This is a genomic window from Pseudomonas sp. NFPP04 (assembly GCF_900113815.1).
GTDB lineage: Bacteria > Pseudomonadota > Gammaproteobacteria > Pseudomonadales > Pseudomonadaceae > Aquipseudomonas > Aquipseudomonas extremorientalis.
Window position 1 is genome coordinate 450191 of the sequence record NZ_FOQS01000005.1, and the last position, 54759, is coordinate 504949.

General features: G+C 63.0%; 56 protein-coding genes and 2 pseudogenes (2 of these 58 only partly in view). 35 read left to right on the forward strand and 23 right to left on the reverse strand.

The genetic code is table 11. From position 1 onward, the window contains the following. From BM017_RS29350 to BM017_RS14295, 3 genes and pseudogenes are all read right to left on the reverse strand, one after another. Window positions 1–126, reverse strand: a pseudogene (locus tag BM017_RS29350) (GNAT family N-acetyltransferase) (its annotated part extends 21 nt beyond the left edge of the window); the annotation flags it as partial. Window positions 127–163: 37 nt separating this feature from the next. Then, a complete protein-coding gene (locus BM017_RS14290; RefSeq protein ID WP_092245325.1) occupies window positions 164–655 on the reverse strand; it encodes a GNAT family N-acetyltransferase in 492 nt (163 codons plus the stop codon). A gap of 238 nt (window positions 656–893) precedes the next feature. Then, entirely contained in the window at window positions 894–2309 is a 1416-nt protein-coding gene (locus BM017_RS14295; RefSeq protein ID WP_092245328.1) for a purine-cytosine permease family protein, read from the reverse strand. 218 nt (window positions 2310–2527) lie between these two features. Between BM017_RS14295 and BM017_RS14300 the strand changes: the two genes are divergently transcribed. Continuing rightward, window positions 2528–3439 carry a LysR family transcriptional regulator gene (locus BM017_RS14300; RefSeq protein WP_071491725.1) on the forward strand — a complete coding sequence of 304 codons (912 nt, stop codon included), beginning with the start codon at window positions 2528–2530 and terminating at the stop codon, window positions 3437–3439. 160 nt (window positions 3440–3599) lie between these two features. On the opposite strand, the gene BM017_RS14305 is transcribed toward BM017_RS14300, so the two are convergent. The 5 genes and pseudogenes from BM017_RS14305 to BM017_RS14325 form a co-directional block, all read right to left on the reverse strand. Continuing rightward, the gene (locus tag BM017_RS14305; RefSeq protein WP_102668296.1) at window positions 3600–3920 is read right to left on the reverse strand and encodes a hypothetical protein; all 321 of its coding nucleotides are present in this window, start codon (window positions 3918–3920) and stop codon (window positions 3600–3602) included. A 191-nt stretch (window positions 3921–4111) separates the two neighbouring features. Next, on the reverse strand, window positions 4112–5254 hold the full coding sequence (argE, locus tag BM017_RS14310; protein ID WP_092245334.1) for an acetylornithine deacetylase: 1143 nt from the start codon (window positions 5252–5254) through the stop codon (window positions 4112–4114). Beyond that, window positions 5251–5928, reverse strand: coding sequence for a DUF1028 domain-containing protein (locus BM017_RS14315; RefSeq protein WP_092245337.1), 678 nt, complete (start codon window positions 5926–5928; stop codon window positions 5251–5253). The genes argE and BM017_RS14315 overlap by 4 nt, the downstream gene beginning before the upstream one ends. 10 nt (window positions 5929–5938) lie before the next feature. Further along, window positions 5939–6349, reverse strand: coding sequence for a RidA family protein (locus tag BM017_RS14320; protein ID WP_016969085.1), 411 nt, complete (start codon window positions 6347–6349; stop codon window positions 5939–5941). Between the two features lie 24 nt (window positions 6350–6373). Beyond that, a pseudogene (locus BM017_RS14325) lies at window positions 6374–7706 on the reverse strand (flavin-containing monooxygenase). 169 nt (window positions 7707–7875) lie between these two features. On the opposite strand from BM017_RS14325, the gene BM017_RS14330 reads away from it, so the two are divergent. From BM017_RS14330 to BM017_RS14340, 3 genes are read left to right on the forward strand one after another with little or no spacing between them, the layout of a single operon-like run. Continuing rightward, window positions 7876–8376, forward strand: coding sequence for a hypothetical protein (locus tag BM017_RS14330; protein ID WP_092245344.1), 501 nt, complete (start codon window positions 7876–7878; stop codon window positions 8374–8376). Between the two features lie 6 nt (window positions 8377–8382). Further along, on the forward strand, window positions 8383–8934 hold the full coding sequence (locus BM017_RS14335; RefSeq protein WP_092245346.1) for a hypothetical protein: 552 nt from the start codon (window positions 8383–8385) through the stop codon (window positions 8932–8934). 5 nt (window positions 8935–8939) lie between these two features. After that, window positions 8940–9374 carry a GNAT family N-acetyltransferase gene (locus tag BM017_RS14340; RefSeq protein ID WP_092245349.1) on the forward strand — a complete coding sequence of 145 codons (435 nt, stop codon included), beginning with the start codon at window positions 8940–8942 and terminating at the stop codon, window positions 9372–9374. Here the strand turns inward: BM017_RS14340 and BM017_RS14345 are convergent. Then, window positions 9371–9973: a LuxR C-terminal-related transcriptional regulator gene (locus BM017_RS14345; protein ID WP_092245353.1), complete on the reverse strand. Its 603-nt coding sequence runs from the start codon at window positions 9971–9973 to the stop codon at window positions 9371–9373. The genes BM017_RS14340 and BM017_RS14345 overlap by 4 nt on opposite strands. Before the next feature lie 116 nt (window positions 9974–10089). Here BM017_RS14345 and BM017_RS14350 point away from each other — a divergent pair, with 116 nt between their 5' ends. Then, the gene (locus BM017_RS14350; RefSeq protein WP_071491719.1) at window positions 10090–11703 is read left to right on the forward strand and encodes an ATP-binding response regulator; all 1614 of its coding nucleotides are present in this window, start codon (window positions 10090–10092) and stop codon (window positions 11701–11703) included. Here the strand turns inward: BM017_RS14350 and BM017_RS14355 are convergent. Further along, window positions 11693–12028, reverse strand: coding sequence for a hypothetical protein (locus BM017_RS14355; protein ID WP_033896666.1), 336 nt, complete (start codon window positions 12026–12028; stop codon window positions 11693–11695). The genes BM017_RS14350 and BM017_RS14355 overlap by 11 nt on opposite strands. A gap of 175 nt (window positions 12029–12203) precedes the next feature. On the opposite strand from BM017_RS14355, the gene BM017_RS14360 reads away from it, so the two are divergent. Then, window positions 12204–12674, forward strand: coding sequence for a GNAT family N-acetyltransferase (locus BM017_RS14360; RefSeq protein WP_071491718.1), 471 nt, complete (start codon window positions 12204–12206; stop codon window positions 12672–12674). 9 nt (window positions 12675–12683) lie between these two features. Here BM017_RS14360 and BM017_RS14365 read toward each other — a convergent pair whose 3' ends face one another. Beyond that, the gene (locus BM017_RS14365) at window positions 12684–13172 is read right to left on the reverse strand and encodes an HIT family protein (RefSeq protein ID WP_092245356.1); all 489 of its coding nucleotides are present in this window, start codon (window positions 13170–13172) and stop codon (window positions 12684–12686) included. 125 nt (window positions 13173–13297) lie between these two features. On the opposite strand from BM017_RS14365, the gene BM017_RS14370 reads away from it, so the two are divergent. Further along, window positions 13298–13627 (forward strand): DHCW motif cupin fold protein, encoded by a 330-nt coding sequence (locus tag BM017_RS14370; protein WP_092245360.1) that lies wholly within the window; start codon window positions 13298–13300, stop codon window positions 13625–13627. 16 nt (window positions 13628–13643) lie between these two features. Here the strand turns inward: BM017_RS14370 and BM017_RS14375 are convergent, their stop codons facing one another. Both BM017_RS14375 and BM017_RS14380 read right to left on the reverse strand, forming a co-directional pair. Next, window positions 13644–14126, reverse strand: a complete 483-nt coding sequence (locus tag BM017_RS14375) for a copper chaperone PCu(A)C (protein ID WP_071491715.1) — start codon at window positions 14124–14126, stop codon at window positions 13644–13646. Beyond that, window positions 14126–14734 (reverse strand): SCO family protein, encoded by a 609-nt coding sequence (locus BM017_RS14380; protein WP_025857499.1) that lies wholly within the window; start codon window positions 14732–14734, stop codon window positions 14126–14128. The genes BM017_RS14375 and BM017_RS14380 overlap by 1 nt, the downstream gene beginning before the upstream one ends. Window positions 14735–14898: 164 nt before the next feature. On the opposite strand from BM017_RS14380, the gene BM017_RS14385 reads away from it, so the two are divergent. Beyond that, window positions 14899–15282, forward strand: coding sequence for a DUF2946 domain-containing protein (locus BM017_RS14385; RefSeq protein WP_092245363.1), 384 nt, complete (start codon window positions 14899–14901; stop codon window positions 15280–15282). Between the two features lie 62 nt (window positions 15283–15344). Further along, window positions 15345–15890, forward strand: a complete 546-nt coding sequence (locus BM017_RS14390) for a putative natural product biosynthesis protein (protein ID WP_092245366.1) — start codon at window positions 15345–15347, stop codon at window positions 15888–15890. Between the two features lie 67 nt (window positions 15891–15957). Here BM017_RS14390 and BM017_RS14395 read toward each other — a convergent pair whose 3' ends face one another. Beyond that, a complete protein-coding gene (locus tag BM017_RS14395; RefSeq protein ID WP_092245369.1) occupies window positions 15958–16839 on the reverse strand; it encodes a LysR substrate-binding domain-containing protein in 882 nt (293 codons plus the stop codon). 155 nt (window positions 16840–16994) lie between these two features. On the opposite strand from BM017_RS14395, the gene BM017_RS14400 reads away from it, so the two are divergent. Then, window positions 16995–18017, forward strand: a complete 1023-nt coding sequence (locus BM017_RS14400) for a zinc-dependent alcohol dehydrogenase family protein (RefSeq protein ID WP_092245373.1) — start codon at window positions 16995–16997, stop codon at window positions 18015–18017. Continuing rightward, window positions 18014–19168 carry an MFS transporter gene (locus tag BM017_RS14405; protein ID WP_092245376.1) on the forward strand — a complete coding sequence of 385 codons (1155 nt, stop codon included), beginning with the start codon at window positions 18014–18016 and terminating at the stop codon, window positions 19166–19168. Before BM017_RS14400 ends, BM017_RS14405 begins: the two co-directional genes overlap by 4 nt. Here the strand turns inward: BM017_RS14405 and BM017_RS14410 are convergent, their stop codons facing one another. Both BM017_RS14410 and BM017_RS14415 read right to left on the reverse strand, forming a co-directional pair. Further along, the gene (locus tag BM017_RS14410; protein ID WP_092245379.1) at window positions 19169–19912 is read right to left on the reverse strand and encodes an SDR family NAD(P)-dependent oxidoreductase; all 744 of its coding nucleotides are present in this window, start codon (window positions 19910–19912) and stop codon (window positions 19169–19171) included. Between the two features lie 151 nt (window positions 19913–20063). Continuing rightward, window positions 20064–21017, reverse strand: coding sequence for a LysR family transcriptional regulator (locus BM017_RS14415; RefSeq protein ID WP_092245383.1), 954 nt, complete (start codon window positions 21015–21017; stop codon window positions 20064–20066). 184 nt (window positions 21018–21201) lie between these two features. Between BM017_RS14415 and BM017_RS14420 the strand changes: the two genes are divergently transcribed. The 11 genes from BM017_RS14420 (at window position 21202) to BM017_RS14470 (ending at window position 32212) form a co-directional block, all read left to right on the forward strand. Then, window positions 21202–23376, forward strand: a complete 2175-nt coding sequence (locus BM017_RS14420) for an FUSC family protein (protein ID WP_092245386.1) — start codon at window positions 21202–21204, stop codon at window positions 23374–23376. Window positions 23377–23505: 129 nt separating this feature from the next. Next, complete coding sequence (locus BM017_RS14425; protein WP_092245389.1) at window positions 23506–24822, forward strand: OprD family outer membrane porin; 1317 nt, start codon at window positions 23506–23508, stop codon at window positions 24820–24822. Between the two features lie 76 nt (window positions 24823–24898). Continuing rightward, window positions 24899–25342, forward strand: a complete 444-nt coding sequence (locus BM017_RS14430) for a CopD family copper resistance protein (protein ID WP_092245392.1) — start codon at window positions 24899–24901, stop codon at window positions 25340–25342. A 292-nt stretch (window positions 25343–25634) separates the two neighbouring features. After that, a complete protein-coding gene (locus BM017_RS14435) occupies window positions 25635–26810 on the forward strand; it encodes an NnrS family protein (RefSeq protein ID WP_092245395.1) in 1176 nt (391 codons plus the stop codon). Between the two features lie 9 nt (window positions 26811–26819). Beyond that, entirely contained in the window at window positions 26820–27236 is a 417-nt protein-coding gene (locus BM017_RS14440; protein WP_092245398.1) for a hypothetical protein, read from the forward strand. A gap of 100 nt (window positions 27237–27336) precedes the next feature. Next, a complete protein-coding gene (gene pdxH / locus BM017_RS14445) occupies window positions 27337–27984 on the forward strand; it encodes a pyridoxamine 5'-phosphate oxidase (RefSeq protein WP_092245401.1) in 648 nt (215 codons plus the stop codon). An 83-nt stretch (window positions 27985–28067) separates the two neighbouring features. Next, window positions 28068–28622 carry a molybdenum cofactor biosynthesis protein B gene (gene moaB, locus BM017_RS14450; protein WP_092245404.1) on the forward strand — a complete coding sequence of 185 codons (555 nt, stop codon included), beginning with the start codon at window positions 28068–28070 and terminating at the stop codon, window positions 28620–28622. Further along, complete coding sequence (glp, locus tag BM017_RS14455; protein ID WP_092245407.1) at window positions 28619–29845, forward strand: molybdopterin molybdotransferase MoeA; 1227 nt, start codon at window positions 28619–28621, stop codon at window positions 29843–29845. The genes moaB and glp overlap by 4 nt, the downstream gene beginning before the upstream one ends. Window positions 29846–29854: 9 nt before the next feature. Then, window positions 29855–30850, forward strand: coding sequence for a ubiquinone anaerobic biosynthesis protein UbiU (locus tag BM017_RS14460; RefSeq protein WP_092245410.1), 996 nt, complete (start codon window positions 29855–29857; stop codon window positions 30848–30850). A gap of 10 nt (window positions 30851–30860) precedes the next feature. Further along, window positions 30861–31751 (forward strand): U32 family peptidase, encoded by an 891-nt coding sequence (locus tag BM017_RS14465; protein ID WP_092245413.1) that lies wholly within the window; start codon window positions 30861–30863, stop codon window positions 31749–31751. After that, window positions 31745–32212, forward strand: coding sequence for a ubiquinone anaerobic biosynthesis accessory factor UbiT (locus BM017_RS14470; protein WP_092245416.1), 468 nt, complete (start codon window positions 31745–31747; stop codon window positions 32210–32212). The genes BM017_RS14465 and BM017_RS14470 overlap by 7 nt, the downstream gene beginning before the upstream one ends. A gap of 425 nt (window positions 32213–32637) precedes the next feature. Here BM017_RS14470 and narL read toward each other — a convergent pair whose 3' ends face one another. Both narL and BM017_RS14480 read right to left on the reverse strand, forming a co-directional pair. Continuing rightward, complete coding sequence (narL, locus tag BM017_RS14475; protein ID WP_092245419.1) at window positions 32638–33285, reverse strand: two-component system response regulator NarL; 648 nt, start codon at window positions 33283–33285, stop codon at window positions 32638–32640. Beyond that, a complete protein-coding gene (locus BM017_RS14480; protein ID WP_092245422.1) occupies window positions 33282–35084 on the reverse strand; it encodes a HAMP domain-containing protein in 1803 nt (600 codons plus the stop codon). The genes narL and BM017_RS14480 overlap by 4 nt, the downstream gene beginning before the upstream one ends. Window positions 35085–35394: 310 nt before the next feature. Between BM017_RS14480 and BM017_RS14485 the strand changes: the two genes are divergently transcribed. From BM017_RS14485 to BM017_RS14540, 11 genes are all read left to right on the forward strand, one after another. Further along, the gene (locus tag BM017_RS14485) at window positions 35395–36645 is read left to right on the forward strand and encodes an MFS transporter (RefSeq protein WP_092245424.1); all 1251 of its coding nucleotides are present in this window, start codon (window positions 35395–35397) and stop codon (window positions 36643–36645) included. 2 nt (window positions 36646–36647) lie between these two features. After that, on the forward strand, window positions 36648–38045 hold the full coding sequence (locus BM017_RS14490) for a NarK family nitrate/nitrite MFS transporter (RefSeq protein WP_092245427.1): 1398 nt from the start codon (window positions 36648–36650) through the stop codon (window positions 38043–38045). A gap of 57 nt (window positions 38046–38102) precedes the next feature. Continuing rightward, window positions 38103–41876, forward strand: a complete 3774-nt coding sequence (locus BM017_RS14495) for a nitrate reductase subunit alpha (RefSeq protein WP_092245430.1) — start codon at window positions 38103–38105, stop codon at window positions 41874–41876. A 1-nt stretch (window position 41877) separates the two neighbouring features. Next, complete coding sequence (gene narH / locus BM017_RS14500) at window positions 41878–43416, forward strand: nitrate reductase subunit beta (RefSeq protein WP_092245433.1); 1539 nt, start codon at window positions 41878–41880, stop codon at window positions 43414–43416. A gap of 3 nt (window positions 43417–43419) precedes the next feature. Next, complete coding sequence (narJ, locus tag BM017_RS14505) at window positions 43420–44175, forward strand: nitrate reductase molybdenum cofactor assembly chaperone (RefSeq protein WP_092245436.1); 756 nt, start codon at window positions 43420–43422, stop codon at window positions 44173–44175. Beyond that, a complete protein-coding gene (gene narI, locus BM017_RS14510) occupies window positions 44168–44848 on the forward strand; it encodes a respiratory nitrate reductase subunit gamma (protein WP_092245439.1) in 681 nt (226 codons plus the stop codon). Before narJ ends, narI begins: the two co-directional genes overlap by 8 nt. A 10-nt stretch (window positions 44849–44858) precedes the next feature. Beyond that, window positions 44859–45674 carry a peptidylprolyl isomerase gene (locus BM017_RS14515; protein WP_092245442.1) on the forward strand — a complete coding sequence of 272 codons (816 nt, stop codon included), beginning with the start codon at window positions 44859–44861 and terminating at the stop codon, window positions 45672–45674. 1 nt (window position 45675) lies between these two features. After that, window positions 45676–46662: a GTP 3',8-cyclase MoaA gene (gene moaA, locus BM017_RS14520; RefSeq protein WP_092245445.1), complete on the forward strand. Its 987-nt coding sequence runs from the start codon at window positions 45676–45678 to the stop codon at window positions 46660–46662. A gap of 640 nt (window positions 46663–47302) precedes the next feature. Next, window positions 47303–49297, forward strand: coding sequence for a ribonucleoside triphosphate reductase (locus BM017_RS14530; RefSeq protein WP_092245451.1), 1995 nt, complete (start codon window positions 47303–47305; stop codon window positions 49295–49297). Between the two features lie 31 nt (window positions 49298–49328). Continuing rightward, window positions 49329–49484 carry an anaerobic ribonucleoside-triphosphate reductase gene (nrdD, locus tag BM017_RS14535; protein ID WP_058427276.1) on the forward strand — a complete coding sequence of 52 codons (156 nt, stop codon included), beginning with the start codon at window positions 49329–49331 and terminating at the stop codon, window positions 49482–49484. Beyond that, window positions 49481–50176, forward strand: a complete 696-nt coding sequence (locus BM017_RS14540) for an anaerobic ribonucleoside-triphosphate reductase activating protein (RefSeq protein WP_092245454.1) — start codon at window positions 49481–49483, stop codon at window positions 50174–50176. The genes nrdD and BM017_RS14540 overlap by 4 nt, the downstream gene beginning before the upstream one ends. A 195-nt stretch (window positions 50177–50371) precedes the next feature. Here the strand turns inward: BM017_RS14540 and BM017_RS14545 are convergent, their stop codons facing one another. The 4 genes from BM017_RS14545 to BM017_RS14560 are packed head-to-tail and all read right to left on the reverse strand — an operon-like array spanning window position 50372 to window position 53417. After that, window positions 50372–51718 (reverse strand): 4Fe-4S binding protein, encoded by a 1347-nt coding sequence (locus BM017_RS14545; protein ID WP_092245456.1) that lies wholly within the window; start codon window positions 51716–51718, stop codon window positions 50372–50374. Beyond that, the gene (locus BM017_RS14550; RefSeq protein WP_092245459.1) at window positions 51715–52554 is read right to left on the reverse strand and encodes an FTR1 family iron permease; all 840 of its coding nucleotides are present in this window, start codon (window positions 52552–52554) and stop codon (window positions 51715–51717) included. The genes BM017_RS14545 and BM017_RS14550 overlap by 4 nt, the downstream gene beginning before the upstream one ends. Window positions 52555–52563: 9 nt before the next feature. Then, window positions 52564–52887: a cupredoxin domain-containing protein gene (locus BM017_RS14555; protein ID WP_092245463.1), complete on the reverse strand. Its 324-nt coding sequence runs from the start codon at window positions 52885–52887 to the stop codon at window positions 52564–52566. Further along, entirely contained in the window at window positions 52887–53417 is a 531-nt protein-coding gene (locus BM017_RS14560) for an iron transporter (protein WP_092245465.1), read from the reverse strand. The genes BM017_RS14555 and BM017_RS14560 overlap by 1 nt, the downstream gene beginning before the upstream one ends. Before the next feature lie 179 nt (window positions 53418–53596). Between BM017_RS14560 and BM017_RS14565 the strand changes: the two genes are divergently transcribed. After that, window positions 53597–53827, forward strand: coding sequence for a DUF3079 domain-containing protein (locus BM017_RS14565; protein WP_092245468.1), 231 nt, complete (start codon window positions 53597–53599; stop codon window positions 53825–53827). An 8-nt stretch (window positions 53828–53835) separates the two neighbouring features. Here BM017_RS14565 and BM017_RS14570 read toward each other — a convergent pair whose 3' ends face one another. Beyond that, window positions 53836–54312: a hemerythrin domain-containing protein gene (locus BM017_RS14570; RefSeq protein ID WP_092245471.1), complete on the reverse strand. Its 477-nt coding sequence runs from the start codon at window positions 54310–54312 to the stop codon at window positions 53836–53838. Window positions 54313–54578: 266 nt separating this feature from the next. Here BM017_RS14570 and BM017_RS14575 point away from each other — a divergent pair, with 266 nt between their 5' ends. After that, window positions 54579–54759, forward strand: partial view of a PLDc N-terminal domain-containing protein gene (locus BM017_RS14575; protein WP_071491707.1) — the 5' portion only. 26 nt of this gene lie beyond the right edge of the window; the window shows 181 of its 207 coding nt (coding positions 1–181); its start codon is at window positions 54579–54581; its stop codon lies beyond the right edge, outside the window.

A 54759-nucleotide genomic window follows, 5' to 3' on the forward strand; every position in this document is an offset into this window, starting at 1 on the left:
CACCCGGCTGCTGCCGTCCGGTTCGCATGGAATCTCACCAAAGCGCACCCAGCCATGCTTCTCGTAAAACCCTGGTGCTTGAAAGCTCAGGGTGTACAGCACAGCATTGCGACGCGCTCGGCGTCGGGTTGGTCGCTGATTTCAATGTGCGGTGCGTTCATCTCTAGAGCGCCATGACCATTTCATGCCACGCCATGCCACCGTGATCCGATGGCGACGGCTGCACATACTGGTAGCCCATGCGCTCATACAGCGGCACGTGTTGCTCCTTGCACATCAGGTGAATTGTCTGCTTGCCCATGCCGCGCATGCGCTGCACAAATTCGGTCATCAGTATTTTCGAATAGCCCTTGCCCTGGTGCGCCGGGTCGACCACCACCGACATGATCACCACATTCGGTGCGTCGGCCGAATGGCCTACCAACTCCTTGAACGCGTCGTCCGACATCACCACGTGGTGGGCGCAGCCGCAGTTGATGAAACCCACCACTTCGCCAGCCGCTTCCAGGATCAGAAAGCCTTGCGGGTATTGCGCAATACGCGTGCCGATCTTTTCCAGGGTGGCGGCTTCGTCGCCTTCGTAGGCGCCGATCTCGATTTCAAAGCAGCGGGCGGCGTCGGCGGGGAGGGCGTTGCGCAAGGTGAGGGCGGGCATGGGCGTTTCCTGAGGCGTTGAGCGAGAGGCCACATGATAGACAAACATCGACCCGAGCGACACAGATCCCCTGTGGCGAGCGGGCTTGCCCCGCGTTGGGCTGCGAAGCAGCCCCAAATTCAGCACAGGAGACCTGCCTGGCACACCGCATTCAACCTTACTGGGGCCGCTGCGCAGCCCAACGCGGGGCAAGCCCGCTCGCCACAATGACTTCATCACTCAGCTCACAGGGAGTGCATCAAACCCCACCCACCAACTTCCCTCCGTCCATCCGGCGCTTATACGCACTGTCCCGACTCGCCAACCAGAAGTACAACGGCGACGTCACCACCAACCCCACCACCCAGGACAGGTCCGCCCCGTTGATGTGTGCCGAAATCGGCCCCACATACAGCGGCGTGTTCATGAACGGAATCTGCACCACGATCCCCACTGCGTAGGCCAGCAGTGCCTGTGGGTTGTATCGCCCATAGATCCCGCCATCCACGCGGAAGATCGAGGCAATGTCGTACTGGCCTTTGTGGATCGCGTAGAAGTCGATCAGGTTGATCGCTGTCCACGGCACCAACACCACCAGCAGCACCAGCACCATGTCGACGAAGTGGCCGATGAAGTCCTTGGAGGCAAACACCGCCGCAATCGCACAGGCCCCCAGCACCAGGATCGAGATCACCGCGCGGCTTTTGGCGGTGGGAATCCAGCGGTACGCAAAGGTCTGCACCAGGGTGATGATCGACAGCACCGCACCATACAAGTTGAGCGCGTTGTGGCTGATCACGCTGAGCAGAAACAGCACCAGCATCAACGGGCCGATGGCACCGGTGGCGAGTTTGACGGCGTCCATGGTGTCCATGCCGACCGGGGTGGCGAGTACGGCGACGGCGCCGAAGATGAACGACAGGCTGGAGCCCAGGGCCGAGCCGAGGTAGGTGGTCCAGAACGTCGACGCTACGGGCACGTCGGCCGGCAGGTAGCGCGAGTAGTCGGAGACGTAGGGCGCAAATGCGATTTGCCACAGCGCCGCCAGGGACACCGTTGCCAGCCAACCGGAGATGTTGAACTCACCGCGGGTCAGGAAGTCGGTGGTCTGTACATGGGTGAAGATGTAGCCGAACCCCAGCACGATCCCGGCGCCCAGCACCCAGGTGCCGATGCGGTTGAGCACGTGGATGAAGCGGTAGCCGATGATGCCGATGATGCCGGAGCCGATGGCGCCGATCACGATGCCCACCGGCACGGGCACGGCGTCGACCACGCCGTGCAGGGACTTGCCCGCCAGTACGATATTGGAGGCGAAAAAGCCGATGTACATGACGCCGGCAATCACCACCACCAGCAGGGCACCGAGTGAGCCGAACTGGGCACGGCTCTGGATCATTTGCGGGATGCCCATCTGCGGGCCCTGGGCCGAGTGCAACGCCATCAACACGCCGCCGACCAGGTGGCCGACGAGGATCGCGACGATGCCCCAGAGCAGGTTGAGGTGGAACAGTTGCACTCCCAGCGCCCCCGTGACGATCGGCAACGGTGCGATGTTGCCGCCGAACCACAGGGTGAACAGGTCTCTGACCTTTCCATGGCGGTCTTCCGGGGGCACGTATCCAATCGTGTGTTTTTCGATAAGCGGGGCGGAGGATGTTGCAGTGGTAACCATGACGAGCTCCAAGGCAAGGTGAGTACGTTGACGTACTTCGCTGTGCGCCACCTGCGCGGCGCTTTGTTGTTGGTGTGATCATCTGCAATGGGCGCGGGGAGGTAAATTAGTAAGTTTGTTGCTATAGACCTTAAAAAATATAGCTCGCGTCTTGTCGCGCTCCGGTATGTTGCCTACACCTGATTGACGGGCGAAGCCCCACGTTTCTGGAGGTCCCGATGGCTGCCTATAACCTGCGCCAGCTCAGATATTTCGTCACCACGGCCGAGTGCGGCAGCGTCGCCGAGGCGTCGCGCAAGCTGTATATCGCGCAGCCGTCGGTGTCCACGGCGATCAAGCAGCTGGAAGACAGCTTTGGCGTGCAATTGTTTATCCGTCATCACGCCCAGGGCGTGTCGCTGACGCCCAGCGGCGCACGCTTCTATCGCAAGGCGCTGGAGCTGTTGCGGGTGGCCCACGAGTTCGAGCAGAACGCCCTGGCGGACAATGACGTGGTGGCCGGGCAGATCGATATCGGCTGCTTTGAAACCGTGGCGCCGCTGTACCTGCCGCGTCTGATAGCCGGTTTCAAGGCGCGCTGGCCGGGGGTGGAAATCCGTATCCGCGATGGCGAACAACAGGAGCTGGTGCAGGCGCTGACGGCGGGCAGTATCGACGTGGCCATGCTGTTCGAGCACGACCTGGGCGCGACTATCGAAACCACCCCGTTGATGCCGCCGCAGCAGCCCTATGCGCTGTTGCCAGCCGATCATCGCTTTGCGCAACAGGCCAGGGTGTCGCTGGCAGACCTGGTGCTGGAGCCGATGATCCTGCTGGACGTGCTGCCCAGCCGCACCTACTTCGTGAGCATTTTCGAAGAGCGCGGGCTGACGCCGAATATCGTGTTCAGCTCGCCGTCGATCGAGATGGTGAGGGGCATGGTGGGGCGGGGGTTCGGGTTTTCGATTCTGGTGACCAAGCCGTTCACCGAGTACACCTACGATGGGCAGAAGGTGGTGTGTGTGCCGTTGGCCGAGACCGTCACCGGTTCCGGCCTGTCGGCAGTCTGGCTGCGCCGCGCACCGCTGACCAAGCCGGTGCAGCTATTTGTCGACTACTGCCGCGAAGAACTTGCCCGCTTGCTCGGCTGACATGATCGTTCTCACGCAGAACGTGGGAAAGAGGGTTGAATGTTTTACATCGTGAATGCTTGCAGGGTACTGGGTGTCTCCTGACCGGACTGCTACTCACAGATGTATCAAATTCGTCCTGAGGATGCGTTTCTTTGCGGCACCAGGGAACAATCAATCTTTATTCTGATGGGGCGTAATTCCTGATGCCGGCCTCATCAAGCTTTTGTTGGAACTCTCGATGGAAATCACTGATTCTCATCTGTAAGGCAAGGCTGAAGCTACCGTCACGTGAGTCAGGTTTGAAACTGAAATGAAGTGTGTTGTACATACCAAACCCGCCACCAAAATCATTGAGATCATAGATGTCAGATTGTTGTTTGACACCGATGTCTTTTGACCTGGCGAGTTCATCGAAGATCTTTTTCGCGCTTTGGTAGTCATGCAGTTGTAGCGTGAAGCGCATCCCGGTTTCGTGCAGCATGTTGTAAGGAGTGCGCACGTGCGACGCCTGATGTGCTCCTTGAAGTGACGAAGGAGTGGAAGATGAATGGATACTTGGCATAATCGGACCTATGAGCTGATGGCGACAATAGGTGGCGACTCAACAGGCTTGGTTCCTGATCATTGGATAAAGCCCCGTTTCAAGTGTTTCATCCTTATTCAGAGGCGGGATACTTCAGCTCGGACGTGCTACAGCAATGTTGCCAGCATCCGCTGCAACATCCGATCACAGCCGTCGAGCTGTTCCACACCCACGAACTCATCCGGCTTATGCCCCTGGTCCATGCTGCCCGGCCCGCACACCACCGTGGGAATGCCCACCGCATCAAACAAACCACCCTCGGTGCCAAACGCCACTGTGCCGAATTCCCGTGAACCGGAAAACGCGGCAATCAATTGCGCCGCCTGGCTGCGCTCATCGGTCGCCAACCCGGGGTAGGCCGACAACTCGGTAAACCGGATTACACTCTGCGCGCTCACCGCCTGCATACGCGGCAGCACCTGCTGCTCGGCGTAAGCCTTCAATTCGTCAGCCACCTCAGCCGGGTCCTGCGACGGCAACGCGCGCACCTCAAAATCAAACCGACAATCCGCCGGTACGATGTTCAGTGCTTTGCCGCCACTGATCACCCCGGTCTGCACCGTGCTGAACGGCGGGTCAAACCGCGCGTCCTGGGTATCGCGCAGGCGCTGGCCAATTCGCCCCAGCTCACCGATCAACTCGGCGGCATGTTCAATCGCATTCACCCCATACGGCGCATAGGCGGAGTGACACGCCTCGCCATGCACATCGCAACGCATCGCCAACTTGCCCTTGTGCCCGAGCACCGGCTTGAGTTCGGTGGGTTCGCCGATGATGCACAGCATGGGTTTGACCGGGCGTTGCTCCAGCACCGCGAGCAATGAACGCACGCCCAGGCAACCGACTTCTTCGTCATAGGACAGGGCGATCTGCACCGGCATCCGCAGCGGCGCTGCAACCAGTGCCGGCACCAGCGCCAGTACGCAGGCGATATAGCCCTTCATGTCGGCGGTGCCACGGCCAAACAGCTTGCCATCGCGTTCGGTCAGCTCGAACGGCGGCACCGTCCAGGGCTGGCCGTCCACCGGCACTACATCGGTATGCCCCGACAGCACAATGCCGGGCAACTCCACCGGGCCAACGCTGGCAAACAGGTTGGCCTTGCTGCGTTCCGGGTTGTAGACCAACTCGCAGGCCACTCCGAAACCCGCCAGGTAGTCGCGCACGAATTCGATCAGTTGCAGGTTGGATTCACGGCTGGTGGTGTCGAATGCAACCAGCGTCTGCAGCAGTTCGCGGCTGGTATTCATCGGTCATCTCCGGCCACGCCGTAACCGGGGGAGCGGTCCGGGGCGAGGGCGCGGTCGATGTAGTCCTGCACCTGCGGACGGTAGGCGTCCCAGAGTGTTTGCAGTGCAACGATCGGCTGTTCATCGACCCAATCCACCCGCAGGTTGATGATCGGCCAGGTCAATTCGCCCACCACCACCAGCGCGGCCGAATGCACCGGGCCGGCTTCGCCACCGGCGGCAAGCGCGGCGTGCATGGCCGCCAGCAGTCGGTCGGCCAATTGGCCTTCGCCCTGCTCGAAAGCGCTGACCATTGCCTCGATCACCGCACGGTCGGCCAGCATGTTGCCCGCCGCCACGCACTGCTCGCCCGATACCGCGTTGTGCGTGCCGAGGGTTTCACTGCCGCTGAAATGCACGCTGCGTCCCAGGTGATCAATCGCCGTCAGTTGCCGGTACTGGCTGTAGCCGTTGCGAGTCAGCGCTTTGTCGAGGGCGTCGGCAGGGGCCAGGCCTTGCTCCAGCAGGTCCAGCACGTCCGGGCCCAACGCCGGCAAGGTGATGTTCTGGGTCGACACCGCGCCCACTCCGGGTCGCAACCAAGGGCAGCGGGCGCCCACGGCAATGCTCGAGGAACTGATGGCAATGCCCAGTTGGCCGGTTTCGGCGCACCGACCGACGATTGAAAAGGTCATGTGTGGCTCCTTACTCGGGAATAACGGCGATCACATCGATTTCCATCAGCCACTGTGGCTGGCCGAGGGCCGACACCACCAGCCCGGTGGAGATCGGGAACACGCCCTTGAGCCACTTGCCGACTTCCTGGTACACCGGCTCGCGGTAGCGCGGGTCGATCAGGTAGGTGGTGGTCTTGACGATGTGGCTGAGGTCGCTGCCGGCTTCTTCCAGCAGTTGCTTGACGTTTTTCATCGCTTGCTCGGCCTGGGCGCGTGGGTCGCCAAGGCCGATCAGGTTACCCTCGAAATCGGTGCCGACCTGGCCGCGCACATACACGGTATTGCCGGCGCGCACGGCCTGGCACAGGTCGTTGTCCAGGCTCTGGTTGGGGTAGGTTTCTTTAGTGTTGAACATGCGGATTCGGGTGTGAGTGGGCATCGAGAAAACTCCGGCAATGAAGGCTCAGGCGTTGACAGGGGATGGGCGAGCCAGCGGGGCGGCTTCGCGGTATTCAAGGTATTGACGCTGGATGGCGATGTGGTCGGCGACGTATTTGGCGTCGTGCCACACGCCCCAGATGAACGACGACCCCCGGCGCGACTGCCACGGCAACCCGAGGAAGTAGACCCCGGCCTCGCTGGACACGCCGCGCTGGTGCCGGGGCTTGCCGGCCTCGTCGAAGGCTGCGACTTTCAGCCAGCTGTAGTCCACGGCAAAACCGGTGGCCCAGATGATCGAGGTGACGCCGGCCCTGGCCAGGTCCAGTTCCAGAATCGGGTTCTTGATGCAGTCCGCATCTGGGAAGGCGCGACGGGCTTCGGGCTCCAGGGGCAAGTCCAGGCCGTTGCGTTCGATGTAGGCATCGGCGGCATCCAGCAGGGCCAGGTAGTTTTCATCGCCGCGTGCCAGGTTTTCCACCAGGTTCGGCTGGAACGTGGCGACGCTGCCCTTGAACGCCTGGGTCAGGCCCACCAGGGTCATGCCTTGCTGGGCCAGCTCGCGGAAGTCGATGGTCTTGCCGCCGTGCGCGCCGCTGACCGCAATGGTCACGTGCTCGCGGCCGGGCTTCATCGCCGCCTGGTCCCACTCACCCAGCACCCCCAGCCACCAGCAGAAATCGCGGTTGCGGTAGGCGCGGGGCGGGCGGTCGTGGGCGCCGACGGAGAGGTACACCTGGCGCCCGGAACGCTGTAATTCATCGGCAATCTGCACGCCGGATGAGCCGGCGCCCACCACCAGCACGGCGCCGGTCGGCAGTTGCGCGGGGTTGCGATACTCGGCGGAGTGGATCTGGTGCAGGGCCGTATCTTTCGGCGCAATCGCCGGGATCACCGGTTTCTGGAATGGTCCGGTCGCGGCCACCACCCGGTTGGCTTCGATCACACCTTCACTGGTGTACACGGTGAAGCCGGGGCGGCCGACATTGCGTACCACGGACAGCACCTCGACGCCGGTACGAATCGGCGCGTTGAACTTGCGGGCGTAGGCTTCAAAGTAATCGGCCACGCGTTCCTTCGGCGCAAAGCCGTCCGGGGCGACGGTGTCGAATGCGAGGCCGGGAAAGCGGTCATGCCACGCCGGCCCGTTGGCCACCAGCGAATCCCAGCGCCCGGTGCGCCAGCGCTCGGCGATGCGGCTGCGCTCCAGCACCAGGTGGGGCACGCCTTGCTTGCTCAGATGCTCGCTCATGGCCACGCCAGCCTGGCCGGCGCCCACCACCAGCGTGTCTGTTTTTGTTATTGCTTCAGTCATGTCCTCTGTCCTTGCGTAATGCCGTTGGATTCAGCGTTGGCATGACTTCAAGGCTAGGGGGAGGGCGGTTATTAATAAAATATTATTAAGCTGGGAAGTGAGCATAAATATCGGATGCAAGAGTGATTGCTCAGGTCAAATGCATGCCGTTACTTAATGACGGTTACCGGCGCAATGCCAACTGGGGTAGGCTTAACCCAAGGAGAACTGTCATGACCGATTTGAAACGTTTTATCAGCGAGCAGCAGGCAAAAAAACAGTCGCAGGAGCGACATGTCGATTGGGCTCAACGCAAAGCGCGATGGCTGGATGAGCTTGAGCAGCTTTTCGTTCGGATCCGCCTGGCATTGGTCGAAGCCGGGCTTGATGAGTCGGCGTTCACGCCCACCACCCATGCTCTCCAGGAAGAAACCCTTGGCTCATATCAGGTCTGTGGGCTGCGTGTTGAAATGCCGACCGGCGTGGTGCAGTTCACACCAGTAGCCAGCGTGATCATTGGTGGGTTTGGCCGGGTAGATGTGATTGAGGCGGGGCGTGGCGAGCGGGTCAAGTTGATTGCTCAGCAACCTGACGAGTCACCTGTCGACGACACTCGGCCCCCCTACGATCGAGAGTGGGTATGGCGGGTCTATCCGGGTGTTGGTGCCAGAGGCGGGTTCGACTTCGACGACAAGGGTCTGGTACGCCTGTTTGAATTGATGGTTGGAGAATGAGTGCTGATGACAGAACGATTTCCCACTATTGATGAAGCCCGGAACTGGTACGTCGTCAGCTTGGACGGCCTGCGACATCTCAAGCGTGTAGTGGATGGGGCCAAACCGCAGCATGTCTCGGAAGAAACGCTGGATCAAATCATGTTCATGACCCAGGAAGAGTGGAAAGCCTTCATTCGCCGTCGGGAAGATGAGCATGAAGCGTTTGCATCATTGGCGTTACTGGCAGCCTGTGAAGGTGGGATTCGCAGGGACTGTGCATGGCGGGGCGCAGACAGTAACAGCGGGAACGTCCATCATCGCAGGTTTCAACGTTTGAATAGCGGCGCAGGTCATATTTCCTTAAGAAGTATCATCGATGCCTGGCAGGGGGCGCTTGGGCGCGATAGCTATTTCAAAAACTATCTGGCCGAACTGCGAGGGCTATACGTTGATCGCAATGCGTTGGCACATGGCCGTGCATCCTTGCAGCAATTCAATTTCGCCTTGATCTATGAGCGCCTGAGCCGGGTCAGATCGAAATGGCGACAAGTTGCCTCGGACTTCAAAGGTTTCTGACCACTATGCCCAGCATCCGTTTCATGACCCCAGCCGACTACGACGCCATCCTCGCCCTGATGCAAGGCACCCCCGGCATCTCCCTGCGCGACGCCGACTCCCGTGAGGCCACCGAGCGCTACCTGGCGCGCAATCCCGAGATGAGTTTTGTCGCCGAAGCCGATGGCCGATTGATCGCGTGCGTGATGTGCGGCCACGACGGGCGTCGCGGTTACCTGCAACACCTGCTGGTAGTGCCGGACTATCGCCGCCAAGGCATCGCCCAGATGCTGACGCAGCGCTGCCTAGGCGCGCTGGAGCAGTTGAGCATCTACAAATGCCACCTCGACGTGTTCAAGAGCAACACCAGCGCCGCCCAGTATTGGCAAGGCCAGGGCTGGACACTGCGCACCGATATCGACCGCTATTCGTTTACCCGCACAGGCGACGAAAACGCCTAGAACTCCCCGGAATACTTGACCGCAGCTGCCGCCCGCGAGGGCACACCCAGCGTACGCAGCAGCGACGACACATGGATACGCACGGTAAACGGCGAGATATCCAGGGCCTTGGCGATTTCCTTGTTGGTCTTGCCCTGGGCGATCAGACGCAGCACGTCTTGCTGGCGGGCGGTGAGGGTATGGGTGTCCAGTGGCAGCAGGCCAGAGGGCGCGAACTTGACCAGTACTTCGCCTTCGCGGATCGCCAGCAGCGCCTGGCCGATCTCTTCGGGGGCAATGTTCTTGCCGATGAACCCGTCCGCGCCCAGGGCCATGACTTGGTCGATCAGCGCCGGGTCGTCCACCATCGATACCACGATCAGTGTGGTGCGCCGCAATTGCTGGCGCAGTTCGACCAGTTGGCTCATGCAGGTCAGGCCGGGGAAGCGCAGGTCGAGGATCAGCGTGTCGATCTCGCCGCCGTCGCGGATCAGCGCGAGCACACCGCCGAGGTCGCCGGCTTCCTGCACCAGGGCGTCCGGCAGCAGGCGCTGCACGGTGCGCACCATGCCTTCGCGGAACATCGGGTGGTCATCGGCGATGATGATACGGCCGGTCATGGGGGTGCTCCTCCCTGGGGCAAGGTTGTGCCGTTGCATGCTACCTTACCACCGTGCCCAGGGCCTGCCTGCGGTGCGTTAAGGAATTGATGACTGCCGCACAAGGACGTAAACCCATGAGTCTTGAGACTAACTCCGAACTCGACCAGGCCAACCTGCGCATCGTGGTCGCCAGCATTGCAATCGTCTACATCGGTGCATTGGGCTTCCTGCCGGGACAGTCGGTGGACACCTACCTGCCGGTGATCCTGTATATCTTCCTGTTCCTGCTGGCCTCCATTGCCTTGCGCCAAGTCATCGTGCGCTGGCCGGGGCATTACCCGGCGCGGCGCATCTTCGGCATGATCCACGACTACACCGGCACCTCGTTCGGCATGGTGGTGGGCGGTGAAGCGGCGTTGCCGTTGTATGCGGTGATGGTATGGGTCAACCTGGGCAACGGCATGCGCTACGGCTCGCGCTACCTGGCGATCGCCACGGCGCTGGCCTTGCTGGCGCTGCTGATCGTGTATCGGCTGACGCCGGTGTGGCAGGCGCAACCCTTCATGGTGCTGATGTTGATGATCACCAGCACGGTGATCCCGGTGTACGCGCATATCCTGCTGGAGCGCACGCGCAAGGCCTCCGAGCAGGCCATTGCCGCCAACCTGGAAAAATCCCGTTTCCTTGCCCAGGCCAGCCATGACCTGCGTCAACCCATCCATTCCATCGGCCTGTTCACCGCTTGCCTGCGCGAAGCCCGGCTGGGTGATGAAGAGCGGCGCCTGGTCGACAACATCGACCGTTCGCTGCTCAACGTATCGCAATTGTTCCGCTCGATTCTCGATCTCTACACCCTCGACAACGGCCGCGTGTTGCCCAAGTACCAGGCGGTGCACCTGGGCGAGTTCCTTGCCGACCTGGTGCGCCAGAACGCCGAGGCCGCGCGTTGGGCCGGGGTGGAGCTGCGCCTGCGGCCCTGCACGCATTGGGTGCTGGTCGACCCTGCGCTGCTGGCGACCATGGTGCAGAACGTGCTGTCCAACTGCTTCAAATACGGCGCGCAACGGCCTGTGCTGATCGGCGTGCGCGTTCGCGACGGCGGCTTGGCGGTGGAGATTCATGACCGGGGCCGGGGGATTGCCGAGGAGCATCTATCAAAGGTCTTCGAGGAGTTTTATCGAGTGCGCCACCTGCGTGACAAGGACGTCGAAGGCGTCGGCCTTGGACTGTCCATCGTCAAGCGCCTGGGGCAGTTGATGGGAGTGCAGGTAGGCCTGCGCTCACGTGTGGGCCATGGTACTTCTGTAAGCCTGTATGGTTTGACCCTGGCCTCTGCGCCACGTGCCACGGCACCGCGCGACGACACGCGCCAGGCCGGGCTGCTGACCGGGTTGAAGGTGTGCCTGGTAGAAGATGACCACAACGTGCTGCTCGCCACCCAGGCCCTGCTGGAGCGCTGGGGTTGCGAGGTGCAGGCGGAGTCTTCGGGGCGTGCTCTGGTCAGTGACTGCGACATCATCGTCGCCGACTACGACCTGGGCAACCACGCTACTGGTATCGAATGCATCGATGCCCTGCGCGAGCAACGCGGCTGGGCCGTCCCTGCGCTGATCCTCACCGGGCATGACGTGGAGAGAATCCAGGCCGCCTTGCACGACCGCCGGATCGCCATTCTCTCCAAGCCGGTGCGTCCCGCCGAACTGCGCGGGACCTTGCGCGACCTGAGCCAGCAGACGGTTACTGGGTGAAGCCCTGCAGTGGGTTGCCGCGTGCACCTTTGGGTTGGCAGTAGGCCGCAGGCTTCATCATGCCAAAGCTGGCCACGGCGAACATGCCGCCGCTGGCACCGCTGGGCACTGAGCAGTTGTACTCGCCGGAGGCGGCACTGGCGACGTAGTAGGTGGTCATCGAGTCGCTGCGCACATTGGAAATACGCTTGACCGGTTCGCCCAGGTTGGTCTCCGACAGCGTCTTGAGGTGATCTTCGGTAGGTTTGATGTTGCTGCAGCCGGCGACGCCGATGATCAGGGCGCCCAGCAGGGTGAGGCGGGTAACGGAGGATTGCAGTTTCATGGTGCTTCTTCCTTGGGGTTGTTATGGTTTTTCCAGCGCACAACGCGCCCACGCGCAAGAAATGCACGGTGCCGGAGGAGCGCTGGAAGTGCCGGGGAATATAGCGCCGCAGGGGGGAGGGGTCGATTAGCACAAGTGTGCTAATGGCACGATGATTTCATGGATGGAGCGTGAAATGCTGGAGATAAAACGGGCTACCCCAGAACACGCCCAGGTGGCGTTCGACATCCGCTTGCAGGCCATTCGCGGCCAATGCATCGGCGCTTACACGCGCGAGCAAATGCTGCTGTGGACGCGGGGCAAGGCCGAGGATGGTTACAGCGCGCTGATGGATAAACCGTTTTACCTGGGGTGGCTGAACGGTAGGGCGGTCGTCACTGGAATGCTTGATCTGGACAACAATGAAGTCGGCGCACTGTTCGTATTGCCCGAGTGCACCGGGCGCGGATATGGCAAGGCGATGCTCGATCACCTTGAGACGGTTGCGCGGGAGATGGCGGTTAAGACCGTGGTGCTGGATGCGACGTTGAATGCGGCGAGCTTTTACCGGGCGTGTGGCTATGCGGGGGATGAACAGGCGGTTTATTACTCGCCGTCGGGGCTGACGTTGGCGTGTATCCCGATGACAAAACAACTGATCCCCTGAGACCACTCGTCATTGACGCGCAAACGCTACGCGCAGCCTCTCAATGACTTGATGCACCGTGTCTCCCTGGACCTGCGGTGGCGTGAGGCGTTCTCCAAACTCACGCCATACAAACAGCGTCAACTCAGCCCCATCGGTCGATGTTTGCGCCAGTTCCTGTGTTCCAAAACCCTGCAGCACCCGATAACGCTCATCACGCCAAAACGCCGCCTCTACCCAGTCATACACGGGGATGAAATGAAAGTGCAGCGGGAAGCCCGGCATGTGCCCATACCGGCTGATGTACAGCCATTTCGGCTCCAGCTGCGCCTCCATTACCCGCTGGACTTTCGCGAGCAACCCGCCCAACTCGGCCAGCGCCGGTTCCGGCATGTCAGCCAGGGAGTGGATCGGCGCCTTGGCCGCCAGCATCAGGTAGCCGGGCAACGCAGATGCCAGATGATGGTTGAGCCGCCAGTGTTCGGTTTCGTGAAGGATGTAGGCAGGGTCGATCTGCATAAGCGTGTCCGTGAGCTCTGTGCGGGCAGGATACCCGTATCTCATAAAACGGGTCGATCTGTGTCTACCGTCCACCGTGTCTTGTGAATAGCCTCAAGACACATCGATCAACGCGAGCGCTCGCCATGGATCTCACTGCTGTTCCTTTTGGCACCACCGACTGGTCCACGGTCGAACCGGTGATTCACCCAGGTATCACTGGCAATGCCCTGTGGCGCACCTGCCATTTCGGCACAACACGTGTGCGGATGGTCGAATACACGCCTGGCTACCTGGCGGACCATTGGTGCTGGCGGGGGCATGTGCTGTTATGCCTTGAAGGCGAGTTGCACACGGAACTGGAAGACGGCCGTCAGTTTACGCTGACGGCCGGGATGAGTTACCAGGTGGGCAATGACATGGAAGGGCATCGATCTTCGACGAGTGCCGGGGCAAGGCTATTTATCGTGGATTGAGGCGGGTGCGCACGTCTCAGTGCATCTTGCCATGGTCCATCTTGCTATGGTCCATCCCATCCAGGCCACGCACCGGCGCCTTCACTTCAATCGCCTGCTTTTCGCCCTTGGCGTTCTGCACCGTCAGGGTCAGCGGCACCTGGTCGCCTTCCTTGATCTGGCCGGTCAGGCCCATCAGCATCACGTGGTAACCGTCGGGGTCGAGGGTCACGGCCTTGCCGGCCGGCAGGGCTACCGAGTCCACCGGGCCCATGCGCATCACGTCGTCCTTCATGCTCATTTCATGGATCTGCACGTCCTTGGCCACTGGCGAGGCCACGCTCAGCAACTTGCTGTCGCTGTCGGCGGTGACGGTCATGAACGCGCCGCTGGACGGTTGGCCCGGCACGGTGGCGCGTACCCAGGCGTCGGTGACTTGCACCTGGGCGCTGGCGTGCGCGGCGAGGCCCAGCAGGGTCATGCCGATAAGGGTGCGCTTGAGGTGTTGAACGGCAGTCATTAGCAGACCTCCATGACGGTGAGCAGGTCTTCTGCGCACTCTTTAGCGGTAAGGGATGCCTGCAGGCCCAGGCGCAGGTTGCCACGGGTGTCGAACACGAAACTGGTGGCGGTGTGGGACAGGGTGTAGGTGTCGCCGGCGGGGATCTTTTCATAGAAGATCCCGAACTCCTTGGCGGCCACGGCGATTTCTTCCGGGGTGCCGTACAGCGCTTCGAAACTGGGGTCGAAGGCCTTGACGTACTTGTCGAGAATCTCGGGTGTGTCGCGTTCCGGGTCCAGGGTGATGAACACCACCTGCATGATTTCGCCGTCGCGGCCCATCAGCTTCTTGGCCTGGGCGGCGCGCGCCAGGGTGGTCGGGCACACGGCCGGGCACTGGGTGAAACCGAAGAACACCACCGGCATCAGGCCACGGAACGAGCTCAGGGTGACGGTTTCGCCGTCGGTGTTCTTGAGCTTGAAAGTGCGGCCCATGATCTTGTCGCTCAGGTCCTTGCCGTACTTGAAGTTCAGCCTGGGGCTGTAGTCACAGCCGCCCAGCAGGCTGCCCAGGCCCAACAGGCCCATACCGGTCAGCACCTTGCGGCGGGTGAATAACGTACTCATCAACTGTGCATCCTGTGAAGCGCCTGCATTGCTCTGGATCAATACGTCAGGCTTTGAGGGCGCCCAGTCTACCAACCCTGGGAAGCGCACGTAATCTGCGACGTTCTGCCACAGGGGCATGTCGCGCTTCATCCTTTTACGGCGCGGGTGGTAGAGTCGCCGCCATGAAATCGAGCCACCCCGACCGTTCGCTGATCGCCTGGGCCCTGTACTTCTGCGTGCTGATGAACCTGTTCGTCTGCGGTTTGGGGCATGGGCAGATGACGGGGCAGGCGCTCAATGGCATCGGTGGAGCGTTCTGTTCGGTGAGCGGCAACCAGGCGCCACTTTCCGACAAAGGGTTAGGTAGCCCGTCTTCCAGCAACATCTCGAACTACTTTGCCTGCCCGGTCTGCAACGCATTGACCGTTGCCCTGGTGTTCCTGGTCGGCCTGGCCTGGCTGCTGGGCCTGGGACACCCCCCGCGTCCGGCCCATGAACGGCGCAACAAGGCGCCACCACGATATTCCTGGCCCTCGGCCAACCCCCGCGCTTCCCCTGCATTCTGACGTTTGCCTTGGGCTTCCTGAAACCAGGAGGCATTCCATCGTCATGACTGTGAGTGCGTTTCATGAACCACCTGTTGCCCGCAGGCGCCAGCCGCCTGGTCAGCAAGGCGTCCCGCCGCCTGCACGCGGAGCCGGCGCCGCCTGAATACCCCAGCAATTCCCGCAGTTTCGTGCACTTGGATGCTCGCCTGCTGCCGTACTGGCACACTTTGTTCGACATCTGCCCGGCGCTGCTCAAGCTGGACCCGCCCGAGGGCCTGAACCTGTTTCGTAGCTTCATGACCTGGGCCTATCGCCACCGGCCGCCGCTGGATTGGACCTACCACGTGAACGTCTGCCGCTGGCTGCTGGGCTCGGAGTATCGGGCGCAGATCGATGACGAACCCATCGAGGCGTTCATGGCGGCGGCTGCCGCGCGTTGGGTGCAGACGGATAAAAGCCAGGCCAGGGGTGTGGTCCTGGCCTGGCAGGGCGCAACGCTGTTTGATTGGAAGGGCTCGCCGTACGCGATGGTTGAACGCCAGGCATTGCCCCCTGCGCAAACGGACTTCGCCTGGTGCCCGTTGAACAGCCGGGGTGAATTCAGTCGATGGTTGCCGGTGCCCTGAGGTGTTGGCGGATCCACGTGACAACGTCCGTCATCCTCAGGCGCGGCAGCACTTCGACAGTACTTGATCAGGGAAACAGGCGTTCCTTGAGAAAGTCGATAAACACCCGCAACTTGGGCGACGGGTGCCGGCTCGACGGCCACATCATGCGGAAGCTGCCATGCTCGGTGCAGTCAGGCAGCACCTGCAGCAATTGCCCGCTGTCGAGGGCCTCGCGAATGGCGAAGTCGGGCAGGTAGGCGATACCAATGCCGTGCAGTGCAAAACATACCCGGGCTTCGAGGTTGTTGCAGATCATCGCCGCCGGCAGGTGCTGGTCGAGTTCGATGCCCTGGGTGTGCAACGGCCAACGCTGCAACTTGCCGGTATTCGGGAAGCGGAACAGGATGCAACTGTGCTGGGCCAGGTCGCTGGAGCGCTGCGGTGTGCCGTGACGCTCGAGGTAGGCGGGGGCCGCCACGACGATCATCCGATAATCCCCCACCAGCCGTGAACTCAAGCGCGAGTCCGGCGCCTCGCCGCTGCGCAACACCGCGTCGTAGCCTTCCTCAACCACATCCACGCGGCGGTCGGTGAAGCTCAGGTCCAGCTCGACGTCAGGGTAGGCCTGCTTGAAATCGGCCAGCACTGGCAAAAACGGATGGCCCACCAACGGCAGGCTGACCTTGAGGCGACCACGGGGCGCCTGGCTGACTTGGGACAACTCTGCCTCGGCTTCCTCGATTTCCCGCAGGATGCGCCGGCTGCGCTGCAAAAACAGCTCGCCCTCGGCAGTCAGCGTCACGCTGCGCGTACTGCGGTGGAACAGTCGCACACCCAGGCGCTCCTCCAGGCGCGCAACGCTCTTGCCGACCGCCGACGCCGTCACCCCCAACACCCGCCCGGCGGCGACAAAGCTGTGAGTGTGTGCGACCTGCACAAAGGCATTCAGGGTCGTGAGGTTGTCCATCTGATGCACCGATTGCCGACGGGAATTGCCCGATACCCTAACGCAATTGCCAGCATTGCGGAATGAAAGCTCCGCAGACCCAGGAATCGCCCCCTACTTAATCCCGTGGAGCGAGGTTCTTATCCTTGCGCAAAACCCTCACGAGAGACCTGAACATGACTGACTTGATGCAACGCTGGGAAATCCCGACCTTTGGCCTGCATACCTTGCGCCTGGCCCGTGTGCCGCGACCGCTGGCCAAGGCCGGGGAGGTGCTGGTGCGCGTCGCGGCGGTGTCGCTCAACTACCGTGACGCCGAGGTAGCGGAAAACGGCATGGGCGCCAGCCTGCAATTCCCTTTCACCCCGGCGTCCGACATGGCGGGCACGGTGGTGGCAGTGGGGGAGGGTGTGAGCCGGTTCAAGGTGGGCGACAAGGTGCTGTCGAGTTTCTTCGCCGGCTGGGTCGACGGCAGGCCGTTGTCCTGGGCCGACGCGCCACCGCAAGGCGGCCCGATCCCCGGCATGCTTGCCGAGTACGTGGCCACCCCCGCCGAATGGTGCGTGCTCGCGCCGCGCTCGTTGAACGCCACCCAGGCCAGCACTTTGCCGGTGGCGGCATTGACGGCCTGGATGGCGCTGATCGAACTCGGTCACTTGCATGCCGGCCAGACTGTGGTGGTGCAGGGCACCGGTGGCGTCTCGCTGTTTGCCGTGCAACTGGCGGCGGCCCATGGCGCCCGTGTGATTATCACCAGCAGCAGCGATGAAAAAATCGCCCGTGCCGTCGAACTGGGTGCCACCCATGGCATCCACCGTGGCCGGGTGCCGGACTGGCACCACGCCGTGCTGGAACTGACCGGCGGGCAGGGTGCCGAGCATGTGCTGGAAATGGCCGGTGGCGACAACCTGGCGCGTTCACTGCAAGCGGTGAGCAACGGTGGGCGTGTCTCAGTGATCGGCCTGCTGGAGAGCGACCAGTTGAGCGCGCCGCTGATGAGCCTGCTGGCCAAGCGCGCCGCCATCGTCGGTGTAGCGGTGGGGCCACGCCGTGCCCTCGAAGACCTGATTCGCATGGTGGAGCGACACACCCTCCAACCGGTGATCGACCACACCTACCGCTTTGCCGAAGTGCCCCAGGCCTTCGCCCATTTGCAGCGCGGTGCCTTCGGTAAAGTCGTGATCGAGGTCGGCCCGTGATCTACCTCATCCTGGGTTTGTTCGGCCTGTATACCCTGGAGTTTGGGGTGGTCGGCATCTTGCCGATGATCGTCGAGCGGTTTGCGATCAGTGTGTCCCAGGCCGGGTGGTTGATGGGGTTGTTTGCGCTGATCGTGGCGGTGCTGGGGCCGTTCCTGGTGTTGCTGGCCTCGCGGGTGGCGCGCAAGAAAATACTGGTAGGCGCCTTGCTGGGGTTCTCGATCAGCAGTGTGTTGTCGGCGTTCGCACCGAACTTCGAGACACTGATGGCGCTGCGCGTGGTGCCCGCCATGCTCCATCCGGTATTTTTTGCCGCGGCGTTTTCCACGGCGGTATCGCTCTACCCCCGCGAACGAGCGGCCCATGCCACAGCGCTGGCGGTGGTGGGCACCACGCTTGGGCTGGTGTTGGGCGTACCTCTGACCACATGGGTGGGAGCGAGTCTTTCCTACGAGGCTTCGTTCTACTTTTGCGCCGTGGCAACAGCGGTGGCAGCGTTTGGCCTGTGGCTCAAACTGCCCGATCACCCGCGTTCGGCACCCCTGAGTTTCGGCAAGCAACTGTCTGTGCTGCGCAGCCTCTCGGTGTGGCTGGCGATCCTCGCCACCGTGCTGGTGTTTACCACGATGTTTTCGGTTTACAGCTACGCCGCCGAATACCTCAAGACCCAGGTCGGTATGGATGGCCGGACCATCAGCGTCATGCTGGTGATCTTCGGCATCGGCGGCGTCGTCGGTAACCTATGGGTGGGGCGTGCGCTCAGCCGGCATCTGGTTGTGACGGCCGTACTGTATCCGGTGGTACTGGCGGCGGCATACCTGGTGTTGTATGCCTTTGGCAGCCTGTCGTGGGCGTCGATGAGTGTGATCGTGTTGCTCTGGGGCGCGGCGCATACCTGTGGCCTGGTGGTCACGCAAGTCTGGCTCACGTCTTCGGCACCCGAGGCGCATGAGTTCGCCACCAGCCTGTATGTGTCATCGGCGAATGCCGGGGTGGTGATCGGGTCATCGGTGGGCGGGCTGTTCATCAATGCCTTCGGCACCACCGGGGTGATTGGCTGCGGGCTGATCTTTGCCGGGTTGTCGCTGTTGGTGATCGGTTGGAAGGCCCTGGCATTCGGAGGTGCCAAGGCCATGCCTGCACTGGCCTGATCAGCGCAAGGTATAACCTCCGTCCACCACCCAATCCTGGCCGAACACGCTGCGTGCGCCCTGGCCCAGCTGGAACAGGATCACATCGGCCACGGCGCCCGACTCCAGGAACTGCCCGTCGAGCAGGCGGGCGTTGACGGTCTTCGCCACCGAACCCAGGGCTTCGTCATTGAGCCCCAGGGTGCTCCAGATCGGCGTGGCGGTGGGGCCGGGGGAGACCATGTTCAGGCGGATGCCGTGGGGCGCCAGTTCCACCGCCAGGGTACGCACTTGGGCGCGCAGGGCGGCTTTGGACGCGATGTAGGCGGCCAGGCCGGGAAAGGTCACTTGCTCCAGGAACGTGCCGATGAACACCACCGACGCCTGCGCCGACAACTGCTCGCGCAGGCTGCCCAAGGTGTTCAAGGCGCCGGCGCCATTGACCGCCCATTGCCGGTCGAAGGCGGCCAGGTCCAGGCCATCGGCCAGTTGGGCAATGCCCGCGTTCGGCACCAGCAAATCCACAGGCCCCATCGGCGCCGTCACCTGCGCCAGGCGCGCCAGGTCGGCTGCCTCGGTCACATCCCCGGCCAACCACCTGAGCTGCTCGCCAAACTGCTCGGCCAACACGCCAAGCCCGCCCAGTTGACGCGACATCGCGACCACCTTCGCGCCGCGTTCAAGCAAACGTTGGGTGACGGCCAGGCCGATGCCTGAACTGGCACCGGTGACGACGGCGAGGCGCTGGTTGAATTCATTGTTCATGGTGATCTCTCTGTGGGTTTCGACGATGTGTCCTGCCCATTTTCGAGTCAGAAATCATGCCAATGAATAACGTTATGAAAATCAGTCGGTTGCGATTTTTGTTGTCGTTATGACCCTGGCGTCCTGTAGTCGCTATGACCCGATGTAGTCCTTATGACTCAACAGCGCTGAGCAACGGGCGGGTCTTCAGCACAGCCTTATGGTCGGCGAGCACCTCCGGCAGGGAGCTGCGCAGGTACTCCACCCAGGTTTTGATTTTTGCGTCCAGGTAATGCCGGGAAGGGTAGATGGCGTACAGGCTCAGCTCCTCCAGGCGGTACTCGGGCAGTACGCGCACCAGGCTGCCGCTGCGCAGTCCCTTGATCGCCGCATGCACGGGCAGGATGCCGACGCCCATGTCATTGCTGATGGCGGTTTTCATCGCGTCAACCGAATCTACCAGGAAGGGCGAGTGGGTGATGATCACGTTTTCCTTGCCGTTGGGACCGTCGAAGGTCCAGTCCTCCAGGGGGATCACCGGGCTGACCAGGCGCAGGCAGGCGTGGTCGAGCAGGTCCTTGGGAACCTGTGCGATGCCGTGGCTTTTTACGTAGGACGGCGATGCGCAAACGATGCTGTAGGTGCTGCCGAGCTTCTGCGACACATGGCTGGAGTCAGGCAGGTCGATGGCCAGCACGATCGATACGTCGAAGCCTTCGTGCACCAGGTCCGGCGTGCGGTTGCTCATGCTCAGGTTGAAGGTCACATCCGGGTAATGCTGGCGATAACGGGCGATGGCGTCCACCACGTAATGCTGGCCGATGCCGGTCATCGAATGCACCTTGAGCTGGCCGATAGGCCGGGTATGGGCGTCGCCGGCTTCTACCTCGGCTTCCGCGATCGAATGCAGGATCTGCTCGCATCGCACCAAATAGCGTTGGCCGGATTCGGTGAGGGCGATGCGGCGTGTGGTGCGATTGAACAGGCGTGTGCGCAGGTGTGCTTCCAGGTTGGAGATGGAACGGGATACATGGGTGGTGTTGGTGTTCAGCCGCGCCGCCGCGCCGGTAAAACTGCCGGCTTCGGCGACGCAACGGAAGATGCGCATGTTTTGCAGAATGTCCATCGATGGCTACCAGGGATAACGGATTTTTCCAGTGTGGCATGAAGTCGCGGGCCGCTGTAAACGCTATTTATTGTGGTGTTTTGCGTAACAGTCATTCACGTTCTGGATGACTTACCGACCCTGGCGCAACTGCCTAAAGTCGCCGGCCTTGTGTGCCAGCCAGCTTGTCGGGAGTCCCTGTTTCGTGCCACCACTCACTGCTTTTTCACGCCGGCTCAGAGCACTGCCCTGGCGCCGGGGCTTCTTGGAATGGGCGCGCACCGACGGGGTGATGTGGGTCTACCTGTTCAAGGTGCTGATCGCTTCGTACCTGGCCTTGTGGCTTTCGATGCGTCTGGAATTGCCGCAGCCCAGCACGGTGATCACCACGGTATTCATTGTGATGCAGCCCTACAGCGGGCATGTCCTGGCCAAAAGCGTCTACCGCGTGATCGGCACGCTGGTGGGGTCGTCGTTCATGGTGCTGTTGATGGCGCTGTTCGCCCAGAGCACCGAGCTGTTCCTGGCCGGGTTGGCCGTGTGGGTGGGCGTGTGCTCATACGGCGCGGCGCGCAATCGTCATTTTCGCGCCTATGGGTGGGTGCTGGCGGGGTATACCGCGGTGATGGTCGGCTTGCCGGTGGTGGGGCACCCGGAGCAGGTGTTCATGGCGGCGGTGTGGCGGGTGTTGGAGATCACCCTGGGCGTGCTGTGCGCCACCGGGATCAGCGCAACGTTGCTGCCCAATACGGCGGGCGCCGCCATGCGCAATACCCTGTACCAACGCTTTGGTCGTTTCGCCGGATTTGTCGTGAGCGGTCTGCGCAGTACCCACGACCAGGCGGCGTTCGAGGTCGCCAACCTGCGCTTCATCGCCGAGGCAGTGGGCCTGGAAGGGATGCGCAGCGTCAGTGTGTTCGAAGACCCTTACATGCGCCGACGCAAGGGGCGCCTGGATCGGCTCAACGTCGAGTTCATGGCCATCACCACGCGTTTCAATGCCCTGCATCAGTTGCTCGATCGAGTGCAGATGCGCGGCGCCACGGCGGTGCTGAACGCGGTGGACCCGGCGCTCAGGGCGCTGGTCAGTGTGCTGCAACCCTTCGCCGGCCAGGTACTCACAGACCTGGATGCGGCGCACCTGTCGACACACCTGAAGCGTTACATCCACGGGCTGCCGAGCCAGGTTCGCCACCTGCGCTCCGAGCTGTTGCTGGCGCATCCGCCCAACGATGACTTGCTGGATTTTCACACGGCCTGCGAGTTGCTTTATCGCTTCGTCGACGAGTTGTACAGCTACGCCCAGACCCATGCTTCCCTGACCGATCACAGCCACCGGCGTGAGCGTTGGGCCGAGCCTTTTCAGCCACAGACCCACTGGCTGGCAGCGGTAGGCGCCGGCCTGCGTGCCGCAGTGGTGCTGCTGGTGTTGTGTGCGCTGTGGATCGCTACCAGTTGGCCCAGTGGCGCGGCGATGACCCTGGTGTCCGCGCTCACGGTGGGGCTCTCGGCGTTCTCCCCCAACCCCCGGCGCATGTCGTTCCAGATTGCCTGTGGGACGGTGTTGGCGGCGGTCATCGGGATTTTCGAGGTGTTCTTCGTCTATCCCCGGATCGATGGGTTCCCGTTACTGTGCCTAGTGATTGCGCCGGTGATCATGCTGGGGTCGTTTTGGTTGGCCAAACCACAGTGGGCGGGCTACGGCCTGGGCATGCTGGTGTTTTTCGGCACCAGTTCGGTGCCCGGCAATCTCACGCTCTACAACCCTTATGGCTTGATCAATGACTACCTCGCCATGGTGTTCGGGATGCTGGTGTGCGCGGCGGCAGGGGCGATCATTCTGCCGCCCAACAGCCCGTGGTTGTGGCGTCGGTTGGAACAGGACCTGCGCCAGCGGGTCGTGTTCGCCCTCCACGCACCCTTGCCGGCGCTGGGCTCGGGTTTCGAAAGCGGCACCCGTGACCTGCTTAACCAGGCCCATGGCTTGTCCGCCGGCCAGCCCCAGGTGCAACACCGCCTGCTGCGCTGGACGTTCGTGGTGCTTGACGTCGGCCATGCCCTGATCGAACTGCGCCGCGAGCAGGCGCAGTTGCCGGCGCTGGCCTGCTACGCCGAAACCACTGCGTGGCGCCAGGCGCTACGCGCCATGGGGCGGGCATTGGTGCGCTTGTTCACCCAGCCGGGGCATGCACGGTGGCAACGTGCACTGGCACGCGTCGAACACGCAATCGAGTGCGTGCAGGACACCGTCGAACCTTTCGAAGCGCACTTTGAGACCTCGGCCTTGCGCCGGGTGGAAAGTTACCTGCACTTCATCCGTACCTCACTGCTGGACACGCGCTCGCCATTCGCTGGATTGTTACCCAAACTGAAAAAGTGATTGGCGGTTTTGCCGGCTTTTTCCCGGCCACGCAACGCTATACCGTGCGCGCTCCCGTTGACTGCAGCCCCCCTGGCACAACAAAAACAGCGCTGCGACGGGGCGCCTCAATCACTTCTCGGAGCCTTCATGAACCACAAGACTTGCCTGGCGCTCGCCGTCTCCATCGGCGCTGCGCAGCAGGCGGCTGCATCGGGTTTTATCGATGACAGCAAAGCCAGCCTCGACCTGCGCAACTTCTACTACAACCAGGACACCCGCAACGCCAAGGCCGCCTCGGACAAGGAATGGGGCCAGGCCTTTATGTTCAACTACCAGTCCGGTTTCACCGAAGGCACGGTCGGCTTGGGTCTGGACCTGCAAGAGTGGTACGGCCTGCGCCTGGACGCCTCCGGCCGGGCCGGCAAGTCCGGTGCCGACAACACCCCCGGCAGCGTCTTCCCGCTGGACGATGGCAAGGCCGCCCATGACTTCAGCAAGACCGGCGTCACCGGCAAACTGCGCATTGCCCAGACCCAACTCAAGGCTGGCAGCCTGACGCCCAGGCTGCCGGTGCTGACCACCGAAGACGGGCGCCTGTTGCCCCAGACTTTCCGCGGCTATCAGGTGGAGTCCAGGGACTTCAAGGACATCAACCTGATCGCGGGCAAGATCGAGCAGGTCGTGGACCGCAATTCCAGCAACGGCCAAGGCCTGTCGATTGCCGGCGCCAATGACCCGGTCAAGGGCAAGTCCAGTCACCAGTTCTACTACGGCGGCGTGGATTACACCGTCAGCAAGCAACTGCAGGTGCAGTACTACTACGCCAGCCTGGAGAACTTCTACCAACAGCACTTCCTGGGCCTGGTGCACAACTGGCAACTGCCGGTGGGGCAGCTCAAGAGCGACCTGCGGTATTTCTACAGCACCGCCGACGGTAAGAACGGCAGTGCGTCGGGCCGGAGCGAAGGTTATGTCGGCTCGGGCTACTACGCGCCCGGCGTCACCACAGGCAAGGTCGACAACCGCTTGTGGAGCGCACTGTTCACCTATGGCTTGAGCGGGCATTCGCTGAGCCTGGGCTACCAGAAAACCACCGGGCAAAGTGACTTCCCGCACATCAACCAGGGGCAGGGCCGTTCGCTTTACCTGATCACCAACTCCCAGTCGCTCAAGTTTGTGAATGCCGGCGAACAGGCCATGGTGGGCAGTTATGCCTATGACTTTGCCAGCCTGGGCGTACCGGGGTTGCGCTCCAGTGTGACTTACATTCACGGCAGCCATATCCGCACCGCCGGCCGCGACAACAGCGAATGGGAGCGCGACCTGCGCCTGGACTACGTGATCCCCACCGGCGCCTTGAAAGGGCTGGGCTTTACCTGGCGCAGTGCGGTATTGCGCGGCAATGACACGGCGGACAAGGACGAGACGCGGCTGATTGTCAGCTACAGCATCCCGTGGCTGTAACGGGCTTGACCGACGTCAAGGCGCGCAAGCCTCCAGGCCGCCACACTGTCGCCTCGACGCCACCTGCGAGGCCACCATGCTTTACCTGCTGTTTCTGCTGGCCCATCTGTTCGCCGCGCTGATCTTCATCGGCACGGTGTTTTTCGAAGTGCTGATCCTGGGCGGTCTGCATCGGCAATTGCCGGCGCGGGTGATGCTGCAGGTCGAGCAAGGCATCGGTGTGCGTGCCCGGGCGCTGATGCCGTGGGTGTTGCTGGTGCTGTTCGGCGCCGGGCTGGGCATGGTCGGCTTGCGTTACCTGCCGGTGTTGGCCGCGCCGTTCGCGTCGTCGTTCGGCACCCTGTTGACCCTCAAGCTGATCCTCGCCGCCAGTGTGCTGCTGCACTTTCTGCTGACGATGCTGCGCATGCGCCGTGGCCGGGTGAGTGCGGCTTACCTGCGGGTTATCCATCTGAGCCTGTTCGGGCATATGGTCGCCATCGTGCTGTTGGCCAAGAGCATGTTTTACCTGACCTGGTAAAGCCCTTGATGCACATCAAGGTACGCCGTGGCGTCGCACCGATGAGGGTTTCACGGTGCACGGTGATTGCAGCCGCATTGGTCTGGGTCTGTTCGGCTGACACTAGCGGGACGTGCCCTCGGCAAACTCGATCTTGTTGACCCGCTGGTGCAGGCGCACGCACAGCGTGCCGAGCAAGGCGAACTTGCTCCGAGGTTAATCCGGTTGCCCTTGGCGCAGCTTGATCTGCGACAAGGGCAAGATGCGCACACCGGCGCACCATCGGCGCAGTGATAAATTCAGGAGCCCTGCCATGCACGTACTGGATCGACGCAAGGCCATGTCGATTACCCCGCTGTTTCGCCTGGCCTTCCGGCCGTTTTTCCTCGGTGCCTGCCTGTTGGCCGCGCTGGCGGTGCCGCTGTGGCTGCTGGCCCTGGGCGGCATGACCGGCAGTTGGCAACCGGCCGGCGGCTGGCTGGCCTGGCATCGGCATGAACTGCTGTTCGGCTTTGGCCTGGCGATCATCGCCGGTTTCTTGCTGACGGCGGTGCAGACCTGGACCGGTCGCCCCGGACTCAGCGGGGCACCGTTGGGCGCACTGGCGACGCTGTGGCTGGCGGCGCGCGTGGGCTGGTTGCTCGACCTCCCGCTGCCATTGCTGGTGGTGCTGGAACTGAGCTTCCCGCTGGCTGTGGCGGGCGTGATGGGATGGACGCTGTGGCAGGTGCGGCAGACGCGCAATTATCCGATTGTGCTGGTGCTGGTATTGCTGGCGGTGGCCGATGGCTTGTCACTGTATGACCAGGGCCTGCAGCGCCAGGCGGTGTTGACCGGCCTCTGGCTGGTGGCGGCGATGATGGGGCTGATCGGCGGGCGGGTGATCCCGTTTTTCACCCAGCGCGGCCTGGGTCGGGTCGCGGCGGTCAAGCCCTGGCCCTGGTTGGATCACCTGCTGTTGGGCGGTTCGATTCTAGTGGGGCTGTTGTATGCCGGTGGGGTGGCCTTGTTGCCACGGGCCTGGATCGGTGTGCTGTTCGCGCTGCTGGGCGTGGGCCACCTGCTGCGCCTGGCGCGTTGGCATGCTCGCGGCCTGTGGCGGGTGCCGCTGCTGTGGTCCCTGCACCTGGCCTATGCCTGGCTGGCGCTGGCGTGCCTGGGCATGGCGCTGTGGCATTTTGGCGTGCCGCTCAACCCGAGCCTGGCGGTGCACGCCTTGACCATCGGCGCCATGGCCGGGTTGATCCTGGCGATGATCGCGCGGGTCAGCCTGGGCCATACCGGCCGGCCATTGCAGCCGCCCTCGGGGATGACCCTGGCCTTTGCGCTGCTGAACCTGGCGTGTGTGTGCCGGGTGCTGCTGGTGCTGGTGTGGCCGGTGGCGGCGTTGTGGCTGGCCGCGCTGTGCTGGTCCGTCGGCCTGGGGCTGTACCTGTGGCGCTACGGGCCGATGCTGTGGCAGGCGCGTGTCGACGGGCATCCGGGTTAGGAGAGATCCATGTATTCAGTGCTATTGATGGTTCATCTGCTGGCGGCCAGCGCGTTCATCGGCACGCTGTTTTTTGAAGTGGTGATCTGGCACAGCGCCCGGGAGGAGTTGGCCTGGTCCGCGCAGTTCACCTGCGACCAGGCGATTGCCCGGCGCTCGCGACGGGTGCTGCATCTGGTGGTCATCGTGCTGTACGGCGCGGGCCTGGGGCTGGCCTGGCACTACTGGGGCGTGCCGTGGAACAGTCGTTTTGCGTGGCTGCTGAGCCTGAAAATCCTGCTGGCCCTGAGCATCATCGGGCACTACCTGTTGCTGGCGTACTGGCTGGGTAAACAGCGCCTGAGCGCCAAGCGTGCACGGTGGATTCGGCGCAGCATCCTCGCGCACATGGTGCTGATCGTGATCATCGCCAAGTCGTTGTGGTAAGCGGTATGCGGCGTCATGCCGCGGCCGATTGTTGATCGCGGTCAAGGGATAACGGTGCGCCAGTTCCCACACTGTGGCGAACTTTCTGGAGGACCGCGCCATGCCCCTGTCCCTTGCGCAATTGCGCCGCAACTACACCCTCTACGGCCTTCGCGACGACTGCCCGCAGGCCGACCCGCTGGAGCTGTTCGGCCAGTGGCTGGACCAGGCCCGCAAGACCGAAGTGCCGCCGGCCGAGGCCAACAGCATGGCCCTGGCCACGGTGGACGGCCAGGGGCATGCCCACTGCCGCATCCTGCTGCTCAAGGGCTTCAGCGCCGACGGGTTTTTCTTTTTTGGTAATTACCAGAGCGCCAAGGGCCATGAACTGGCGGACAACCCCCATGCCGCCATGACGTTCTTCTGGCCGGGCCTGGAGCGCCAGGTGCGTATCGAAGGCCCGGTGGTGAAGGCCGATGCCGAGCTGTCGGACGACTACTTCGATGCCCGCCCGGCCGCCAGCCAGTTGGGCAGCTGGGCCTCGCCCCAGAGCCAGCCCCTGGCCCATCGCAGCGAGTTGGAAGGGCGCCTGCGCGAGGTCACCGAGCGTTTTGCCGGGCGCCAGCCGCCCCGGCCCGAGCACTGGGGCGGCTACTGCCTGCAACCCCGGCGCATCGAGTTCTGGCAAGGCCGGCCAGACCGCTTGCACGACCGCCTCGACTACCGCCTGCATGACAGCGGGTGGCAGCGCACGCGCCTGGCCCCCTGACGGCATACCTCCTTCGAGGAATAGGCCCTGCGCCCGATGCGGCGCAGGCTGGACGCATCTTTTCAACGCCTGGAGCCTGGATCATGGCCCATCTGACCCAATGCAGTTTCGTTTCCCTGAACATCGCGGTGCTGACCATCAGCGACACCCGCACCTACGACACCGACACCTCCGGGGACACGCTGGTGGACCGCCTGCAACGTGCCGGCCACATGCTGATCGACCGGGGCATCGTGATGGATGACATCTACCAGATCCGCGCACGCGTCTCGCAATGGATCGCCGACCCGCAGGTGCAAGTGGTGCTGATGACCGGCGGCACCGGCTTCACCGCGCGCGACAACACGCCCCAGGCGGTGTTGCCGCTGCTGGACAAACAGGTGGATGGCTTTGGCGAGTTGTTCCGCCAGGTATCGCTGGAGGAAATCGGCATGTCGACCCTGCAATCCAGGGCCCTGGCCGGTTTCAGCAACGGCGTGCTGGTGTGCTGCATGCCCGGTTCGCCGGGGGCCTGTCGTACTGCCTGGGACCAGATCCTGGTTGGCCAGTTGGACAGCCGTACCGGCCCGTGCAATTTTGCGCCGCACCTCAAGCCGCAACTCGATCAGATACTCGCTGCTTGTGAGACGCGCTCATGAGCCCCTGCGACAGCGGCGACCTGCTGCCGGTGGAAGAGGCCATCGAGCAGTTGCTGGCCCAGGCGCCGCCGCCACCGGCCACCGAAATGCTTGCGTTGGCCCAGGCCCTGGGCCGGGTGACCGCCGAAGAGGTGTTCTCGCCCCGCGACCTGCCGGGTTGGGACAACAGCGCCATGGACGGCTACGCCCTGCGCGCGTTTGACGTGCCGGAGCAGGGCGGCTACCTGGAAGTGGTCGGGCGGATCGCCGCCGGGCACAGTACGGATGTGCCGTTGCAGCCCGGGCAAGCCGTGCGCATCTTCACCGGCGCGCCGCTGCCGCCGGGCGCCGATAGCGTGGTGCCGCAGGAACGCTGCCGGGTGTATGGCCAGCGCATCTGGTGCCCGCCGTTGCGCCTGGGCGAACACGTTCGCAAGCGCGGCGAAGAGCTGCAACGCGGGCAACGAGTACTGAGCGCCGGCAAACGCCTGCGCGCCCAGGAACTCGGCCTGCTGGCGGCGGCGGGCATTCCCCGGGTCAAGGTCTACCGGCCTCTGCGCGTGTGCCTGCTCAGCAGTGGCGATGAACTGCGCGAGCCGGGCGAGTCGCTGGCGCCGGGGCAGATCTACAACAGCAATCGCTACCTTGTGGCGGCGTTGCTGCGTGGCTGGGGCGTGGAGGTACACGACTACGGCGTGATGGCCGACGCCCTGGCGGCCAGCCGCGATGCGTTGATGCTGGCCTCGTCTGAGTGCGACCTGCTGCTGACCACCGGCGGCGTGTCGGTGGGTGAAGAGGACCATCTCAAACAGGCGATCCAGGCACTGGGCAAGGTCGAGTTCTGGCGCCTGGCGATCCAGCCCGGCAAACCCCTGGCGTTCGGCCAAGTGGCCGGCAAACCCTGGATCGGCCTGCCGGGCAACCCCACCGCCGCGCTGGTCACCACGCTGATCGTGGTGCGCCCGTTCCTGCTGCGCGCCCAAGGTGTGGAGCGGGTGTTGCCGGTGCCTGTCAGCGTGCCGGCGGCCTTCGAGTGGCTCAAACCCAACAAGCGCCGCCAGTACCTGCGTGCGCGCTTGAGCCCCGACAGCGATGGGCAGCTGCGCGCCATCCTGCACCCCCAGCAAAGCTCGGCGATGCTCGCCGCCGCCTGCTGGGCCGATGGCCTGGTGATCGTCGAGCGCGAGCAGCAGGTGCTCAAGGGCGCGGCCGTGCCATTCCTGTCGTTTGCCGATTTTCAATAAGGAGCCACCATGCAACTGGTCTGCCCGGCAGGCAACCTGCCTGCGCTGAAAGCCGCTGTACGCCAAGGCGCCGACGCGGTGTACGTGGGTTTTCGCGATGACACCAATGCCCGGCACTTCGCCGGGCTGAACATGGACGACAAGCAGTTCGACGCTGCTGTCGCCCATATCCGCCAGCACCAGCGCAAGCTCTACGTGGCGGTCAACACCTACCCGCAACCGAAAATCTGGTCGCGCTGGCAACGCGCCGTGGACCGTGCCGCCGACCATGGCGTGGACGCCCTGATCGCCGGCGACCCCGGCGTGCTCGGCTACGCCGCGCAACGTCATCCACAGCTGGCGTTGCACCTGTCGGTGCAGGGCTCGGCCACCCATGCGGCGGCGTTGAAATTCTATGTGGAGCGCTACGGCATCCGGCGCGCCGTGTTGCCTCGGGTGTTGTCGTTGGCCCAGGTCAAGCAGGTGGCGGCCAGCGGCACGGTGCCCATCGAGGTGTTCGGCTTTGGCAGCCTGTGCATCATGGCCGAAGGGCGTTGCCATCTGTCCTCCTACATCACCGGCGAATCCCCCAACCTGTGCGGCGTGTGTTCGCCGGCCAAGGCGGTGCGCTGGAGCGAGGACGCCGATGGCCTCAGCGCACGCCTGAGCGAAGTGCTGATCGACCGCTACACCCCGGACGAACCCGCCGGCTACCCGACCCTCTGCAAGGGCCGCTTCCTGGTGGGCGGCAAGCGCTTTCATGCGCTGGAAGAGCCCACCAGCCTCGACACCCTGGACCTGTTGCCCGAACTCAGTGCCATCGGCGTGGAAGCGGTGAAGATCGAAGGCCGGCAACGCAGCCCGGCCTATGTGGAGCAAGTTACCCGCGTATGGCGCGCCGCCCTCGACGCCCATCGCAGCAGCCCGGCCCATTTCGCGGTCCAGGACCAATGGCGCCAGGTGCTTGCCGGGCTTTCCGAAGGCAGCCAGACCACCCTGGGGGCTTACCATCGTGCATGGCAATGAGGACACACACATGAAACTCAGCCTGGGACCGGTGCTGTTTTATTGGGACAAGGAACAGTTGGGGCGCTTCTACGCCGACATGGCCGCCTTGCCCCTGGACGTGATTTACCTGGGGGAAACCGTGTGCGCCAAACGCCGCGCGCTGAACCTGGATCAATGGCTGGGCCTGGGGCGTGAGTTGCAGGCGTGCAGCCCGGCGCAGATCGTGCTGTCGAGCCTTACCCTGATCGAAGCCGCGTCCGAACTCTCCAGCCTGCGCCGCCTGTGCGACAACGGCGAGTTGCTGGTGGAGGCCAACGACATGGGCGCCGTGCAGTTGCTAATCGAGCGCAAAGTGCCCTTTGTCGGTGGCCCGGCGCTCAACCTCTACAACGGCCACGCTCTGGTGCAACTGCTCGACGCAGGCATGCAACGCTGGGTGCCGCCGGTGGAATGCTCCCACGGGCTGATCGCCGATGTGCTGGAGCAGGTCCGCGAACTGGGGCGGCCGCTGCCCGAGGTGGAGATCTTCGCCTACGGCCATTTGCCCCTGGCGTACTCGGCGCGCTGTTTCAGCGCCCGTGCGGAAAACCGGCCCAAGGACGACTGTCAGTTCTGTTGCATCAATTACCCGGATGGCATGGCGTTGACCAGCCAGGAGGGGCAGGCGCTGTTTACCTTGAATGGGATTCAGACGATGTCCGCCGAGGTGACCAACTTGCTGGCGGACTATCCCGGTCTGGTGGCCTGTGGCGCCGACCTGTTGCGCCTGAGCCCACGGGCCGAGGGCATGGCCGAGGTGGTGCGTGCCTTCGACGAGGTGCGCCAGGGGGCCACGCCGCCGTTGGTGGTGAGTGGCTGCAACGGTTACTGGCATGGGCAGGCCGGCATGTTACGGGTCGAGGAGGTGGGGTTGTGTTGAGTCGCAAGCAATGGTTGCTCAAGGGCGCTGACCGGGTATTGCCGCTGGTTCGCCGTGTGCCTTTCGCAGTGCAGCGCCTGGCGTTGCAACAGGGGCTCAACCGCTGCCTGGCCGAGCCGCTGCGCGACGGCGGTTTTGACCTGCTGCGCGGGCGCTGGCTGTGCCTGCGGATTCCGGACCTGGGTTTGTGCTGGTACCTGACATTGACGCGGGACGGGTTGCGGATTGCGCAGAAGGCGCAGGCCCAGGTGACCATCAGCGGCAATTGGCGCGAATTTCTATTGCTGGCCAGTCGGCAGGAAGACCCGGATACGTTGTTCTTCCGGCGGCGCCTGGTGATCGAAGGGGACACGGAGCTGGGGTTGGGTTTGAAGAACCTGATCGACAGCCTCGACCCGGAGGTCTTGCCGCCCTGGTTGTGGCGCAATCTGGAGCGGGCCGGGCGGGGGCTTGCGACCTGACGGCATCTGCGCCCCGGGGGTTGGGGTATGCCTCGTTGGGGGGGCTCGGTGGGCATATGTCGGTGGGCATATCCGTTTCTTCGGTAACGGCCGCCTATGGTTCCGCCCTTACGGCGGGTCACTTTTGAAAAGAGCCCAAAAGTAACCAAACCAGGATGAACGCGGCGACCTCACTGTTTTTTGGGGCTGCTTCGCAGCCCGACGCGGGGCAAGCCCGCTCGCCACAGTAAGTGGGTTACACAGCACAAAAAGCGTATCTGCGATGTGCAGCGAGTCGCTCTTGCTTTTGATCTTCGGCGCCCCGTCAACCCTGTGTCCGGTCCATACAGCGCTCTTCCAAAAGTGACCCGCTGTAAGAGCGGAACCGTCAGCAGCCGTTACCTAAATAACGGATATGTACTCACACCCCTCAACCTCAAAAAAACTCACCCGACCTGCCTCAAATGCTCCATCGCCCAAACCGCCGCTTCCACCCGCGACCTCAACCCCAGCTTATGCAGCAAATTCTTCACATGCACCTTCACCGTCCCCTCGGTAATCCCCAACTTATGCCCGATCACCTTGTTGCTGTAGCCACTGGCAATCGTCTTCAACACCTGCCGCTCCCGCTCGGTCAATTCCACCGCCGCATGGGGTTGCGGCGAGCGCAACGCCTGGGCCAGGACCCTGGTCAAGCCAGGGCTGATCACCAATGCACCATGCAACGCATCACGGATAAACTCGACCACCAATTCCGGTTCCATGTCCTTGAGCAGGTACCCATTGGCATCCAGGCGCAGCGCATCGCGAATATCGTCTTCAGCGTCGGACACGGTAAACAGCAACACCTTGCCCGCGTAGTCCATGGCCCGCAGGCGGCGCAGGGTTTCCAGGCCGTTCATCTGCGGCATGTTGTTGTCCAGCAGCACCAGGTCCGGTTGCAGGCTGGCGATCCGGTCGAGGGCTTCCTGGCCGTTGCCGGCCTCGCCGACCACGTGCAGGTCATCTTCCAGTTCGAGGATCTGGCGCATGCCGTGGCGCATCATCGGGTGGTCGTCGACCAGCAGGATCCGGTGACGAAGAGGGACGTTCATGAGGTGCTGCCTTGTAGGGTGTGGCCGAGGAATTCCGGCTGGAAACGCAGTTGCACGCGGGTGCCCTGGGGCTCGCGTGGGCTGATCTCAAGCAGGCCGTGCAGGCTGCGGGCGCGTTCGTCCATGATGGTCAGGCCGTGGTGTTCGCGCTGGTCGACGGCGCCGCAGAAGCCCCGGCCATCATCTTCGATGCTCAGGCTCACGGTCTCGCCGACCTGGCGCAGTTGCAGCCAGGCATTCTGTGCATGGGCGTGGCGCAGGCAGTTGGACAGCGCCTCGCGGGTGATCTGCAGCATGTGAATCTGCTCGCTGGCCGACAGCTGGAAGGCCAGGGCGTCCGCGTGCAAGTGCACCTGGAATTCGCCGCGTCGGGAGAATTCTTCGGCGGTGTCCTGCAACTCCTGCACCAGCCCGGCGTCGTGGATCTGCAGGCGGAAGGTGGTGAGCAATTCGCGCAGTTGGCGGTAGGCGTTGTTCAGGCCATCGCGCAGTTCGCTGGTGACGGAGGCCAGGGTTTCCACCGGCTCGCCACGGCGGATCAGGGTTTGCATGCGGCTCACTTGCAGCTTCATGTAGGACAGCGCCTGGGCCAGGGAGTCGTGCAGTTCGCGGGCGATGATGGTGCGCTCGTCCAGCAGCAACAGGCGGTGGTCCTGCTCGCGCTGGCGCTTGAGCGACAGCGAGGTGCCGATCAGGTTGGCCAGGGCCTGGATCAGTTGTTTTTCCCAGTCCTGGGGCGGGTGGCCATCGAGGAAGTGCGCCTTGAGTTCGCCCAGTTCCGTGCCCTGGTTACTGATACTGAACACCTGCGGTGGTGCGGCCTTGTGTTTCTGGCAGGTGGCGCAGTCGCCGATGGCGCACACGTTGCGGCTGTTCTCGCCGTGCAGGGCCAGCATCTGCTGGGCCGGGGCAAGGAAGTGACCTTGCAGGCACAGCGACAGGCGCAGGCCCGGCAGGCGTTTCTGGAAGCGCCGGATCAGTTCATCCAGGCCCTCGGCGTTGGCCAGGCGCGTGGCCAGGCTGCGGCTGCTCTGGTAGAGCAGTTCGAGGGCGGCGTTGGCTTGTTGCAGGTTGAGGGTCTTGAGCTGTACCTGGGTTTCCAGGGTGCGATGGGAGGCCTCGATGGTCTCGGCCATGGCGTTGAAACTCAGGGCCAGTTGACCCAGTTCATCCTCGGAGCGGTGGTTGACCCGGGTCTTGAAGTCGCCGTCGCGAAAACGCCGGGTGGCGTGCACCAGTTCTTCCAGCGGGTTGACCACGCCGTACTGCAACTCGTACAGACCGAGCAGCAGGATGATCAAGGTGCTGAACAATGCCAGGCCCTGGATGCCTTGCTGCCAGCTCTGCTTCTGTTCGCTCTGTTGCTGCAACAGGCTGACGAACTGGTTCAGTTGCTCGACGAACGCCGGCGCGCGGGCCTGGAACAAGTCGGCATCACCGCGGATTACCGCCGGGCGCAGTTCGGTGTCCCAGCGTTGGCGGATGTGCTGGTAACTCTGCAACAGGGCGCTTTGCGGGCCGTCTTCCAGCGCCGCCTTGAGCGAGGGGCTGTCGAGCCGGCGTTGCAGGCTCTGGCTGACCTCGGCGACCTCATCCGCGCGCGCGCCGGCCGCCAGCTTCCAGCTGAGGTGGTAGGTCTCCATGCGCACCGAGCCTGCGGTGTTGATCGCTGCGGCGTCGCCCTGGCTGAACCAGGCGATCAGCCCGGCGCTGAGGGAGCTGGCCAGGGCCAGGATCGCGATCAGGATCACCGCCAGGCCGGCGCGGGCGGGCAGGGAGCTGCGCAGCCAGTCAAGCATGACGGTGCAGTCGGAGTGGATGGCAGAGCAGCATGGTCGCACCTGGAGCGGGAAAGGGGGGTGTCAATGGCCTTCCCTGGCGCACTACCTCTAAAGAATCGCCGGCGAACCCTCCCACGGACAAAAGCCGGCACAAGAGAACAATCCATTGATAAATAAAGGCTTTCTCTTGTTCTGGTGCCTACCTCCTTGGAGGTAGACGCGGCGAGCATAGCCCCATACCCACCCGGCGGACGTTGACCTGGGTCAAGTTCCACACAAGTGCCGCCCCTAACCTGCGCCCATGGAATCACTTTCTGGAGCGCATACCGTGACTCAACCCCGTATAAGACAAGGCCTGGTGCTGGGCATGAGCACCCTGGCCTTCACCGTCTGCTTCATGGTGTGGATGATGTTCGCCGTGCTCGGCGTGCCCATCAAGGAGCTGCTGCAACTCAACGAAACCCAGTTCGGCCTGCTGGCCGCTACGCCGGTATTGACCGGCTCCCTGGTACGCCTGCCACTGGGGCTGCTCACCGACCGTTTCGGCGGGCGCATCGTGTTCTTCCTGCTGATGCTCGCCTGCGTGTTGCCGCTGTACCTGATCACCTACGCCACCGCCTACTGGCAGTTCCTGGTGCTGGGCCTGTTTGTCGGCCTGGCCGGCGGCTCGTTTTCGGTGGGCATCGCCTACGTCGCCAAATGGTTCGACAAGCACAACCAGGGCTTCGCCATGGGCGTGTTCGGCGCCGGCAACGCGGGGGCGGCGGTGACCAAGTTTCTCGCGCCCGGCCTGATCGCCCTCGGCACCTGGCACCTGGTGCCCAAGGTATTCAGCGCGATCCTGTTTATCACCGCGCTGCTGTTCTGGTTCCTCACCAGCGAAAACAACGCCCACCGCAGCGCCGGCGGCGCCACCTTGCGCCAGCAGTTGCTATGCCTCAAAGACCCGGCCGTGTGGCGCTACTGCCAGTACTACTCGATTGTGTTCGGCGGCTATGTGGCGCTGGCGCTGTGGGTGACCAAGTACTACGTGCAGGAATACGGTTTCAGCCTGCAAAGCGCTGCGCTGCTGGCTGCGTGTTTCTCGCTGCCGGGTGGTGTGCTGCGCGCCGTGGGCGGCTGGATGTCCGACCGCTGGGGCGCGCAGAGCGTGACCTGGTGGGTGTTGTGGGTGAGCTGGGTGTGCCTGTTCCTGCTCAGCTACCCGCAGACCCAGTTGCAGGTGATGACCGTCAACGGCCCGCTGGATTTCCACATCGGCCTCACCCCTGCGCTGTTCACCGTGCTGCTGTTCGTGATGGGCATCGCCTTCGCGTTCGGCAAGGCCTCGGTGTTCAAGTACATCGCCAATGACTACCCGCAAAACATGGGCGCGGTGTCCGGCATCGTCGGCCTGGCCGGTGGTCTGGGTGGCTTTGTGCTGCCGATTATGTTCGGCGCCCTGGTGGACCTCACTGGCGTGCGCTCTTCCTGCTTCATGTTGATGTACGGCGTGGTCTGGGTGTCCCTGGCCTGGATGTACTTCAGCGAAATCCGCAAACAACCGCTGCTCGGCAAGCCCGCGCTCCAAGGAGAATGATCATGTCCATTGCGCAAAAGCCCACCTCGGGCCCGGTGATCCATGACTGGCGCCCCGAAGACCCGGCGTTCTGGGGCGCCAGCGGCAAGAAGACCGCCACCCGCAACCTGTGGATCTCGATCCCCGCGCTGTTGCTGGCCTTTGCCGTGTGGATGGTGTGGAGCACGGTGATCGTGCGCCTCAACGCCATCGGCTTCAGCTTCAGCACCGACCAGCTGTTCTGGCTGGCGGCACTGCCGGGCCTGTCTGGCGCGACGTTGCGGGTGTTCTACTCGTTCATGGTGCCGATCTTCGGCGGGCGCCGCTGGACCGCCCTGAGTACCGCGTCGTTGTTGCTGCCGTCGCTGTGGATGGGCTTCGCGGTGCAGGACCCCAACACGCCCTACAGCGTGTTCGTATTGATCGCGTTGCTGTGCGGTTTCGGCGGCGGCAACTTCGCTTCGAGCATGTCCAACATCAGCTTTTTCTACCCCAAGGCGCAGCAGGGCACCGCCCTCGGTTTGAACGCCGGCCTGGGTAACCTGGGCGTGTCGGTGATGCAGTTCTGCGTGCCGCTGGTGATCACCTTCGGGGTGTTCGGCCTGATGGGCGGGCAACCGCAAACCCTGGCCGACGGCAGCCAGCTGTGGTTGCAGAACGCCGGTTTCATCTGGGTGCCGTTCATCCTCACCGTCACCGTGGCCGCGTGGTTCGGCATGAATGATCTGTCCAGCGCCCGCGCGTCGTTCAGCGACCAGGCGGTGATCTTCAAACGCAAGCACAACTGGCTGATGTGTTGGTTGTACCTCGCGACCTTCGGTTCATTCATCGGTTTTTCGGCGGCGTTCCCGCTGCTGATCAAGACCTCGTTTCCCGAGGTGGTCGCGCTGAAATTCGCCTTCCTCGGCCCGTTGGTGGGCGCGTTGGTACGCCCGCTCGGCGGCTGGCTGGCAGACAAATTGGGCGGTGCGCGGGTGACCCTGTGGAATTTCGTGCTGATGATCGTGATGGTGTTCGGCGTGCTGCACTTTCTGCCGCAGAACGGGCAGGGCGGCAGCTTCTACGGCTTTCTCGGCCTGTTCATGCTGTTGTTCATCACCACCGGCATCGGCAACGGCTCCACCTTCCGCATGATCCCGGTGATCTTCCGCACCGTTCACGAGAAGGCCAGTGCCGGCAGACCCGCTGCGGTGCGTGAACAGGCCCTGAAGGACGCCGGCAAGGAATCTGCTGCGGTGCTGGGGTTCAGCTCGGCCATGGGCGCGTTCGGCGCGTTCTTTATCCCTAAATCCTTCGGCAGTTCCATGGCCGCCACCGGCAGCCCGGCCATGGCCTTCTACATGTTTGTCGGTTTCTACCTGAGCTGCATCGTCGTGACCTGGTGGTGGTACGCCCGCAAGGGCTGCGCCACACCCTGCTAGTCCGACCTGAATTCGCGGGGCAACGCACCCCACGGCACGCCTGATGAGGAAAGCACCATGAGTCACTTACTGGATCAACTGCGGTTCTTCAACCGCAAGCAAGACGAGTTCTCCGACGGCCACGGCGAGACCCGCAAGGAGTCCCGCGACTGGGAAAACGTCTACCGTTCGCGCTGGCAGTACGACAAGATCGTGCGCTCCACCCACGGGGTGAACTGCACCGGCTCCTGCTCGTGGAAGATCTACGTGAAGAACGGCCTGATCACCTGGGAAACCCAGCAGACCGACTACCCGCGCACCCGCAACGACCTGCCCAACCACGAACCCCGTGGCTGCCCGCGTGGCGCCAGCTACAGCTGGTACATCTACAGCGCCAACCGGCTCAAGTACCCGAAGATCCGCAAGCCGTTGCTCAAACTGTGGCGTGAAGCGCGCCTGACCATGGCTCCGGTGGAGGCCTGGGCGAGCATTGTCGAGGACAAGGCCAAGGCCGAGTCGTACAAGAGCAAGCGCGGCATGGGCGGTTTCATTCGCTCCAACTGGGAGGAGGTCAACGAGATCATCGCTGCCTCCAACGTCTACACCATCAAGCAATACGGGCCGGACCGCATCGTCGGCTTCTCGCCGATCCCGGCCATGTCCATGGTCAGCTACGCCGCCGGCTCGCGTTACCTGTCGCTGCTGGGCGGGGTGTGCCTGAGTTTCTATGACTGGTACTGCGACCTGCCACCGGCCTCGCCGATGGTGTGGGGCGAGCAGACCGACGTGCCGGAATCGGCCGACTGGTACAACTCCAACTACATCATTGCCTGGGGTTCCAACGTCCCGCAGACCCGTACGCCGGACGCGCATTTCTTCACCGAGGTGCGCTACAAGGGCACCAAGACCGTGGCCATCACCCCCGACTATTCGGAAGTGGCCAAGCTCACCGACCTGTGGCTCAACCCCAAGCAGGGTACCGACGCGGCGTTGGCCCAGGCCTTCAATCATGTGATCTTCAAGGAGTTCCATCTCGACCACCCGAGTACCTATTTCACCGACTACGCCAAGCGCTTCACCGACCTGCCGGTGCTGGTGATGCTCAAACCCGTGACCGGGTTTGCCCCCGGCGCCGGCTTCCAGCCCGACCGCTTCCTGCGCGCCTCGGACCTCACCGGCAACCTGGGCCAGGACAACAACCCGGAATGGAAAACCATCGCCCTCGATGAGAGCGGTGAGCTGGTGTCGCCACAAGGTTCCATCGGCTACCGCTGGGGCGAGAAGGGCAAGTGGAACATTCTCGCCAAAGAGGGCGGCGAAGGCCGTGCCATCGACCTCAAGCTCAGCCTGATCGGCGCAGACGTGGCCGAAGTCGGCTTCCCGTACTTTGCCGGTGAAGCCCACGAACACTTCCAGCACGTGGCCGGTGACGCGGTGCAGTTCCGCCGCGTGCCGGTGCTCAACGTGACGTTGGCCGATGGCAGCGTGGCCAAGGTCGCCACGGTGTTCGACCTGTCGGCGGCCAACCTGGCCATCGACCGTGGCCTGGGCGGCAGCAACGTGGCCCGGGACTACGACGACGCCAGCGTACCGGGCACCCCGGCCTGGCAGGAAGCGATCACCGGCGTCAGCCGCGAGAAAGCCATCCAGATCGCCCGTGAGTTCGCCGACAACGCCGACAAGACCAAGGGGCGCTCAATGATCATCGTCGGCGCGGCGATGAACCACTGGTACCACATGGACATGAACTACCGCGGGCTGATCAACATGCTCATGCTCTGCGGTTGCGTCGGCCAGACCGGGGGCGGCTGGGCCCACTATGTCGGCCAGGAAAAACTGCGCCCGCAATGCGGCTGGTTGCCCCTGGCGTTCGGCCTGGACTGGAGCCGCCCGCCACGCCAGATGAACGGCACCAGCTTCTTCTACGGCCACAGCTCGCAGTGGCGCCACGAAAAAATGAACATGCACGACGTGTTGTCGCCGATGGCGGACAAGTCGCAGTTCCCCACCCATGCACTGGACTACAACATCCGCGCCGAACGCGCCGGCTGGTTGCCCAGCGCGCCGCAACTGAACACCAACCCGCTGCATATCTGCCGGGACGCGGCCGCCGCCGGCATGGAGCCCAAAGACTACGTCATCAAGGCCTGGCAGGACGGCACCTTGCGCTTTGCCTGCGAGCAACCGGACAGCCCGGTGAACTTCCCGCGCAACATGTTCATCTGGCGTTCCAACCTGCTTGGTTCGTCGGGCAAGGGTCATGAGTACATGCTCAAATACCTGCTCGGCACCAAGAACGGCGTGATGAACGAAGACATCGGCTTTGGCGGCGAAAGCAAGCCCACCGAAGCCGAATGGGTCGACGACGGCGCCATCGGCAAACTCGACCTGGTGACCACCCTGGACTTCCGCATGTCGTCCACCTGCGTGTACTCCGACATCGTCTTGCCGACCGCCACCTGGTACGAAAAAGACGACATGAACACCTCGGACATGCACCCGTTCATCCACCCGTTGTCGGCAGCCATCGACCCGGCGTGGGAGTCGCGTTCCGACTGGGAAATCTACAAGGGCATTGCCAAGGCGTTCTCGGCCATTGCGGTCGGGCACCTGGGCGTCGAGCAGGACCTGGTGACCGTGCCGCTGATGCACGACAGCGTCGGCGAACTGGCCCAGCCGTTCGGTGGCACCGACTGGAAAAGCGCCGGTGTGGCGCCTGTACCCGGCAAGAACGCGCCGAACATGGCGGTGGTGGAGCGTGACTACCCGAACATCTACAAGAAATTCACCTCCCTTGGGCCCTTGCTGGAAAAACTCGGCAACGGCGGCAAGGGCATCAACTGGAACACCGATGACGAGGTGGCCTTCCTCGGCGAGCTGAACCATCACGAAGGCGACGCGGGCATCAGCCATGGCCGGCCGAAGATCGATACCGCCATCGATGCGGCCGAGGTGATCCTGTCCCTGGCCCCGGAAACCAACGGCCATGTGGCGGTCAAGGCCTGGGCGGCGCTGTCGGCCTTCACCGGCATCGACCACAGCCACCTGGCGCTGCCCAAGGCGCATGAGGCGATCCGCTTCCGCGACATCCAGGCGCAGCCGCGCAAGATCATCTCCAGCCCCACCTGGTCGGGCCTGGAAGACGACCACGTGAGCTACAACGCCGGCTACACCAACGTCCACGAAAACATCCCATGGCGCACCATCACCGGCCGCCAGCAGTTCTACCAGGACCACCCGTGGATGCAGGCGTTCGGCGAACAACTGATGAGCTACCGGCCACCGGTCAACACCCGCACCATCGAAGGGGTGAAGGGCAAGCGCAGCAATGGTGAGACCGAGATCGTGCTGAACTGGATTACCCCGCATCAGAAATGGGGCATCCACAGCACCTACAGCGACAACCTGCTGATGCTCACCCTGAGCCGTGGCGGGCCGATCGTCTGGCTCTCGGAGATCGACGCGAAACGCGCCGGCATCGAGGACAACGACTGGATCGAATGCTTCAACGTCAACGGCGCGCTGACCGCCCGCGCGGTGGTCAGCCAGCGCGTGAAGGAGGGCATGGTGATGATGTACCACGCCCAGGAACGCATCGTGAACGTGCCCGGTTCGGAGACCACCAAGACCCGTGGCGGCCACCACAACTCGGTGACCCGCGTGGTGCTCAAGCCGACCCACATGATCGGTGGCTACGCCCAGCAGGCCTACGGTTTCAACTATTACGGCACGGTCGGTTGCAACCGCGACGAGTTCGTCGTGGTGCGCAAGATGGCCAAGGTCGACTGGCTCGATGGTTCCACCGGCGATGACTTGCCGCGCCCATTGCCGACCGATATCGAGGAGAACTGAGATGAAGATTCGCTCACAGATCGGCATGGTGCTGAACCTGGACAAATGCATCGGCTGCCACACCTGCTCGATCACCTGCAAGAACGTGTGGACCAGCCGCGAAGGCATGGAGTACGCCTGGTTCAACAACGTCGAATCCAAGCCCGGCATCGGCTACCCCAAGGAGTGGGAAAACCAGGACAAATGGAAGGGCGGCTGGGTGCGCAACGCCAACGGCAGCATCAACCCGCGTATCGGCGGCAAGTTCCGCGTGTTGGCGAATATCTTCGCCAACCCGGACCTACCGAGCCTGGACGACTACTACGAGCCGTTCGACTTCGATTACCAGCACCTGCACACCGCGCCGTTGGGCGAGCACCAACCGACCGCGCGGCCGCGCTCGGTGGTCTCGGGCAAGCGCATGCAGAAAATCGAGTGGGGTCCGAACTGGGAGGAAATCCTCGGCACCGAGTTCGCCAAGCGCCGCAAGGACAAGAACTTCGACCAGATCCAGGCCGATATCTACGGCGAGTACGAAAACACCTTCATGATGTACCTGCCGCGCCTGTGCGAGCACTGCCTCAACCCGGCGTGCGCGGCGTCGTGCCCCAGTGGTGCGATCTACAAGCGTGAAGAAGACGGCATCGTGCTGATCGACCAGGAAAAATGCCGCGGCTGGCGTATGTGCATCAGCGGTTGCCCGTACAAGAAAATCTACTTCAACTGGAAGAGCGGCAAGTCCGAGAAATGCATCTTCTGCTACCCGCGCATTGAGGCCGGCATGCCCACCGTGTGTGCGGAAACCTGCGTCGGGCGCATCCGCTACCTCGGCGTTCTGCTCTACGACGCCGACCGCATCAGCGAAGTGGCGAGCACGGCCAGCGAGCACGACCTGTATGAAAAGCAACTGGAGATCTTCCTCGACCCGAATGACCCGGCGGTGATCCGCCAGGCCCTGGCCGATGGCGTGCCGCAGTCGGTGATCGACTCGGCGCAGCGTTCCCCCGTGTACAAAATGGCCGTGGACTGGAAGCTCGCACTGCCGCTGCACCCGGAATACCGCACCTTGCCGATGGTCTGGTACGTGCCGCCGCTGTCGCCGATCCAGAACGCTGCCGCTGCTGGCACCGTGGGCATGAACGGGGTGATTCCGGACGTGGACAGCCTGCGCATTCCGCTGCGCTACCTGGCCAACATGCTCACCGCCGGCGATGAGAAACCGGTCAAGCGTGCCCTCAAACGCCTGCTGGCGATGCGGGCTTTCAAGCGCTCGCAGCAGGTGGACGGCGTGCAGGACCTGCAAGTGCTCGAAGACGTGGGCCTGAGTGTGCCGCAGGTGGAAGAGATGTACCGCTACCTGGCGATTGCCAACTACGAAGACCGCTTTGTGGTGCCGAGCGCGCACCGTGAGGACGCCATGAGCGACGCCTTCGCCGAACGCTCCGGTTGCGGCTTCAGCTTTGGCAGCGGTTGCAGCGGCAGTTCCGACACCAACATGTTCGGTGCCAGGAAAGCCAACCGTCGCGACGTGCTGAAAACCGTCCAGATCTGGGAGGACTGAGCCATGCGCATTCTTAAAGTGATTTCGTTGCTGCTGGACTATCCCACCGAGGCCCTGGTGAATGGCCGCGATGAACTGGAGCAGGCAATTATCGAGTCGCGGGAAATCAGCCCCAAGCAACGCGGCGCGTTGTTCGAGCTGTTGGAGCTGATCTGCGCCAATGACCTGATGGATGGCCAGGAACACTACGGCGCGTTGTTCGGTCGTGGTCGTTCGCTGTCGCTGCTGCTGTTTGAACACGTGCACGGCGAGTCCCGGGATCGTGGCCAGGCGATGGTCGACATGATGGCCCAGTACGAGGCCGCGGGGTTTGCCATCGGCGTCAAGGAGCTGCCGGACTATATCCCGCTGTACCTGGAGTTCCTCTCCACCCGCGAAGACATCGAAGCCCGCGAAGGCCTGGCGGATGTGGCGCACCTGTTGGCGTTGCTTGCGGCGCGCCTGGAAGAGCGTGAGAGCGCCTACGCCAGTTGCATGCGTGCGCTGTTGCAGATCGCCGGCACCGAGCCGCACCAGGCCGTGGCCGAGGTGCGCGCCCAAGTGGCGGCCGAGCCACGCGACGACTCCCTCGAAGCCCTCGACAAGGTCTGGGAAGAGGAGGCCGTGGACTTTATGCAGGCCGAGCAGCAGGACCGTTGCAGCGCGATGCCAAGCGCACCCGGCAAGGCACGGGAAGAAAGCGCCGTGCCGCTGCATTGGGTGGATTTTCAGCAAGCAGCGCCGGCCGCCATGCCGGCCGGGGAGGTGGGTAATGTCTAAGTGGAATTTGCTGGTATTCGGGGTGTACCCCTATGTGGCCCTGGCGGTCTGTCTGCTGGGCAGTTGGGCGCGGTTCGACCTGTCGCAGTACACCTGGAAGGCCGGCTCCAGCCAGATGCTGAACAACCGTGGCATGCGCGTGGCGAGCAACTTTTTCCATATCGGCGTGCTGTTTGTGCTGGCCGGGCATTTTGTCGGCCTGCTCACACCGGCGTCGGTCTATCACCACGTAATCAGCACTGAAAACAAGCAACTGCTGGCGATGGTCTCCGGCGGATTCTTCGGCCTGCTGTGTCTGGTGGGGTTACTGATGCTGGTCAAGCGTCGCTTGAGCGACCCGCGGGTAAGCGCCACATCGAGTGCGTCGGACATCCTGGTCCTGCTGGTGCTGCTCGCGCAGTTACTGCTCGGTTTACTGACCATCGTCGCCTCGACCGGGCACATGGACGGCTCGGTGATGGTGATGCTCGCCGACTGGGCGCAGAACGTGGTGTTGCTGCGGCCGGTGCAGGCGGCGGAATCGATTGCGCCGGTGTCGCTGATCTACAAGGCCCACGTGGCATTGGGCTTGACCCTGTTCGTGCTGTTCCCGTTTACCCGCCTGGTGCACATGGTCAGCGCGCCGATCTGGTACCTGGGGCGGCGCTACCAAATCGTGCGGCAGAAGTCGTGAGGAGCGCGTGATGACCCAGCCTGAATTGATTGCCAGCAGTGAACAGGAATGGCCCATCGTCAGCGTCAACGGCGTGTCGATCACGCCCGAGGCGATGGCCCTGGAGTTGCAATACCACCCGGCCGAAAGCCGCGAAGCAGCGGTGTACCTGGCGGCCCGCGCCCTGGTGATTCGCGAGTTGCTGCAACAGCGCATTGCCGAGCTCGGCCTGACGGTGGACATCGCCCCCGGCGAGAACGAAGAGGAAGCGGCCACGCGCTTGCTGCTGGAGCGCGAAATCAGCGTGCCGCAGTGCGACGAAGCGACATGCCGGCATTACTTTGAGAGCAATCGCGGGCGCTTCCACAGCGCGCCGTTGCTGGCGGTGCGGCACATCCTGTTCGAGTGCGCGCCAGACGATGCCGAGGCGCGCCAGATGGCCCATGTGCAGGCGCAAATCCTGTTGCTGAGCCTGGCACAGACCCCCGGCGGTTTCGCCGAGCTGGCGCTGAAGTATTCGGCGTGCCCCTCCAAGGCCCAGGGCGGTTCGCTGGGCCAGATCAGCAAGGGCCAGACCGTGCCTGAACTGGAGCGCCAGCTGTTCACCCTGGCACCGGGCCTGGCCGACAAACCGTTGGAAAGCCGCTATGGCTGGCATGTGATCAGCATCGACCAGCGTATCGAAGGGCAGCCGTTGCCTTATGAAGCGGTGGCCGGGGCGATTCGCACCCAGCTGCAACAAGGCGTGTGGCAGAGGGCATTGGTGCAGTACCTGCAAACCCTGATCGGCGCGGCGGACATTCGTGGCCTTGCGCTGCAGGGCGCCGACTCGCCGCTGGTGCAGTGACATGAGCCTGGTGGATGGGCTCGGCCGTACCATCGATTACCTGCGCTTGTCGGTGACCGACCGGTGTGATTTTCGCTGTGTGTACTGCATGGCGAAGACCATGACCTTCCTGCCGCGCCAGCAGGTGTTGAGCCTGGAGGAACTGGAGCGCCTGGCCCGGCTGTTCGTGGGCCAGGGCGTGCGCAAGATCCGCCTGACCGGCGGTGAGCCGCTGATCCGGCCGGGGATTGTCGGGCTGTGCCGCAACATCGCGGCGCTGCCGGGCTTGCGTGAACTGGTGATGACCAGCAACGGCTCGCAACTGGCGCGATTGGCGCGCCCCCTGGTGGACGCAGGGGTCAAGCGCATGAACATCAGCCTCGACAGCCTGGACCCCGAGCGGTTTCGGGCGATCACCCGCAACGGTGACCTGCGCCAGGTACTGGACGGTATCGAGGCGGCGCGGGATGCGGGGTTCGAGCGGGTCAAGCTCAATTGCGTGGTGATGAAAGGGCGCAATTTCGACGAGGTGCCGGGGTTGGTGCGGTATGCGATCAAGCACGGGATCGATATCAGTTTTATCGAGGAAATGCCCTTGGGGGATGTGGGGCGTTCGCGCGGGGAGACGTTCTGTGCCAGTGATGACGTGCGTGGGGTGATTGCCCGTGAGCATGTGTTGCTCGACAGCACCGAGAGCAGCGGTGGGCCGGCCAGGTATGTGCGGTTGGTGGGGCATCCGCAGACGCGGATCGGGTTTATTTCGCCTAATTCGCAGAGTTTTTGCGGCAGTTGCAATCGGGTGCGGATGACGGTGGAGGGGCGGTTGTTGTTGTGTCTGGGGCAGGAGGATGCGCTGGACCTGCGTGGGTTGCTCAGGCGCTATCCCTTGGAGGATGGGCCGTTGGTTGAGGCGTTGCATCGGGCATTGCGGGGGAAGCCTTTGGGGCATGATTTTACGGGGGCGGGGGAGGTGCAGGTGGTGAGGTTTATGAGCGTGAGTGGGGGGTGATCGTGGGGTGTTTGGTCGTCGTGTACATATCCGTTTCTTCGGTCACGGCGGCTTATGGTTCCGCCGCAATGGGCCATCCATGGCCCAGTGCGGCTAACCCGGCGTCCTGCCGGGTTACCCACGGATTCAAGCCTGCGTTCGGCCAGCGTGTTTGACGGGGCGATCCCAGATCAAAAGCAAGAGCGCGGCGGCCTTAGAGCCGACCGGATTGTATGGCCGGTACTCGGTCAAAGTGTGGGAGGGGGCTTGCCCCCGATGGCAGTGGGTCAGTCACTGATGAGTTGGCTGACACACCGCCATCGGGGGCAAGCCCCCTCCCACAGTTTGATCTCCATACATCAGTTAGATATCCGCCTGCTTTTGATCTGGCTTTTGATTTTGATCTTAGGCGGCCCCCCAAATCACTGTCGAATTACGGGCACACCGAGCCTAAGCGAGGTGCCGAGTGTTAGGGCAAGAGCGTTTTGCTTACTTTTGTGCTTTTCAAAAGTGAGCCGCCGTGACCGAAGAAACGGATATGCCCCCGATCTGAAAAACCTTGACCCCGATCAAGGGCACCCAAGACCAATCCCCGTAATCTCACTGCATATTGTGTTTAAAGACTAAAAAATATCTATATGTAGTGTCTGGAGCCTCCCCAATGCAAACCGCGCTCACCCCCCTGACCAGCACCCGCCTGCACAAACGCGACGGCACGCTCGTCCCCTTCGACGCCGAAAAAATCCGCCAGGCCCTGATCGCCGCCGGCACCGCCACCGGCGAATACCAGACCACTGACGTCGACCTGCTGCTGGGCGCCGTCCTGGCCCGCCTGAGAGGCATCGACCAACTGGACGTCGAACAAATCCAGGACAGCGTCGAACGCGTATTGATGGACGCCGGCTACTTCCTGTCGATGCGCGCCTACATCGTCTACCGCGAACAACACGGCCGCCTGCGCCGCGACCGCAAGACCCTGGTGGAAGTCGCCACCTCGATGAACGAATACCTCGACCGCGAAGACTGGCGCGTGCAGGCCAACGCCAACCAGGGCTATTCCCTCGGTGGGCTGGTGCTGAATGTGGCGGGCAAGGTCACCGCCAATTACTGGCTGGATGAGGTCTACAGCGAGCAGATCGGCCGTGCGCACCGCGAAGCCGATTTGCATATCCATGACCTGGACATGCTCGCCGGTTACTGCGCCGGCTGGTCCCTGCGTTCGTTGTTGCATGAAGGCCTCAATGGCGTACCGGGGCGTGTGGAGGCGGGGCCGCCCAAGCACTTGAGCAGCGCGTTGGGGCAGATGGTCAACTTTCTCGGCACCCTGCAGAACGAGTGGGCCGGCGCGCAGGCGTTCAGTTCCTTCGACACGTACCTGGCGCCCTATGTGCGCAAGGATCAGCTGAGCTATCCGCAAGTGCGCCAGGCGGTGCAGGAGTTCATCTACAACCTCAACGTGCCGTCACGCTGGGGCACCCAGACGCCGTTTACCAACCTGACCTTCGACTGGGTTTGCCCAGAAGACCTGCGTGAACAGGTGCCGGTGATCGGCGGTGAGGAAATGCCGTTTGCCTATGGCGACCTGCAAGCCGAGATGGAGCTGATCAACCGCGCCTACATCGAAGTGATGCAGGCCGGGGACGCCAAGGGCCGGGTGTTCACCTTCCCGATTCCGACCTACAACATCACCCATGATTTCCCCTGGGACAGCGACAACGCCGACCGCCTGTTCGAGATGACCGCACGTTACGGCCTGCCGTATTTCCAGAACTTCCTCAACTCGGACATGCAGCCCAACCAGGTGCGCTCGATGTGCTGCCGCCTGCAACTGGACGTGCGCGAATTGCTCAAGCGTGGCGGCGGCCTGTTTGGCTCGGCGGAGCAGACCGGCAGCCTGGGGGTGGTGACCATCAACTGTGCGCGCCTGGGCTACCTGTTCAAGGGGGATACCTCGGGCTTGCTGCAACGCCTGGACAGCCTGATGGAGATGGCCATGGAGAGCCTGGAGGTCAAGCGCAAGGTGATCCAGCATCACATGGACGCCGGTCTCTACCCCTACACCAAGCGCTACCTGGGCACACTGCGCAATCACTTCTCCACCATCGGCCTCAATGGCATGCACGAGATGCTGCGCAATTTCAGCGGTGATGAGCAGGGCATGCACACCGAGCAGGGCCGCGCCTTTGCGCTCAAATTGCTCGACCACGTGCGCGCCACCTTGCTGCGCTTCCAGGAGGACACCGGCCATCTCTACAACCTCGAGGCGACGCCGGCCGAAGGCACTACCTACCGCTTCGCCAAGGAAGACCGCAAGCGCTACCCCGACATCTTGCAAGCGGGCAGCGATGTCGCGCCGTACTACACCAACTCGTCGCAACTGCCGGTGGGCTTTACCCAGGACCCCTTTGAAGCCCTGGAGCTGCAAGACGAACTGCAATGCAAATACACCGGCGGCACCGTGTTGCACCTGTACATGGCCGAGCAGATTTCCTCGACCCAGGCCTGCAAGCAGTTGGTGCGCAAGGCGCTGGGGCGTTTCCGCCTGCCGTACCTCACGGTGACGCCGACCTTTTCGATCTGCCCGGTGCATGGCTATCTGGCCGGTGAACATGAGTTCTGCCCCAAGTGCGATGAAGCCCTGGCAGCCGCCCGTTAAACCAAGCTTTTCAACCCCAAGGAGATTCACCATGCAAGCATCCCAGCCACAACGTCAGCGCTGCGAAGTCTGGACCCGGGTGATGGGTTATCACCGGCCGGTGTCGGCGTTCAACCCCGGCAAGCAATCCGAGCACAAGGAGCGCGTGCACTTCACCGAAACGGCTGCGGCGGCCGGGCGGCAATGAGCCGAGCGCTACGGGTCGGGGGCCTGGTGCCCCTGACCACCCTCGACTACCCCGGCATGCTCGCTTGCGTGCTGTTCTGCCAGGGCTGTGCCTGGCGTTGTCGTTACTGCCACAACCCGGACCTGATCCCGCCGCGCGCCAGCACGCAAGTGGATTGGCGCCGGGTGCTGCTGTTCCTGCAACGGCGCCGGGACTTGCTCGATGCCGTGGTGTTCAGCGGTGGCGAGCCGACTTTGCAGGAAGGCTTGCCGGCGGCGATGGATGAAGTGCGGGCGATGGGTTTTCACATCGGCTTGCACAGCGCCGGGATCAAGCCGGCAGGGTTTGCCAATGCGTTGCGTCATGCCGACTGGGTCGGGTTCGACGTGAAGGCCCTGGCCGAAGACTGCCAGTCGATCACCCAGGTCAAGGGCAGCGGCGCCGCCAACTGGCGCAGCCTCGACACTTTGCTCGCCAGTGGCGTGGACTATGAATGCCGCACCACGGTGCATTGGCACTTGATCGACCCACCCCGGTTGTTGCTGCTGGCCCAGCGTCTGCAAGCCACCGGTGTGCAGCGCTTCGCCGTGCAAATGGTGCGCACCGTCAGCATGCTCGACCGGCAATTGCCGAGTGCGCCGGCACAGGCCGCGTTACCCGAGCTGTGGGGCCGTTTGCGCGAGTTGTTTCCCGCGTTTGTCTTGCGCGGGTGATCACCCTACGCCTTGCACGACCTGGCTGGCCCCCAGCCATGCACCGCAGCAGTGCGCGGGTTGGCAAATGTGGGAGGGGGGCTTGTCCCCGATGACGCAGTATCAGTGACAGATGGACTGGCTGACCCACTGCCATCGGGGGGCAAGCCCCTTCCCACAGTTTCAATCCTGGCAGGTTCTGATATAGCGCTTGCTTCAGTGAGCCCAGCCCCAGAACTGCAGCCACCAGCCATAGCCGATCAACCCGGTACTCATCAGCATGCATAGGAACGCCCGTCCGCGAGGCAGTCCCTCGAGTCGTTGCCACGCCAACCACAGGCACCAGCCGATCGCCGCCATCAAGATCCCCGCTCGCAGCGGTTGCACCCACGCCAATACCAAGCCTTCATACCGCAACAGCTTCACCGTGGTCGCCGACAACCCCAGGAACAATCCTGCGCCCGCCAGGGGCGTCAACGTCAATGCCAGGGGCCGAAACATTGCGCCATCACTCGCCCAGCGCGCAGCCAGGTGCAACAACAGCCAGCACCCGCCGCCCACCACCAGCGAACTGGCGGCCAGATACAGCACGATGCACGCCCCATCCAGCCAACTGAAACTGTCATTGAGTTGCGGATAATGGGTGAGCAACCACCAGGGGGCGTTGTCTTGCAGCGGCCATAGCCAGTCGCGGCTCACCATCCACTCGGCCAGGTGTTGCTTGAGGGCGATGAACCAGGGGCTCAGCGTCCACTGAAACGCGCCCATGGCCAGGCCGATCACGCCGAACAGCAGCAGGCGTACGTCCCAGGCCGAACCGTGTTGCAACGGAGCCTGCAGAATTTCCTGGTTGCATGAGCGGGCGATCAATTGCACCGCGCCGCGTTGCCCGCTGCAGCGGCCGCAGGCGTGGCATTCGCTGGCGCCTTGCAGGCGACGGATGTCCAGCAGCGGCGCGCAGTTGGGCAACGGCAGGCGCGGCGCGGCGTTGGCCTTCCAGCGTTGTTCATCCACGGCGAAGTACACCGGCGCCAGGCGGGCGAGCAGGGCGAAGACGCCGCTGACCGGGCACAGGTAGCGGCACCAGACGCGTTTGCCGCGCACGAACAGCAGGCCCACCACAACCGCCGCGAGAGTCGAGCCACCGAGGATCAGCAGCGCGGCCGGGGCGTAGTCGTACACGCTGATCAACTGGCCATAGAGCGTGGTCAAGCAAAAACCCAGGGTCGGCCAGCCGCCCCAGCGTAGCCAGCGCGGAATGCCCAGGCCGCGTCCGTGCTGGCTGGCCCATTCGCTCAAGGCACCTTCCGGGCAGAGCACGCCGCACCACAGGCGCCCGAACAGCACCATCGACAGCAACACGAAGGGCCACCAGAGGCCCCAGAAGATGAATTGTGCAAGCAGCGTGAGGTTGTTGAGCAGGCGCGCCTGGCTGTCCGGCAGGGGCAGCAGCGTCGGCAACACCAGCAGCACGGCGTACACCAGCACCACCATCCATTGCACGATTCGGATCAGCCGCCCATGGCGGCGCATGCCATCGCCCAGTCGCTGTAGCCAGCTCATGCGGCTTGCCGTGACCGGCGCAGGCCGTTACCCACCAGCAGCCAATAGCCGAGCAACACCATTACCGTGATCAGGCTGGGCGCGGCACGGTAGCCGGCGAAGTCTGCCAGCAACGCGCCCAGGCCATGGCTGTCACTGAGCAGCAGGCTGCTGTCCCAGCGGCTGTCGCCAAAGGCCGAGTAGACCCAGTCGGGCATGTCCATCGCCAACAGTTGCCCACTGATGCGGTCCACCGCAGACACCAGCAAAGCGCCGCCCAGCAGCAACAGCAAGGCTTCGCTGACGGCAAAAAAACGTGCCCAGGAAATAAAGCGTCGGCTGCTGCGCAACAGCACCACGCTCAGCCCGGCCAGCAGCAGCCCCAGCACGCCACCGACGGCGAACAGGCCCAGAGCTTCGTCGTGCAGACGGGCACCGGCGCCATACAAAAACACCACGGTCTCGCTGCCTTCGCGGCTCACTGCCAGCAGGGCCAGCAGCAACACGCCCCAACCGCCGTGCCGGGCCAGGTGCTGGTCGGCTTCATTGACCAGCCGGTGTTTGAGCATGGGCGCATGGCGATGCATCCAGAACACCATCTGCACCATCAGGCCGCTGGCGGCCAGGGTCAGCGCCGCTTGCAGCCATTCACCCTCGGGGCCGGTCATGGTTTCGCCAGCCCACAGCATCAACCCCGCCAGCCCGGCGGAACCGAGCAGGCCCAGCAGGATGCCGGCCCAGAGGTAGCGGGCCAGGCGTGAGCGACCGGCCTGGCAGCTGATCCAGGCCTGCAGAATGCCGATCACCAGCAGCGCCTCGACGCTTTCGCGCCACACAATAAACATCGATGTGTTCATCAACAGCTCCTATTCGGCGCGGATGCTGCCTTGGGGCAGTTGGGGGTTGAATTCGTCGAAGAACGGATAGGTGCCTGGCTTCAGAGGATGGATCACCACAAAGGTGGTCACCCCAGGGGACAAGACTTTCTCCACCCGCAACGGTGTGCTCTCGAATTCGGCCGGGCCTTGGCCGAGGTTCTTGAGTACGATCTTGAAACGCTCGCCGGCCTTGACCGCCAACTGGGGCGGCGTGAAGTGGCCGTCTTGCAGAGTCAGCTCATAGCTGGGCAAGGGCGCCGCCAAGGCTGCACCGTTCAGCGAAAAAACGCCGAGCAGCAGGGCGCGGCGCATCAATAGCCGCCTTTCTTGCCGATGCCGGCATAGACGAATTCGTAATGCACTTCGCAGCGTTCGAACCAGGGGGCGACGCCGGTTTCCTTGTCGGTGTGACGGCCCAGGGAGGGGTGGCCGGAAGGAGGGGTGACGGTGAAGGTCAGGCTGTACTTGCCCGGCCCTTGCAGTTTGACGTTGTCGCCATAGTGCGGGCCGTCATTGGCGACCATGGCGTGGAAGTCACCGTTGATGGGCGGCGTGTCACCTTGTTTTTTCAGCGCGAAGGACAGGTTCAGGTAAGGCACGAAACTGCCTTCCTGAAAGCCTTGGGCGTTGTCTGCCGTGGCGCGCACATCGGCTTCCAGGTGCACGTCGGAATCGGCGGTGGCGCGCATCATGCCGGCGGGGGCCATCTCGATCGGTTGCAGGTACACCGCACCGATTTCCAGCCCCGGGCAGTGTTGCGGTTCGCCGATCGGGTACTCCTTGGCGGACACCGCGAAGGTGGTCATCAACAGGAGAATGGGCAGCAGGGATGAGGTACGCATGAGGGCTTCCTGACGGGAAAGGGGAGAGGGCCCGAGTCTAGGAAGGTCTGCCGTGAATAATAATGATTCTTGTCAAATTTGCAGGATATTTCATGATTGCCCGGCTTGATCCGTGTCAAGGCCGGGTTGGTATCGTGGCATTAGACTTGACCTACAGTTCACCGGTAGGAAGCTGCTTCATGGCCAAGCCATTTCCGCTGCATCCCAAACACCCTGAACGCATCTGCTGGGGGTGTGACCGCTATTGCGGCGCCTCTGACCTGGCCTGCGGCAACGGTGCCGATCGCACCATGCATCCGGCCGAAATGCTCGGTGATGACTGGTACGAACAGGGCGATTGGGGATTGGCGCCCGAACCTTCGCCAGCACCCGGCACCGAAGCCCCGGCACTACCCGTGAGGCTTCGGTGAAACATGCTTCAGGCTGCCAGGGTCTTGGTCGCCTGCTGCTTTTTATGCGCTGTTTTCATTGCTTCCATCTCGGCGCCCAGTTCTTCAAGTTGTGCTTTCCCGAGTAATTTTCGCGCTTGAGGAAACATCTCGCTTTCCTCCTCTTCGATATGGTGTTCCAACAGCTCCTTGACCACTTTGACCCGGCCGGAAAACTCTGTGGTCGAAGGTTCGGTCTGCTTCAGGTCGGGCAGTACCAGGGCGTCGACGGTACGGTGCTCTTCCTTGGCCTCGTGGTACATGATGTCTTGTTCCTTGCCCCCGGCTTTTCTGAACGCCGGGTACAGGATTTCTTCCTCCAGCTTGGTGTGCAGGCTGATTTCCGCTTCCAGCTTGGCCAGCAGTTCAGTGCGTTTCTTGACCCCGCGTTCGGTGGATTCACTCAGTTGAGTCAACAGGGCTTTGACGCGTTCGTGGTCGGCTTTGAGCAGGTCAATCGCATTCATGGGTGACACCTCACGGGAAAGTCAGGGCGTGTCGAAATGCACGCCTCGTCCAGTGCAGGAGTGCATCAGTTGTACCAACCTGAGCTTTTTGAAATACCTCTACAAATTCAATGGCCTACAGCGAGTGCGTGACGGTGCTGTTCGTGCAGGTTGCATGGTTGGCCCTGTGGCGCATTGCATTCCACCACGGCGCAAGGTTCGCGCAAATTTAAATGAACCCTCACGGCCGATGCTTGACCTAACGCATACGACCTAGGAGGTGAAGCATGGAAATTCAATATATCTGGATTGGGCTGGCGGTGATTCTGTTGCTGCTGGAGTTGTGGGCGATCAATATCGTGTTGCGCAGCACGGGGGGCTGGGAGTCCAAAGGATTATGGCTGGTGGTGCTGATTTTTGTGCCGCTGTTGGGGCTGATCGCCTGGGCGATGTTCGGGCCGAAACGGG

Excerpts from the sequence above, each read along its gene's own strand:
- BM017_RS14330 (WP_092245344.1), top strand. The coding sequence starts at position 7,876 with ATGACCGATTTGAAACGTTTTATCAGCGAGCAGCAGGCAAAAAAACAG.
- BM017_RS14570 (WP_092245471.1), bottom strand. The coding sequence starts at position 54,312 with ATGAATGCGATTGACCTGCTCAAAGCCGACCACGAACGCGTCAAAGCC.
- BM017_RS14430 (WP_092245392.1), top strand. The coding sequence starts at position 24,899 with ATGCTTTACCTGCTGTTTCTGCTGGCCCATCTGTTCGCCGCGCTGATC.
- narI (WP_092245439.1), top strand. The coding sequence starts at position 44,168 with ATGTCTAAGTGGAATTTGCTGGTATTCGGGGTGTACCCCTATGTGGCC.
- narL (WP_092245419.1), bottom strand. The coding sequence starts at position 33,285 with ATGAACGTCCCTCTTCGTCACCGGATCCTGCTGGTCGACGACCACCCG.
- pdxH (WP_092245401.1), top strand. The coding sequence starts at position 27,337 with ATGCCCCTGTCCCTTGCGCAATTGCGCCGCAACTACACCCTCTACGGC.
- BM017_RS14380 (WP_025857499.1), bottom strand. The coding sequence starts at position 14,734 with ATGAGTACGTTATTCACCCGCCGCAAGGTGCTGACCGGTATGGGCCTG.
- BM017_RS14495 (WP_092245430.1), top strand. The coding sequence starts at position 38,103 with ATGAGTCACTTACTGGATCAACTGCGGTTCTTCAACCGCAAGCAAGAC.
- BM017_RS14335 (WP_092245346.1), top strand. The coding sequence starts at position 8,383 with ATGACAGAACGATTTCCCACTATTGATGAAGCCCGGAACTGGTACGTC.
- BM017_RS14295 (WP_092245328.1), bottom strand. The coding sequence starts at position 2,309 with ATGGTTACCACTGCAACATCCTCCGCCCCGCTTATCGAAAAACACACG.
- BM017_RS14555 (WP_092245463.1), bottom strand. The coding sequence starts at position 52,887 with ATGCGCCGCGCCCTGCTGCTCGGCGTTTTTTCGCTGAACGGTGCAGCC.
- narJ (WP_092245436.1), top strand. The coding sequence starts at position 43,420 with ATGCGCATTCTTAAAGTGATTTCGTTGCTGCTGGACTATCCCACCGAG.
- BM017_RS14435 (WP_092245395.1), top strand. The coding sequence starts at position 25,635 with ATGCACGTACTGGATCGACGCAAGGCCATGTCGATTACCCCGCTGTTT.
- BM017_RS14315 (WP_092245337.1), bottom strand. The coding sequence starts at position 5,928 with ATGACCTTTTCAATCGTCGGTCGGTGCGCCGAAACCGGCCAACTGGGC.
- BM017_RS14350 (WP_071491719.1), top strand. The coding sequence starts at position 10,090 with ATGAGTCTTGAGACTAACTCCGAACTCGACCAGGCCAACCTGCGCATC.
- BM017_RS14465 (WP_092245413.1), top strand. The coding sequence starts at position 30,861 with ATGAAACTCAGCCTGGGACCGGTGCTGTTTTATTGGGACAAGGAACAG.
- BM017_RS14515 (WP_092245442.1), top strand. The coding sequence starts at position 44,859 with ATGACCCAGCCTGAATTGATTGCCAGCAGTGAACAGGAATGGCCCATC.
- BM017_RS14370 (WP_092245360.1), top strand. The coding sequence starts at position 13,298 with ATGGATCTCACTGCTGTTCCTTTTGGCACCACCGACTGGTCCACGGTC.
- glp (WP_092245407.1), top strand. The coding sequence starts at position 28,619 with ATGAGCCCCTGCGACAGCGGCGACCTGCTGCCGGTGGAAGAGGCCATC.
- BM017_RS14365 (WP_092245356.1), bottom strand. The coding sequence starts at position 13,172 with ATGCAGATCGACCCTGCCTACATCCTTCACGAAACCGAACACTGGCGG.
- BM017_RS14415 (WP_092245383.1), bottom strand. The coding sequence starts at position 21,017 with ATGGACATTCTGCAAAACATGCGCATCTTCCGTTGCGTCGCCGAAGCC.
- BM017_RS14400 (WP_092245373.1), top strand. The coding sequence starts at position 16,995 with ATGACTGACTTGATGCAACGCTGGGAAATCCCGACCTTTGGCCTGCAT.
- BM017_RS14545 (WP_092245456.1), bottom strand. The coding sequence starts at position 51,718 with ATGAGCTGGCTACAGCGACTGGGCGATGGCATGCGCCGCCATGGGCGG.
- narH (WP_092245433.1), top strand. The coding sequence starts at position 41,878 with ATGAAGATTCGCTCACAGATCGGCATGGTGCTGAACCTGGACAAATGC.
- BM017_RS14395 (WP_092245369.1), bottom strand. The coding sequence starts at position 16,839 with ATGGACAACCTCACGACCCTGAATGCCTTTGTGCAGGTCGCACACACT.
- moaB (WP_092245404.1), top strand. The coding sequence starts at position 28,068 with ATGGCCCATCTGACCCAATGCAGTTTCGTTTCCCTGAACATCGCGGTG.
- BM017_RS14360 (WP_071491718.1), top strand. The coding sequence starts at position 12,204 with ATGCTGGAGATAAAACGGGCTACCCCAGAACACGCCCAGGTGGCGTTC.
- BM017_RS14560 (WP_092245465.1), bottom strand. The coding sequence starts at position 53,417 with ATGCGTACCTCATCCCTGCTGCCCATTCTCCTGTTGATGACCACCTTC.
- BM017_RS14340 (WP_092245349.1), top strand. The coding sequence starts at position 8,940 with ATGCCCAGCATCCGTTTCATGACCCCAGCCGACTACGACGCCATCCTC.
- BM017_RS14565 (WP_092245468.1), top strand. The coding sequence starts at position 53,597 with ATGGCCAAGCCATTTCCGCTGCATCCCAAACACCCTGAACGCATCTGC.
- BM017_RS14320 (WP_016969085.1), bottom strand. The coding sequence starts at position 6,349 with ATGCCCACTCACACCCGAATCCGCATGTTCAACACTAAAGAAACCTAC.
- BM017_RS14385 (WP_092245363.1), top strand. The coding sequence starts at position 14,899 with ATGAAATCGAGCCACCCCGACCGTTCGCTGATCGCCTGGGCCCTGTAC.
- moaA (WP_092245445.1), top strand. The coding sequence starts at position 45,676 with ATGAGCCTGGTGGATGGGCTCGGCCGTACCATCGATTACCTGCGCTTG.
- BM017_RS14480 (WP_092245422.1), bottom strand. The coding sequence starts at position 35,084 with ATGCTTGACTGGCTGCGCAGCTCCCTGCCCGCCCGCGCCGGCCTGGCG.
- BM017_RS14425 (WP_092245389.1), top strand. The coding sequence starts at position 23,506 with ATGAACCACAAGACTTGCCTGGCGCTCGCCGTCTCCATCGGCGCTGCG.
- BM017_RS14530 (WP_092245451.1), top strand. The coding sequence starts at position 47,303 with ATGCAAACCGCGCTCACCCCCCTGACCAGCACCCGCCTGCACAAACGC.
- BM017_RS14375 (WP_071491715.1), bottom strand. The coding sequence starts at position 14,126 with ATGACTGCCGTTCAACACCTCAAGCGCACCCTTATCGGCATGACCCTG.
- nrdD (WP_058427276.1), top strand. The coding sequence starts at position 49,329 with ATGCAAGCATCCCAGCCACAACGTCAGCGCTGCGAAGTCTGGACCCGG.
- BM017_RS14345 (WP_092245353.1), bottom strand. The coding sequence starts at position 9,973 with ATGACCGGCCGTATCATCATCGCCGATGACCACCCGATGTTCCGCGAA.
- BM017_RS14460 (WP_092245410.1), top strand. The coding sequence starts at position 29,855 with ATGCAACTGGTCTGCCCGGCAGGCAACCTGCCTGCGCTGAAAGCCGCT.
- argE (WP_092245334.1), bottom strand. The coding sequence starts at position 5,254 with ATGAATACCAGCCGCGAACTGCTGCAGACGCTGGTTGCATTCGACACC.
- BM017_RS14540 (WP_092245454.1), top strand. The coding sequence starts at position 49,481 with ATGAGCCGAGCGCTACGGGTCGGGGGCCTGGTGCCCCTGACCACCCTC.
- BM017_RS14410 (WP_092245379.1), bottom strand. The coding sequence starts at position 19,912 with ATGAACAATGAATTCAACCAGCGCCTCGCCGTCGTCACCGGTGCCAGT.
- BM017_RS14290 (WP_092245325.1), bottom strand. The coding sequence starts at position 655 with ATGCCCGCCCTCACCTTGCGCAACGCCCTCCCCGCCGACGCCGCCCGC.
- BM017_RS14300 (WP_071491725.1), top strand. The coding sequence starts at position 2,528 with ATGGCTGCCTATAACCTGCGCCAGCTCAGATATTTCGTCACCACGGCC.
- BM017_RS14355 (WP_033896666.1), bottom strand. The coding sequence starts at position 12,028 with ATGAAACTGCAATCCTCCGTTACCCGCCTCACCCTGCTGGGCGCCCTG.
- BM017_RS14390 (WP_092245366.1), top strand. The coding sequence starts at position 15,345 with ATGAACCACCTGTTGCCCGCAGGCGCCAGCCGCCTGGTCAGCAAGGCG.
- BM017_RS14550 (WP_092245459.1), bottom strand. The coding sequence starts at position 52,554 with ATGAACACATCGATGTTTATTGTGTGGCGCGAAAGCGTCGAGGCGCTG.
- BM017_RS14440 (WP_092245398.1), top strand. The coding sequence starts at position 26,820 with ATGTATTCAGTGCTATTGATGGTTCATCTGCTGGCGGCCAGCGCGTTC.
- BM017_RS14490 (WP_092245427.1), top strand. The coding sequence starts at position 36,648 with ATGTCCATTGCGCAAAAGCCCACCTCGGGCCCGGTGATCCATGACTGG.